General features: G+C 49.0%; 72 protein-coding genes and 1 pseudogene (2 of these 73 only partly in view). 19 read left to right on the top strand and 54 right to left on the bottom strand.

Annotated features, from left to right (window positions below):
• The 3 genes in view from ACZ50P_RS05430 to ACZ50P_RS05420 are tightly spaced (each overlapping or abutting the next) and all read left to right on the top strand, a layout consistent with a single transcriptional unit that may run on beyond the window.
• On the top strand, positions 1-333 hold the 3' portion of the coding sequence (locus tag ACZ50P_RS05430) for an OmpA/MotB family protein (RefSeq protein ID WP_464134090.1). It extends 285 nt beyond the left edge of the window; 333 of the gene's 618 nt are visible here — the last part of the coding sequence; its start codon lies off the left edge, out of view; its stop codon occupies positions 331-333.
• Entirely contained in the window at positions 330-2,009 is a 1,680-nt protein-coding gene (locus ACZ50P_RS05425) for a hypothetical protein (RefSeq protein WP_464134088.1), read from the top strand. The genes ACZ50P_RS05430 and ACZ50P_RS05425 overlap by 4 nt, the downstream gene beginning before the upstream one ends.
• Entirely contained in the window at positions 2,006-2,563 is a 558-nt protein-coding gene (locus ACZ50P_RS05420; RefSeq protein ID WP_464134086.1) for a hypothetical protein, read from the top strand. Before ACZ50P_RS05425 ends, ACZ50P_RS05420 begins: the two co-directional genes overlap by 4 nt.
• Positions 2,564-2,626: 63 nt before the next feature.
• Here ACZ50P_RS05420 and ACZ50P_RS05415 read toward each other — a convergent pair whose 3' ends face one another.
• From ACZ50P_RS05415 to ACZ50P_RS05405, 3 genes are all read right to left on the bottom strand, one after another.
• Positions 2,627-3,166, bottom strand: coding sequence for a hypothetical protein (locus tag ACZ50P_RS05415; protein ID WP_464117745.1), 540 nt, complete (start codon positions 3,164-3,166; stop codon positions 2,627-2,629).
• A gap of 191 nt (positions 3,167-3,357) precedes the next feature.
• The gene (locus ACZ50P_RS05410; protein ID WP_464134084.1) at positions 3,358-3,846 is read right to left on the bottom strand and encodes a hypothetical protein; all 489 of its coding nucleotides are present in this window, start codon (positions 3,844-3,846) and stop codon (positions 3,358-3,360) included.
• A 76-nt stretch (positions 3,847-3,922) separates the two neighbouring features.
• Positions 3,923-4,696 carry an AMP nucleosidase gene (locus tag ACZ50P_RS05405; protein ID WP_464117749.1) on the bottom strand — a complete coding sequence of 258 codons (774 nt, stop codon included), beginning with the start codon at positions 4,694-4,696 and terminating at the stop codon, positions 3,923-3,925.
• A gap of 79 nt (positions 4,697-4,775) precedes the next feature.
• Here ACZ50P_RS05405 and ACZ50P_RS05400 point away from each other — a divergent pair, with 79 nt between their 5' ends.
• Both ACZ50P_RS05400 and ACZ50P_RS05395 read left to right on the top strand, forming a co-directional pair.
• Positions 4,776-5,669 (top strand): pirin family protein, encoded by an 894-nt coding sequence (locus tag ACZ50P_RS05400; RefSeq protein ID WP_464134081.1) that lies wholly within the window; start codon positions 4,776-4,778, stop codon positions 5,667-5,669.
• Positions 5,670-5,685: 16 nt separating this feature from the next.
• A complete protein-coding gene (locus tag ACZ50P_RS05395; protein WP_464134078.1) occupies positions 5,686-6,114 on the top strand; it encodes a hypothetical protein in 429 nt (142 codons plus the stop codon).
• A 30-nt stretch (positions 6,115-6,144) separates the two neighbouring features.
• On the opposite strand, the gene ACZ50P_RS05390 is transcribed toward ACZ50P_RS05395, so the two are convergent.
• Complete coding sequence (locus ACZ50P_RS05390) at positions 6,145-7,851, bottom strand: ABC transporter ATP-binding protein (protein ID WP_464134077.1); 1,707 nt, start codon at positions 7,849-7,851, stop codon at positions 6,145-6,147.
• Between the two features lie 276 nt (positions 7,852-8,127).
• On the opposite strand from ACZ50P_RS05390, the gene ACZ50P_RS05385 reads away from it, so the two are divergent.
• The 4 genes from ACZ50P_RS05385 to ACZ50P_RS05370 all read left to right on the top strand — a co-directional run bounded on the left by ACZ50P_RS05385 (position 8,128) and on the right by ACZ50P_RS05370 (position 10,873).
• Positions 8,128-8,937 (top strand): hypothetical protein, encoded by an 810-nt coding sequence (locus ACZ50P_RS05385; RefSeq protein WP_464134074.1) that lies wholly within the window; start codon positions 8,128-8,130, stop codon positions 8,935-8,937.
• 114 nt (positions 8,938-9,051) lie between these two features.
• Positions 9,052-9,357 (top strand): KH domain-containing protein, encoded by a 306-nt coding sequence (locus ACZ50P_RS05380; protein WP_464134072.1) that lies wholly within the window; start codon positions 9,052-9,054, stop codon positions 9,355-9,357.
• A gap of 155 nt (positions 9,358-9,512) precedes the next feature.
• Positions 9,513-10,271 (top strand): TIGR02147 family protein, encoded by a 759-nt coding sequence (locus tag ACZ50P_RS05375; protein WP_464134070.1) that lies wholly within the window; start codon positions 9,513-9,515, stop codon positions 10,269-10,271.
• Positions 10,268-10,873: a hypothetical protein gene (locus ACZ50P_RS05370; protein WP_464134067.1), complete on the top strand. Its 606-nt coding sequence runs from the start codon at positions 10,268-10,270 to the stop codon at positions 10,871-10,873. Before ACZ50P_RS05375 ends, ACZ50P_RS05370 begins: the two co-directional genes overlap by 4 nt.
• Here the strand turns inward: ACZ50P_RS05370 and ACZ50P_RS05365 are convergent, their stop codons facing one another.
• Positions 10,874-11,551, bottom strand: a complete 678-nt coding sequence (locus tag ACZ50P_RS05365; protein WP_464134065.1) for a hypothetical protein — start codon at positions 11,549-11,551, stop codon at positions 10,874-10,876.
• Between the two features lie 179 nt (positions 11,552-11,730).
• Between ACZ50P_RS05365 and ACZ50P_RS05360 the strand changes: the two genes are divergently transcribed.
• A complete protein-coding gene (locus tag ACZ50P_RS05360; RefSeq protein WP_464134063.1) occupies positions 11,731-12,120 on the top strand; it encodes a hypothetical protein in 390 nt (129 codons plus the stop codon).
• A gap of 144 nt (positions 12,121-12,264) precedes the next feature.
• Here ACZ50P_RS05360 and ACZ50P_RS05355 read toward each other — a convergent pair whose 3' ends face one another.
• A complete protein-coding gene (locus ACZ50P_RS05355) occupies positions 12,265-13,713 on the bottom strand; it encodes an NADP-dependent isocitrate dehydrogenase (protein WP_464134061.1) in 1,449 nt (482 codons plus the stop codon).
• Between the two features lie 101 nt (positions 13,714-13,814).
• On the opposite strand from ACZ50P_RS05355, the gene ACZ50P_RS05350 reads away from it, so the two are divergent.
• Together ACZ50P_RS05350 and ACZ50P_RS05345 are read left to right on the top strand one after the other, a co-directional pair.
• Entirely contained in the window at positions 13,815-14,705 is an 891-nt protein-coding gene (locus tag ACZ50P_RS05350; protein WP_464134059.1) for a LysR family transcriptional regulator, read from the top strand.
• Positions 14,706-15,100: 395 nt separating this feature from the next.
• A complete protein-coding gene (locus tag ACZ50P_RS05345) occupies positions 15,101-16,366 on the top strand; it encodes a tyrosine-type recombinase/integrase (RefSeq protein WP_464134057.1) in 1,266 nt (421 codons plus the stop codon).
• On the opposite strand, the gene ACZ50P_RS05340 is transcribed toward ACZ50P_RS05345, so the two are convergent.
• The 22 genes from ACZ50P_RS05340 to ACZ50P_RS05235 all read right to left on the bottom strand — a co-directional run bounded on the left by ACZ50P_RS05340 (position 16,358) and on the right by ACZ50P_RS05235 (position 27,028).
• Positions 16,358-16,597, bottom strand: coding sequence for a helix-turn-helix transcriptional regulator (locus ACZ50P_RS05340; RefSeq protein WP_464134055.1), 240 nt, complete (start codon positions 16,595-16,597; stop codon positions 16,358-16,360). The two genes, ACZ50P_RS05345 and ACZ50P_RS05340, sit on opposite strands and share 9 nt — an antisense overlap.
• Positions 16,598-16,818: 221 nt before the next feature.
• Positions 16,819-17,100 carry a hypothetical protein gene (locus ACZ50P_RS05335; RefSeq protein ID WP_464134053.1) on the bottom strand — a complete coding sequence of 94 codons (282 nt, stop codon included), beginning with the start codon at positions 17,098-17,100 and terminating at the stop codon, positions 16,819-16,821.
• Between the two features lie 775 nt (positions 17,101-17,875).
• Entirely contained in the window at positions 17,876-18,358 is a 483-nt protein-coding gene (locus tag ACZ50P_RS05330; protein ID WP_464134051.1) for a hypothetical protein, read from the bottom strand.
• Positions 18,355-18,870: a hypothetical protein gene (locus ACZ50P_RS05325; RefSeq protein ID WP_464134049.1), complete on the bottom strand. Its 516-nt coding sequence runs from the start codon at positions 18,868-18,870 to the stop codon at positions 18,355-18,357. The genes ACZ50P_RS05330 and ACZ50P_RS05325 overlap by 4 nt, the downstream gene beginning before the upstream one ends.
• Positions 18,871-18,887: 17 nt before the next feature.
• Positions 18,888-19,178 carry a hypothetical protein gene (locus ACZ50P_RS05320; protein WP_464134047.1) on the bottom strand — a complete coding sequence of 97 codons (291 nt, stop codon included), beginning with the start codon at positions 19,176-19,178 and terminating at the stop codon, positions 18,888-18,890.
• 265 nt (positions 19,179-19,443) lie between these two features.
• A complete protein-coding gene (locus ACZ50P_RS05315; protein ID WP_464134044.1) occupies positions 19,444-19,653 on the bottom strand; it encodes a hypothetical protein in 210 nt (69 codons plus the stop codon).
• 12 nt (positions 19,654-19,665) lie between these two features.
• Positions 19,666-20,112 carry a hypothetical protein gene (locus tag ACZ50P_RS05310; RefSeq protein ID WP_464134043.1) on the bottom strand — a complete coding sequence of 149 codons (447 nt, stop codon included), beginning with the start codon at positions 20,110-20,112 and terminating at the stop codon, positions 19,666-19,668.
• A 4-nt stretch (positions 20,113-20,116) separates the two neighbouring features.
• Entirely contained in the window at positions 20,117-20,779 is a 663-nt protein-coding gene (locus ACZ50P_RS05305; protein ID WP_464134042.1) for a hypothetical protein, read from the bottom strand.
• Positions 20,776-21,021 (bottom strand): hypothetical protein, encoded by a 246-nt coding sequence (locus ACZ50P_RS05300; protein WP_464134039.1) that lies wholly within the window; start codon positions 21,019-21,021, stop codon positions 20,776-20,778. Before ACZ50P_RS05300 ends, ACZ50P_RS05305 begins: the two co-directional genes overlap by 4 nt.
• A complete protein-coding gene (locus ACZ50P_RS05295) occupies positions 20,999-21,385 on the bottom strand; it encodes a hypothetical protein (protein ID WP_464134038.1) in 387 nt (128 codons plus the stop codon). Before ACZ50P_RS05295 ends, ACZ50P_RS05300 begins: the two co-directional genes overlap by 23 nt.
• The gene (locus ACZ50P_RS05290; RefSeq protein WP_464134037.1) at positions 21,369-21,680 is read right to left on the bottom strand and encodes a hypothetical protein; all 312 of its coding nucleotides are present in this window, start codon (positions 21,678-21,680) and stop codon (positions 21,369-21,371) included. The genes ACZ50P_RS05295 and ACZ50P_RS05290 overlap by 17 nt, the downstream gene beginning before the upstream one ends.
• Before the next feature lie 55 nt (positions 21,681-21,735).
• The gene (locus ACZ50P_RS05285) at positions 21,736-22,215 is read right to left on the bottom strand and encodes a MerR family transcriptional regulator (RefSeq protein WP_464134034.1); all 480 of its coding nucleotides are present in this window, start codon (positions 22,213-22,215) and stop codon (positions 21,736-21,738) included.
• 213 nt (positions 22,216-22,428) lie between these two features.
• Complete coding sequence (locus tag ACZ50P_RS05280; RefSeq protein WP_464135185.1) at positions 22,429-22,740, bottom strand: HNH endonuclease signature motif containing protein; 312 nt, start codon at positions 22,738-22,740, stop codon at positions 22,429-22,431.
• 74 nt (positions 22,741-22,814) lie between these two features.
• Positions 22,815-23,027 carry a hypothetical protein gene (locus ACZ50P_RS05275; protein WP_464134033.1) on the bottom strand — a complete coding sequence of 71 codons (213 nt, stop codon included), beginning with the start codon at positions 23,025-23,027 and terminating at the stop codon, positions 22,815-22,817.
• Positions 23,017-23,523 (bottom strand): hypothetical protein, encoded by a 507-nt coding sequence (locus ACZ50P_RS05270; RefSeq protein ID WP_464134031.1) that lies wholly within the window; start codon positions 23,521-23,523, stop codon positions 23,017-23,019. Before ACZ50P_RS05270 ends, ACZ50P_RS05275 begins: the two co-directional genes overlap by 11 nt.
• Positions 23,516-24,172 carry a hypothetical protein gene (locus ACZ50P_RS05265; protein WP_464134029.1) on the bottom strand — a complete coding sequence of 219 codons (657 nt, stop codon included), beginning with the start codon at positions 24,170-24,172 and terminating at the stop codon, positions 23,516-23,518. The genes ACZ50P_RS05270 and ACZ50P_RS05265 overlap by 8 nt, the downstream gene beginning before the upstream one ends.
• A gap of 23 nt (positions 24,173-24,195) precedes the next feature.
• Complete coding sequence (locus ACZ50P_RS05260) at positions 24,196-24,459, bottom strand: helix-turn-helix domain-containing protein (RefSeq protein ID WP_464134027.1); 264 nt, start codon at positions 24,457-24,459, stop codon at positions 24,196-24,198.
• A gap of 456 nt (positions 24,460-24,915) precedes the next feature.
• Complete coding sequence (locus tag ACZ50P_RS05255) at positions 24,916-25,125, bottom strand: hypothetical protein (protein ID WP_464134024.1); 210 nt, start codon at positions 25,123-25,125, stop codon at positions 24,916-24,918.
• A 9-nt stretch (positions 25,126-25,134) separates the two neighbouring features.
• Positions 25,135-25,923 carry a prohibitin family protein gene (locus ACZ50P_RS05250; protein WP_464134022.1) on the bottom strand — a complete coding sequence of 263 codons (789 nt, stop codon included), beginning with the start codon at positions 25,921-25,923 and terminating at the stop codon, positions 25,135-25,137.
• Between the two features lie 94 nt (positions 25,924-26,017).
• A complete protein-coding gene (locus ACZ50P_RS05245) occupies positions 26,018-26,245 on the bottom strand; it encodes a hypothetical protein (RefSeq protein WP_464134020.1) in 228 nt (75 codons plus the stop codon).
• Positions 26,238-26,615, bottom strand: a complete 378-nt coding sequence (locus tag ACZ50P_RS05240; RefSeq protein WP_464134017.1) for a hypothetical protein — start codon at positions 26,613-26,615, stop codon at positions 26,238-26,240. The genes ACZ50P_RS05245 and ACZ50P_RS05240 overlap by 8 nt, the downstream gene beginning before the upstream one ends.
• A 179-nt stretch (positions 26,616-26,794) precedes the next feature.
• Positions 26,795-27,028: a helix-turn-helix domain-containing protein gene (locus ACZ50P_RS05235; RefSeq protein WP_464134015.1), complete on the bottom strand. Its 234-nt coding sequence runs from the start codon at positions 27,026-27,028 to the stop codon at positions 26,795-26,797.
• 99 nt (positions 27,029-27,127) lie between these two features.
• On the opposite strand from ACZ50P_RS05235, the pseudogene ACZ50P_RS05230 reads away from it, so the two are divergent.
• From ACZ50P_RS05230 to ACZ50P_RS05205, 6 genes and pseudogenes are all read left to right on the top strand, one after another.
• Positions 27,128-27,316, top strand: a pseudogene (locus ACZ50P_RS05230) (helix-turn-helix domain-containing protein); the annotation flags it as partial.
• 9 nt (positions 27,317-27,325) lie between these two features.
• Positions 27,326-27,514, top strand: a complete 189-nt coding sequence (locus tag ACZ50P_RS05225; protein ID WP_464135242.1) for a hypothetical protein — start codon at positions 27,326-27,328, stop codon at positions 27,512-27,514.
• Positions 27,515-27,762: 248 nt separating this feature from the next.
• Positions 27,763-27,999: a helix-turn-helix domain-containing protein gene (locus tag ACZ50P_RS05220; protein ID WP_464134014.1), complete on the top strand. Its 237-nt coding sequence runs from the start codon at positions 27,763-27,765 to the stop codon at positions 27,997-27,999.
• A gap of 57 nt (positions 28,000-28,056) precedes the next feature.
• Positions 28,057-28,287, top strand: coding sequence for a type II toxin-antitoxin system HicA family toxin (locus tag ACZ50P_RS05215; RefSeq protein WP_464134012.1), 231 nt, complete (start codon positions 28,057-28,059; stop codon positions 28,285-28,287).
• Between the two features lies 1 nt (position 28,288).
• Complete coding sequence (locus ACZ50P_RS05210) at positions 28,289-28,711, top strand: type II toxin-antitoxin system HicB family antitoxin (RefSeq protein WP_464134010.1); 423 nt, start codon at positions 28,289-28,291, stop codon at positions 28,709-28,711.
• Between the two features lie 128 nt (positions 28,712-28,839).
• Entirely contained in the window at positions 28,840-29,316 is a 477-nt protein-coding gene (locus tag ACZ50P_RS05205) for a hypothetical protein (protein WP_464134007.1), read from the top strand.
• On the opposite strand, the gene ACZ50P_RS05200 is transcribed toward ACZ50P_RS05205, so the two are convergent.
• From ACZ50P_RS05200 to ACZ50P_RS05075, 26 genes are all read right to left on the bottom strand, one after another.
• On the bottom strand, positions 29,313-29,684 hold the full coding sequence (locus ACZ50P_RS05200; RefSeq protein WP_464134006.1) for a hypothetical protein: 372 nt from the start codon (positions 29,682-29,684) through the stop codon (positions 29,313-29,315). The two genes, ACZ50P_RS05205 and ACZ50P_RS05200, sit on opposite strands and share 4 nt — an antisense overlap.
• A 276-nt stretch (positions 29,685-29,960) precedes the next feature.
• Positions 29,961-30,506: a hypothetical protein gene (locus tag ACZ50P_RS05195; RefSeq protein ID WP_464134004.1), complete on the bottom strand. Its 546-nt coding sequence runs from the start codon at positions 30,504-30,506 to the stop codon at positions 29,961-29,963.
• A 9-nt stretch (positions 30,507-30,515) separates the two neighbouring features.
• Positions 30,516-33,257: a hypothetical protein gene (locus ACZ50P_RS05190; RefSeq protein ID WP_464134001.1), complete on the bottom strand. Its 2,742-nt coding sequence runs from the start codon at positions 33,255-33,257 to the stop codon at positions 30,516-30,518.
• Complete coding sequence (locus ACZ50P_RS05185) at positions 33,254-33,682, bottom strand: hypothetical protein (protein ID WP_464134000.1); 429 nt, start codon at positions 33,680-33,682, stop codon at positions 33,254-33,256. Before ACZ50P_RS05185 ends, ACZ50P_RS05190 begins: the two co-directional genes overlap by 4 nt.
• On the bottom strand, positions 33,627-33,998 hold the full coding sequence (locus tag ACZ50P_RS05180) for a hypothetical protein (RefSeq protein ID WP_464133997.1): 372 nt from the start codon (positions 33,996-33,998) through the stop codon (positions 33,627-33,629). The genes ACZ50P_RS05185 and ACZ50P_RS05180 overlap by 56 nt, the downstream gene beginning before the upstream one ends.
• A 2-nt stretch (positions 33,999-34,000) precedes the next feature.
• Positions 34,001-34,519 (bottom strand): hypothetical protein, encoded by a 519-nt coding sequence (locus tag ACZ50P_RS05175; protein ID WP_464133996.1) that lies wholly within the window; start codon positions 34,517-34,519, stop codon positions 34,001-34,003.
• Between the two features lie 18 nt (positions 34,520-34,537).
• The gene (locus tag ACZ50P_RS05170) at positions 34,538-34,810 is read right to left on the bottom strand and encodes a hypothetical protein (protein WP_464133994.1); all 273 of its coding nucleotides are present in this window, start codon (positions 34,808-34,810) and stop codon (positions 34,538-34,540) included.
• 9 nt (positions 34,811-34,819) lie between these two features.
• A complete protein-coding gene (locus ACZ50P_RS05165; RefSeq protein WP_464133992.1) occupies positions 34,820-37,063 on the bottom strand; it encodes a hypothetical protein in 2,244 nt (747 codons plus the stop codon).
• A gap of 8 nt (positions 37,064-37,071) precedes the next feature.
• Positions 37,072-38,013, bottom strand: a complete 942-nt coding sequence (locus ACZ50P_RS05160; protein ID WP_464133990.1) for a hypothetical protein — start codon at positions 38,011-38,013, stop codon at positions 37,072-37,074.
• On the bottom strand, positions 37,997-38,671 hold the full coding sequence (locus ACZ50P_RS05155; RefSeq protein WP_464133989.1) for a hypothetical protein: 675 nt from the start codon (positions 38,669-38,671) through the stop codon (positions 37,997-37,999). The genes ACZ50P_RS05160 and ACZ50P_RS05155 overlap by 17 nt, the downstream gene beginning before the upstream one ends.
• A 122-nt stretch (positions 38,672-38,793) precedes the next feature.
• Positions 38,794-40,884, bottom strand: a complete 2,091-nt coding sequence (locus ACZ50P_RS05150) for a hypothetical protein (protein ID WP_464133987.1) — start codon at positions 40,882-40,884, stop codon at positions 38,794-38,796.
• Positions 40,885-41,179: 295 nt separating this feature from the next.
• Complete coding sequence (locus ACZ50P_RS05145) at positions 41,180-41,458, bottom strand: hypothetical protein (protein ID WP_464133984.1); 279 nt, start codon at positions 41,456-41,458, stop codon at positions 41,180-41,182.
• 13 nt (positions 41,459-41,471) lie between these two features.
• Positions 41,472-42,434, bottom strand: a complete 963-nt coding sequence (locus ACZ50P_RS05140; RefSeq protein WP_464133982.1) for a hypothetical protein — start codon at positions 42,432-42,434, stop codon at positions 41,472-41,474.
• A gap of 18 nt (positions 42,435-42,452) precedes the next feature.
• Positions 42,453-42,881 (bottom strand): hypothetical protein, encoded by a 429-nt coding sequence (locus ACZ50P_RS05135; protein ID WP_464133980.1) that lies wholly within the window; start codon positions 42,879-42,881, stop codon positions 42,453-42,455.
• Positions 42,874-43,224: a head-tail joining protein gene (locus tag ACZ50P_RS05130; RefSeq protein ID WP_464133978.1), complete on the bottom strand. Its 351-nt coding sequence runs from the start codon at positions 43,222-43,224 to the stop codon at positions 42,874-42,876. The genes ACZ50P_RS05135 and ACZ50P_RS05130 overlap by 8 nt, the downstream gene beginning before the upstream one ends.
• 11 nt (positions 43,225-43,235) lie before the next feature.
• The gene (locus ACZ50P_RS05125) at positions 43,236-43,565 is read right to left on the bottom strand and encodes a DUF2190 family protein (RefSeq protein ID WP_464133976.1); all 330 of its coding nucleotides are present in this window, start codon (positions 43,563-43,565) and stop codon (positions 43,236-43,238) included.
• Positions 43,566-43,634: 69 nt separating this feature from the next.
• The gene (locus tag ACZ50P_RS05120; RefSeq protein ID WP_464133975.1) at positions 43,635-45,560 is read right to left on the bottom strand and encodes a prohead protease/major capsid protein fusion protein; all 1,926 of its coding nucleotides are present in this window, start codon (positions 45,558-45,560) and stop codon (positions 43,635-43,637) included.
• Positions 45,517-47,016: a phage portal protein gene (locus tag ACZ50P_RS05115; RefSeq protein ID WP_464133972.1), complete on the bottom strand. Its 1,500-nt coding sequence runs from the start codon at positions 47,014-47,016 to the stop codon at positions 45,517-45,519. The genes ACZ50P_RS05120 and ACZ50P_RS05115 overlap by 44 nt, the downstream gene beginning before the upstream one ends.
• Positions 47,013-47,237 (bottom strand): hypothetical protein, encoded by a 225-nt coding sequence (locus ACZ50P_RS05110; protein ID WP_464133970.1) that lies wholly within the window; start codon positions 47,235-47,237, stop codon positions 47,013-47,015. Before ACZ50P_RS05110 ends, ACZ50P_RS05115 begins: the two co-directional genes overlap by 4 nt.
• A gap of 65 nt (positions 47,238-47,302) precedes the next feature.
• Positions 47,303-49,231, bottom strand: a complete 1,929-nt coding sequence (locus ACZ50P_RS05105) for a phage terminase large subunit family protein (protein WP_464135183.1) — start codon at positions 49,229-49,231, stop codon at positions 47,303-47,305.
• On the bottom strand, positions 49,158-49,745 hold the full coding sequence (locus ACZ50P_RS05100) for a hypothetical protein (protein ID WP_464133969.1): 588 nt from the start codon (positions 49,743-49,745) through the stop codon (positions 49,158-49,160). The genes ACZ50P_RS05105 and ACZ50P_RS05100 overlap by 74 nt, the downstream gene beginning before the upstream one ends.
• A 272-nt stretch (positions 49,746-50,017) precedes the next feature.
• Entirely contained in the window at positions 50,018-50,422 is a 405-nt protein-coding gene (locus ACZ50P_RS05095; protein ID WP_464133967.1) for a hypothetical protein, read from the bottom strand.
• A 143-nt stretch (positions 50,423-50,565) separates the two neighbouring features.
• Positions 50,566-50,817, bottom strand: a complete 252-nt coding sequence (locus tag ACZ50P_RS05090) for a helix-turn-helix domain-containing protein (RefSeq protein ID WP_464133965.1) — start codon at positions 50,815-50,817, stop codon at positions 50,566-50,568.
• A 38-nt stretch (positions 50,818-50,855) separates the two neighbouring features.
• Positions 50,856-51,113, bottom strand: coding sequence for a hypothetical protein (locus ACZ50P_RS05085; RefSeq protein WP_464133963.1), 258 nt, complete (start codon positions 51,111-51,113; stop codon positions 50,856-50,858).
• Positions 51,110-51,445 (bottom strand): DUF1064 domain-containing protein, encoded by a 336-nt coding sequence (locus ACZ50P_RS05080; protein ID WP_464133961.1) that lies wholly within the window; start codon positions 51,443-51,445, stop codon positions 51,110-51,112. Before ACZ50P_RS05080 ends, ACZ50P_RS05085 begins: the two co-directional genes overlap by 4 nt.
• Positions 51,446-51,447: 2 nt before the next feature.
• Positions 51,448-52,656: a hypothetical protein gene (locus tag ACZ50P_RS05075; RefSeq protein WP_464133960.1), complete on the bottom strand. Its 1,209-nt coding sequence runs from the start codon at positions 52,654-52,656 to the stop codon at positions 51,448-51,450.
• A 246-nt stretch (positions 52,657-52,902) separates the two neighbouring features.
• Here ACZ50P_RS05075 and ACZ50P_RS05070 point away from each other — a divergent pair, with 246 nt between their 5' ends.
• Positions 52,903-53,099, top strand: partial view of a hypothetical protein gene (locus ACZ50P_RS05070; protein ID WP_464133957.1) — the 5' portion only. The gene runs 196 nt beyond the window's last position; 197 of the gene's 393 nt are visible here — the first part of the coding sequence; it begins with the start codon at positions 52,903-52,905; the stop codon falls past the right edge of the window.

The raw sequence follows: 53,099 nt of genomic DNA, 5'->3' as shown, positions 1-53,099 counted from the left end.
CTGGTGCTGCAGGAATTCATCAAGACCTATCTGCCGTATGCGGGTCAGTACAAGGTCGGAATTCGGGCCTTTACAGACCATAAAAAAATCAATCCCCGGAAGAATCATCGCTTCAAAGACAATCTGGAACTCAGCGCTCTGCGCTCCATTGCGACAATGCGTATCCTTCAACGTTCTGGTGTGCCCCTTGAACGTATTCAGGTGGGTGGTTACGGAGAGCTGACCGTCACCGCCGAAGAACTGGCAAAAATCAGCCCCGACGTCAGAGCCCCGGCTTCAACGCTGGATCTGGCCCGCAAAATTGTTTTGGTTATCCAACCGGAGGTTTTATGAAACATTCCATTCTCAGCAAGATGCTGATCCTTATTGCTGCGGTGCTAGGCTGTTTCCCGGCTGTGGCCCAGAATTACAAACACCCACGGGTGGTGGAGCTGGAAAAATCCCTTTCACAAGAGGCCCTAAGTCTTCTGAAAGGACGCTTCCCCCAACATCCCTTTATCGTGACCGTGGCCATCGATCCTCTGATGCGGGATGTGCAAAGAAAAACCTCGGACAAACTTCCTTACTATGACCTGCGCGACGAAGAAATTCTCGACGAATGGGATGACCCAAATCTGTCCAATGCCGCATTGTTAACACGAGTGAAAAAAACGATCGTCAGTGTCTCTGTCACCAACACTCTTTCAGAAGATGAAGTTGGCGAACTGAAGTCGGCCCTGGCAAAAAATCTCAGCCTGGTGGAAGCCCGCGACACCGTCGAAATTCAGCGCCGTCAATGGAGCCGTCTTGAAGACAATCAGACTCTTTTCAATGTCTGGCTGCCCTTGGGCCTTGCGGCTCTGTTGTTAATTATGGCCGGCATCTGGGGAGCAACTTGGTTCGGCGCCAAGCGCCTTTCAGGCTCACTGCAAGAAGGCTTCCGCGAAGCAGGCAAGAATGCCTCTGCGTCTTCGACGGCTCAGACAATGCCAATGCCGACGCTTGAGACTGCTGAAAAAAATCCGGGCCCCTATCGCAGCGGCGACATCCGTTTCAACGATCCCATTAAGACACGCGAGACCCTGCACGCGGGCATTCAGATTCTAAAGGACAACGCCTCGTTCCCAAATCTGGAAGATATGATGTTACTGCAAAATTTTGCTGAAGAATACCCGGCCTCTTTCGGAGCCTTCCTGGTGGAGTTCCCTTTCGACTGCCGTCAGCAGATTTTCAGTCTTTCATTTGGGGACACTTGGCTGCGGGCTTTAAGCGAGCCCGGAGAAGTCGACAGCCACTGCATCGACATTCTGAACAAATGTCTGCGCATCACGCGCAATGAACTGCAAAAAGAATGGCAGAACCTGCTGATCATGATCTGGCGCCTGGACACTCGCCGCACTGAATTCTTTAAAGGCCTTCCTCGCACCGAAGCGTTCTCAATCCTGGCTCATCTGCCTCGTTCGTTCTCATTACAGGTGGCTCGTGAAGTTTACCCGGGAGCCTGGGGTGTTCTGTTGGATCCATCTCACACTCCGGCGCCCCTTAAAAGCGATCGCATCGCGGCTTTGTGCCAGCGTGCTTTGGAATTAGCCCCTTTGCAAAACGTGCAGATGCTTGAGCGCTACAAAAACCAGAAGGATCTTTTAAGCTACCTGAAGATCGTCGATCCGCAGATTGAAAAAGAGATCTATCAAGCTTCTGGCAATCTGAATCTGACAGAAATGCGCCCGGCATTCTATCCCGTCTTTGAATTGACTGAAGCACAGATGGATATTCTGGTTCCGCGAATCAAAGTGGAAGAATGGGCTCTGGCTATGTTCAACGTGTCTCGAATCGAACGCAAAAAAGTGGAAAGTCGTTTTTCAGATCGTCAGCGCATGCGCTATTTTGAACTGCTAAAACACTTCGATATGCAGACACCAGCCACACAACGTATTGGTGATGCCCGCGAGCGCGTGGCCCATGCGATGAAAACACTGCCCACAGAAATTGCAACGATCCCGACAAACGAGCAGGAACAGGCTGCATGAGAAAACTAAAAATCACCCTTATCTCTCTGGGCCTGTTACTGGGAGCCTCACAAAGTCTTGCCGAGGGGAAGCTGGATCTGATGTTTGGCGGATTTACCATCAATGCCAGCACCGACAACGGCTCTGGCAGCATGTCCGGCGTCGGCAGCTATCTGGTAGCATATCGCTATCCCCTATCTTCGTCCTTGGAGCTGGGGTTGGGATATTCCCTGAATGCCACAGAAACCTTTGGTGGTGATCTGGGCTACGGGCCGGATCTGGGACTTGCCTACTTCCCTTTAACCACCACGTCGACCACCGAGTTTCACAATAAGGACACAGCCATCAGAATCAGCCCCTTATGGCGACCGTACTTTTCTTTGTCCTTTCATCAGCGCCAGTTCCAGTCCACACAGACTTCTTATGGCGGATTTGGTTTGGCCGTCGGAGCAGAATACCAATGGCGACCGGATCTGAGCGTGAAAGCCGAAGTCCGGGGCTTGGGCCTTTCCGGCCCCTCCAATAGCAAGGCCACCGAGTTTGACGGTTTTGTCGGCCTCAGCCTGCCGCTGTAAACACAAAAAAACCCGTCTTGTTAAAGAGACGGGTTTTTAGTGGTTCAAATTTTAAGAAGAATACTAGCGACGGCCGGATTTGATCTTCACTTGAAGCTTGGAGATCAAGTGAACCGCCATTTTTTCCTGAACTTTACACATTTTAAGTTCGTCGCGGCGGTAAGATCTTTGAGAAGGAGTCAAAGTTCCTGTCTCAAGTTCCATCTCGTAATCCAACTTGGAAGAACGGATGCCTTCGAGCTCTTTCGTCTGAGTTTTGAAAAGCTTCGTCACGCCAGAAAGAGGAGCTACTTCGATCCACTCTTCTTTTCCACGGTACCAGCTGACCATTCTCAAAAAGCGAGCTTTATTCTTAGCCAATGTGAACTTCGGGAAACCTGTGTCTGGAAGTTCCAGGATGTTTTCCACTTCATCCAGATTCAGGTCATCTTCTTCACCTTCCATCAGAAGGTTGTCAGACAGGCTCGCCAGTAGAGCGGTTTCCTGTTCTTCATCGACATCTACGTCGAAGGCCGATTTTTTCACCTCTTTTTCGTTGTCTAGGTCAGAGTCCAAATCTGTGTCGATTTCGTCGGCGTGCATGTTAGTGCCTGGATTGATCAAAACGAGCCTCCCCAATAGTGCTTTTAAACGTCTAGGTGATTTAAAGTGGCCCAGTTATATCGCAACTTTTGAAATGACACAATATGTTAATTGCATGAAAAAAGGTGAATTTTGCAGAAATACGGACTCGAAATCGAGAGCTTTTTGCATTTTCATATCCAATTTTCATGCTGAAACTTTGGGCATCTTCTTTATCTCACCGCAATCACATCCACGCGAAAGCCTCCGGGCCTTTTCCAAAAATGTGAGTTCGACGCTTTAATCTGAATTCGATAAACAGGCCGTCCATTCAGCCATGTTTCGCGCACACCACCGGACTTTAATTCTCCGGGCAGTCGCTGCTCCGGCCACTCTCCGGTTCCATCCGCATACTGAATGACAACGTCTTTGATCTCGATATTATTTCGCGTTCCCACCAAACGGATACGAACAATACGATTCAAATCAACGCGAGGAAAAAAGTCGAAGGTGCGAGTCCGAAACCGCCCCGTGTCCCCACCACCTAATGAATAAGGAATCTCCTGTCGAGGTGGAGGTTTCGGTGGAGGATTGGGATTCGGACTGGGCTCCCCAGGATAGGGTTCATCCGGCAACGGCAGAGGCAGATCCTGCTGCGCCTGCGCCCCCAGAGTGGCAAAAAGACTTATGACTGCAAACAAAACAAGAATCCATTTCCCCATCGCGGCCTCCTTAAGTCTTTGAACCTAGTCGAGCGCAACGGGGTTTGGAATGGAAGATGGGTGAAACTGTCTGAAATCAATCCCAGCGCATGTGTTTCACGGATTCGCCGGAATCACGCAGCTCACGCAAAGAATCAATGCCGATAGCCAAATGCTTCTCTACAAAGTTGGCGGTCACTTTCCTGTCACTTTCTTCGGTCTTAACTCCGTCTGGAATCATCGGGTTGTCAGACACTAGCAACAAAGCCCCGCGTGGGATCTCATTCACAAAGCCCGTCACAAAGATCGTGGCAGTTTCCATGTCCACGGCCATAGCACGTGTCTTGGTCAAATAGTCCTTGAAGTTTTCGTCATGTTCCCACACACGACGATTGGTTGTATAAACCGTACCCGTCCAATAATCACAGCTGTGTTTTGCAATCATGGTGGAAACGGCCTTTTGCAGACGGAAGGACGGCAATGCCGGGATTTCTGCCGGAAGGTATTCATTACTGGTTCCTTCGCCACGGATTGCCGCGATCGGAAGAATGAAGTCACCCAGTTGGTTCTTTTTCTTGATACCACCGCATTTACCCAGGAACAAAACGGCCTTGGGATTGATTGCAGACAACAAGTCCATGCAAGTCGCGGCCAGGGCGCTGCCCATGCCGAAATTCAGAATGGTGATGTTTTCAGCCGTAGCACTCTGCATTGGTTTGTCCAAACCACGCACGGGGACATTAAACTGCTCAGCAAACATTTTGACGTAGTTGCCGAAGTTCGTAAGCAAAATATACTGGCCAAATTCATTCAGTGGCACGCCTGTGTAGCGAGGCAACCAGTTATCAACGATTTCTTTTTTTGTTTTCATGCTACTCCCATTATTTTTCTTCAATTGGTAAATTGGTTTAAGCTAACATGATAATCCACAGAAGAAAAGGGGTCCGATTATGAGTTCTTCGCAAAATCACATTCTGATGGAGATTCCTCCCCGCCTGGTGTCCGTGGGCGGCCCGCAGGTTCACCGACTGATTCCCTATGCCAAGAAAAGAATGGTAGGCCCTTTCATCTTTTTTGATTATTTCCCGGCCACGGACTTTGCCGCAGGTGACGGACTCAATGTCCGCCCTCATCCCCATATCGGCCTTTCCACCCTGAGCTATCTGCTGGAAGGTCAGGTGCTTCACCATGACAGCCTGGGCAACAGGCAAGTTTTACTGCCTGGCGATGTCAACTGGATGACTGCAGGACGCGGCATTTCCCATTCCGAGCGCCTTCCTGAGTCCGTCCAGGGTAAAGCCCACCGTCTGCACCTGCTGCAGTTCTGGGTGGCCTTGCCACTGTCGGAAGAAGATCGCCAGCCCAGCTTCACCCATCATGAAAAGTCCCTTATTCCCAACTTCCAGGTCGATGGTGCCAACGTCACCCTGATTGCGGGCGAGGCCTTCGGCAAAAAATCCCCCGTCGATGTCTATTCCCCGCTGTTCTTCATGGATGTAAAGCTTGGGCAGTCTGACACCTTCACCTTTGATCCGGGCGATCAGGAACTGGCGTTCTATATCATCAAAGGCCGACTGGACATCGATGGCAAAGAGATCCCACCTGATGACTTTGTCGTTCTGGAGCAGGGCTCGTCCTTGAAGGTCACCGCCCTCGAGGACACACAATTCATCGTTCTGGGAGGAAAACCCTTCCCTGAACCGCGTTATATCTATTGGAACTATGTTTCATCCTCGCGTGAAAAAATTGAAGCGGCTAAAAAACAATGGCGAGAGTTGACCTTCCCGCAGGTTCCCGGGGAAACTGACATTATACCACTTCCTCCCGAGCCCGCTGGCTCTTAAGATGAAGGAGAGTCGCTTGTTTAAATACGTTTTTATTTCCATCACACTACTGGCTTTAGCAGGTTGTTCTTCGGCCCCCAAGGACTCCTCGGCACAAAATGAAGAAACCTTTGTGCCCAATTGGGAAACTCATGCGCGCGACGCTGAAGTGATGTCTGGCAAAGGGCCGGAGCCCGCTTCAGATTCTTCGCTCAGCAGCCCCCAGAACCAGGTCAGCGAACAAGCTTTGGAAACCCAGCAATTTGCCACCATTCATTTTGCCAAACTGGGAAAAGAACTAAAGGCGGGTCAGGGAAAATATTTGAATGAGCTCTTCAGGATTCTGAAAATTACAGGGGCCCAACAGGCCTCGGCTCTTCGCCAGATCCGCTCCCTGTATGAGGGCTCTTCCAGTCCCGCTCAATTCAGCCAGGATCTGTGGAGCTGGCACCAGCGACGCCACTAAAAAAGGCCGGTTTCTCAACCGGCCTTTTTCTTATAACACCAGCTCTTTGGGAATGCCCTTGGGAATCGCTCCCAATAATTTTTTGGTATATTCATGCTGCGGATTTTCATAGATGCTTTGAGCCGTGTTGTGCTCGACAATCCTGCCTCCGAACATCACCGCCACCTCATCGGAAATAAATTTCACCACCGACAGATCGTGCGAAATAAAGATATAGGTCAGATTCATCTCATCCTGCAAATCCAGCAGAAGATTCAGAATCTGCGCCTGAATGGAGACATCCAAAGCCGAAACCGACTCGTCACAGACGATGAAATCCGGGCGCACCATCAAGGCGCGCGCAATACTGATGCGCTGTCTTTGTCCGCCGGAAAACTCATGAGGATAACGATTCATCATCGAAGGATTCATGCCGACTTTCTTCAACATCTCTGCAGCGATTTCACGGCGCTGGTTATTATTGTCCCCGATATTGTGAATCTGCATCGGCTCCATCAGAATGGTCCCAATTGTCATGCGCGGATTCAACGACGCATATGGATCCTGAAAGATGATCTGCATTTTCTTACGAACAGGCATCAGTTGACGGGCATCCATCGCCGAAATGTCCTGGCCATCATAGATAATCTGTCCCCCCGTGGGTTCAATCAGCCGCAGGATCGTGCGCCCCAGCGTCGTCTTACCGCAACCAGATTCACCCACCAGTCCCAGCGTTTGGCCTTTTTTCACCTGGAAACTGACACCATCCACGGCTCTGGTCCAAGACTGCACACGCCCCAGCAAACCACCAGTGTGAGGGAAGTGAGTTTGCAGATCCTTGACCTCCAAAAGAACCTTGTCTTCTCGAGCCACTGCCGGAGCCCTCACTTGCGCCTGAACCGGAGCTTTGATCTCCTCACCCTCGGCCGTCATAAAATCACTTAATGTCGGCAGACGTTCCGGGTTCTTTTCCAGGGACGGACGGCAAGCTAAAAGACCCTTGGTGTAGGGATGTTGGGGCTTTTCGAAGATGTCCTTCGAACGCCCGCGCTCCACGATTTCACCCTTATTCATGACGATCACTTCGTCGGCGATGTCCGCCACCACCCCCAGATCGTGGGTGATAAACAATAAACTCATGCCGGTTCTTTGCTGAATCTCTGCTAAAAGATCCAGGATCTGTTTTTGAATCGTCACATCCAACGCCGTCGTCGGTTCATCACAGATTAAAACATCCGGATTGCAGGCAATGGCCATGGCGATCATGATTCTTTGGCGCTGCCCGCCGCTGAACTTGTGAGGATAGAAATAAAGTCTTTCTTCAGGACGTGGAATGCCCACCTGCTTAAGCAGGTCCAGTGCTTTTTCCAGAGCCTGGGGTTTGCTCAACCCTTGATGCAACATCAGGGTTTCAGTGATCTGGTCTGCCACAGTCAGGACCGGATTCAAACTGGTCATTGGCTCCTGGAAGATCATGGAAATACGCGCGCCTCGGATGCTGCGCATTTTCTTTTCTGAACACTTCAACAGATCCTGACCTTCAAACAGGATCTCACCTTGGGTGATTTTACCGGGATTTCCAATCAGCTGCATGATGGCCAGCGACGTGATACTTTTACCCGAGCCGGATTCCCCTACCAACCCCACTGTTTTACCTTTGGGAATGGCAAAAGAGATGTCTTTCACGGCTTTGACCAGACCATCTTCGGTCTTAAATTCGACGGCCAGGTTGCGGACTTCAATGATATTTGTGCTCATAAATTTCGACCTCTGGATAGAGACTTTAGCACCACTCCGGTGGAAAAGGTCCACTGTTCCCCCATCCCTGAACTTTGGTCAATAAAAAGGGATCGTGAGTCTTAATTGGTTTTCAGTACCGTGTTTGACTCAGAATAGAACACTCTGCTGCACGAGCACCCCTTCCGCCTTGGCGGGAACAAAAAAACTCTCTTTTGGTACAGAAAGTCCAAGCATGAGCCGAAGAGAAACTCATCAACCACACCTTTAGAGGACAACTTAACTCGGAGACTGGACATGAAGTTTTCATCTAGAATCGCCGCACTGGTTGCAATCACTGTGCTTTATTCACCGACCGCCTCGGCCACTCGTGGCAATACCGAGGCTGGCATCTGCACGGATTGTTTCGTGAACACACCATCCGGCCCTCGCATGAAAGACAACATGCAGTTTGTCGCGACTGTTATCACGGACATCAATAAAAACCTAAAATGGGGACCGAAGTGCAACAACTTCGCCAGCGGAACCGAGTTGGGTCAGTGGGGGCACTATATCCGCGAGGACTACATGAAGGGTTCTTACCCGAACCTTGAAAAGGGTTCACCGGACATTCACCGCGTCTGCCCGACTTATTCCAAAATGAAACCGACTGACAAAGCCAACTTCTGGGTGTTGGTCTTTAATGCCATGGCCAACTATGAAAGTACCTGCAACAAAAACGCACCCGCCAAGGGCCCCAATGGCAGTCTTTATGGTCTGATGCAGCTTCACGTTGGCAAAGAAGGTGTTTACGCCAAAGACTGCAGCAACGGCGACAGCAAAACGCCTTCGGATACGTTCTCTTGCACCTTCAGCATGCTGGACGGTCAGCTTCGTCGCGACGATGCCCTGTTTAGCCGCAAATCCTATTGGGATGTCCTGCGCCCTCAAGCCAAAAGTGGAAAATCCAAGAAGATCGCTAAATCAATTTCAGCTTACACTCCTTGCCACGATGAGAAACGCTTGAACGCTAAGAAGCGCAGCGAGTTTGAAGACAATGAAGAAATCTTCCAAGCTCTTGATGTCATGGATGTGCCAGACACTGGCTTTGGCATCTACGACATCTAAACTTCTGAGCCCTGTTTGAACTTTCGCTTCAAACAGAATACGGTACTGGTTTTCACAAGCTCCTTGAGTTTCATTTTCTTGATCCAGAAAATGAACTTAAGGAGTATTTGACCAATGAATGATTCTGCTATTCCCGTATTTAAGATGCGTCCGCTACCGATCACGACCTCCCCTTTAGCCCGAGAAGAGATCCGCAGCCTGCTTCAGACCATCGCACAGAATCTATGTAACAACAAAAACGACATTCAGGTCAGCTACGTCGAAGGTGACAAAACCACAGTCTATCGTATCGAAGTCCCCGAGGATCTGCGTGGGCGTCTGATTGGCGCTAACGGAAAAACCATCAACGCTCTTCGCGTGCTTCTGGCTGCCGTCGCAGGCACTCACGGCTTTCGCGCTGTGATTGATCTGGTACTTTAAGGCTTGGCGCGCGCCGTCAAGGTCGCTCCCAGAGCGGCCTTGGTGTTCGATTATAATGTACGAACAATTATCCGAACATGTGTACTGACATCTTTGCAATCCCTCACATTTACCGTGTACTTGTGAAACACGAGTTGATAAGAGGTCAGATGCCCATGAAGACTTTGAATAAATTTTTCCACAAAAAGTTTGAAGAACGTCGAGCTGCCAACCCACGTTTTTCCCTACGCGCCCTCGCCCAACGGGTGGACATATCCCCCGGACATCTCTCTGAAATCTTCAATAACAAGCGTCCCGTATCTTCTGCGAACTTTGAGAAGCTGATCACAGGATTGCGCTTAAGTCAGGAAGATCACGATGCGGCCCTGCAGCTGTTTGAGGCTGAGAAGAACCGTAAGAAAGCCACCTATTCGATTGAGCGCGTTCTGACAAAGACCGAGTTTTCGGAAGTGTCTGGCGTGGATTTCTTTTTGGTGCTTGCGGCAATGGATCTGCATGCAGACCTGTGTGACATTGAAAGTATTTCAAACGAAACCGGCGTCAGCATAGAAAAAACAGTTCTGATCATGGACAAGCTGGAACAACTGGGATTGATTGAGCGCCACAGCGATGAAACTTTCTCCAAAGCCGTGCGCAGCCTGTCCTCTGAAAGCGACATCCCGAACTTCGATGTGCAAAAATTCCATATGGAAGCCATGCGAAGAAGTTCTGACATCTTCCATAAGGTTCCTACCGACCAGCGTGATATGGTTTATGTGACCATGGCGGTAAATCCAAAGAACCTGCCTGCTGCCAAGAAAGAACTTGAGAAGTGCTGGAAGAAGGTTTACAGCAAACTTTCCCAAGGTGAGTGCACCGAAGTTTATACTCTGGGAATGCAGCTGCTTCCCGCAACCTCCAAGGAGATGGCATGAGATATCTGATCGTTTTTGCTTTCCTTTTGGCAGCTCCCACGGCCTTTGCACAATACGTGGTTCGTAACGGCGGTTACGTCGTCAGCTGCCGCAACCAGGTCCCTTTGGCCTTGGAAGTCGCTGAGGCTCAGGCGCAGGGACTTACCATGGACTACTCTCCCGCTCGCTCTTTCCAGGTAAAAGTCAGTGATCTGATTGGGCGCATTCGCCCTGTGAATCAGGAAAAAGCTGCGAAGTACACCCGCTGGCTGCAACAGTGGCCACAACAAGTTCGCTGGCATGCTCGCATTGAGATGACAGGCCCGAACGATCAGGGGGCCATCCAATTAAAGCCCGGCTGTCGTATGCGTATTGCGATTGTTCAGACCAACGAAAGTCGTTTTGGTTTCCAGGAGTATGCGATTGATTCTCTGCTGTGGCAGTCTTTAGACGAAGATCAAAAAGCGGCTTTGGTCATGCACGAGTTCATCTATCGTGACATTCTGGAAGAAAACCCAGACTCCAATTCAAGCTGGGTTCGTCATATCAACACGCGAATTCACTCGCTGGACTTCCAGTTCCGTGATCGCCGAGCTTTCACAGATTTGATCAATTCCTTTTAATTATCGGCAGCTGGCGGAAACCAGCTTCTGAAATTCCGCGTCTGTCTTAAAGCGGAAGATCACATCCCCGTCACTCATATAACGGAAAAGATCCTTGTTACGCAAGGAACAGGATCTTTGCCCATCACGCAGGACAGAGCTTCCGGCACTGTTCTGCGACGGATCCTGATTCAGCGCAAACCCCACATCCAGAATCTGCCCTCTGTAGCCGGTGATGGTAACGCCTCCGCCATTTTTCTTTGAGACCTTATCCACCGTCACCTTGCTCGCACCTGAAATCGATTTCAACACTGCTTTGTTCATATCAAAGACAAAGCGATCGCCGGTGACGTGCTCAATGATCAGCTCTTGGGTTTCCTCGTTCCATTGATAGTTCATTTTAGTTTGCTTGCGCGGGAACATGTAGAAATCACGCGCCCCGAACTGCCCGTCCGTGCCGTAAGCGTTAAACACCATGAACATACCGTCGGCGGTTAAAACATAATCACGGTAAACCATATCCTTGTAAGCATCGGTCGGTGACACTGACAGCATGCAGATTTCAGCCTGATCCAACCAGGCTCGCTGAAGCAAGGTGCCCCCTTTGGTTTCTGCCATGGGCTGACAACTTTCTGGGGCCGGGGCGGCTTGGGCCATCGCTGTAAGGAACAGTGCTGTCGCGAAAAGTACCACTTTCATCAAGACCTCCTGCAATCGGTGACTTTCAGATTACAAGTGTCACCCAAGCGGTCAACGAACCAAGACCTTAAGATGTTTCTGAGAAATACGTCGAACAGATAAAAAGCGCAGTTCCGGCCTAAGGTTTGACTGGCCCTCCTGCCAAAGGCCCAATTGATTTACCACCAAGGAGGTCTTCCGTGAAATGCTTGAAAACTCTCGTGTTCTTAACGTTACTTGCTCCACTGGGCGCGGCCGCCCAGGTCGAATCGCGCATGGATTTTGGGATGCTTCCCGTGTCTGCAACACGCACCCGTGACATGCTTTTGACTAATTACAACTCCACCGTACTTCGTGGCATTTCACATACAATTTCCGGTGACAGCTTCTCGGTTCAAAGCGATTGCCCTGAACAACTTCGCTCTGGGTTGTCCTGCCGCTATCGTATCACCTTCTCATGCTATCGCGAAGGATACCAGTCCGGGACTCTGGCTATCTTCACGTCCGATAAAGACTATGAAGTGCATCTATCCGGAGTCTGCAATCGCATCCACACTCCGGAACCTCGCCCACCGGCTCCTCGCCCTTAAAAGGGCCTCTTTGAAAGGCGACTGGGGCGACCACAGTCCCCACAGGGAAGCCCGCGAAGGCCCACTTTTTCAAGGGGCCCTCTCAGCGCGGTTTCTTTGGCATGTTTCGTGGCGAAATAGACCGTTTCGCCACTGTAGGAGTATTTATTGTCCCTGTCCAAGCGAGTAACCTTTTTCCCCGTCAAAAAGATAAAGATTCTCTGTCTTAATCACCTCGATATTGGTGCGGCTCAATTCGCGCATCAACATCCACAAGACGGCATGATTGCTGACTCCCTGCTCTTTTGCCACTAGACGACATCTCCAGTGGTCCGTTTTGAAGGTCTCCTTCATGCCCTGCGGAAACACCTTCACACCTCTGTTGGTGATCATCTGCAGCGACAGAGGAAGGCTTTCAATAGCCGATTGCAATCGCTGCGCCAGAAGGTCCGGGTCCCGGTTGTCTTCCTGCACAAAGACATCGACACCGACAAGTTCTTTACGAGCGGCCGCTATATTCTTTTTTCCATACTTCAGATTCAAAGGGGCCTCATCGGAGTAGCTGGCTTTCTGCAACGTCACCGGTTCCTCACCAAGACGTTCCGCGACCGCGTTGGCGAATTCCTTGGTCCCGACTTTCTTCTTACTGACGCCCTCTTGGTAGATGTCATAAGTATGAGCACCATCTTCCATCGTCTTCAGCCATGCATTATGAATCTTTTGCGCCACTTTGCCCTGTCCCATGTGCACCAACATCTGAACCGATGCCAGGATAAGACCGCTGGGGTTGGCCAAATCCTGTCCTGCCCGTCGGGGGGCTGAGCCGTGAATAGCCTCAAACATGGCGCAGTTTTCACCGATGTTCGAAGAGCCCGCAAGCCCCACCGATCCGGCGATTTGCGCGGAGATATCGCTGAGAATATCGCCGTAAAGGTTCGGTGTGACGATCACGTCGAATACTTCTGGCGTATCGGCCATTTTTGCAGCGCCGATATCGACGATCCAGTGTTCTTTCTCCAGAGTCGGATACTCGGCTCCGATCTCATCAAACACCTTATGAAAAAGACCATCGGTCATTTTCATGATGTTGTCCTTGCTAAAGCAGGTCACTTTTTTGCGGCCCGAGCGTCTGGCATATTCAAAAGCATAGCGCACAATTTTTTCACAGCCCGGTCTGGTGATCAGCTTCAGGCATTGATAGACCTCATCCGTCTGACGGTGCTCGATACCGGCATACAGGTCTTCTTCGTTTTCTCGAATGATAACCAAATCCATACTGGGGTGTTTGGTCTTTACAAAAGGCGCATAGGAACGACAAGGCCGCACATTCGCATAAAGCCCCAGAGCCTTTCGAACAGTCACATTGAGACTTTTAAATCCCCCACCCTGAGGCGTCGTAATAGGAGCCTTTAGAAAAATCTTGTTATCAACCAGTTTGTTCCACGATGACTCTTCAATACCAGCATCAAGTCCGCGGCGATAAACCTTCTCCCCAATCTCAATGGTGTCAAAAGCCAGGTCGGCCCCTGCCAGCTCAAGTATACGAAGGGTCGCTGCCATAATCTCAGGTCCGATACCGTCGCCGTGGGCCACTGTAATTCTTGGCGTGCTCATTTGATGATCTCCTTTTCTGAGACCATTTTGGAACATCTCAAACATTATTAAAAATAGATAATTTAGTTCATTGTTATCTATAAAATAGATATAATAACGGAATGCAAAGGCTCAACCATCATCACCTTTATGTCTTCTGGATCTTCTCACGAACCTCCAGCTTTACCCGAACAGCTGAAGCCTTGTCGATTGCCCAATCGGCAGTCACCTCGCAGATCAAGCTGCTCGAAGATGCTTTGGAGCTAAATCTGATTGACCGAAAAAATCCCCGCCGTCCTCAGATTACGGAGGAAGGAAGAAAGGTGCTGGAATACGCAAATTCAATTTTTGAATCCAGCCGCGAACTGATTAACTGGGCCACCAAGGGGTCACTGCCCAACAAACGAACTCTTCGTATCGGCGCCATTTCCGGGCTGTCGAGAAACTTTCAGTTTGAATTTATTCAACCGTTAATGAAAGACGCAAATTTGAAATTCGAGATCACAACAGGAGACCAGGAGAATCTGATACGCCTGCTGGTCGAGCACAAGCTCGATGTGGTTCTTTCCTCGCGCAACGCAGATCCGGACCACAAGATTCAGCTTCATTCGCACGTCATCACCAAGTCCCCTTTACTGCTGGTCATGCGAAAACAGTCGAACAACAAAAGAAAAAAAGATCTGAACTCGATCCTGACCACGCATGCGCTGTTTACACCCGGAAGCCACTTTGAAGCCAAGCCCGAGCTGGACGCCTATCTTGAAAAATTCAAACAACTGCGAATTGCCGGAGAGATCGACGATGTGGCCTTGTTAAGAATTCTGGCACTTCGATCAGGTGAAGTCGTGGCGATGCCAGAAATGGGCATCCAGAGCGACCTTGCATCCGGAGAAGTTGAGGTTCTTCTAAAAATCTCCCAGATCGAGCAGAGATTCTACGCCATCACCAGACAGAAGAAAGAACCAAACGCCGACGTCCGCCATCTGATAGCCAAAATGAAAAAAGAACTATAAGCAAAGGCCCCCATCTAGGAATAAGCAGTCGGCAGTTGTGCCCGCGCTAAAAAGGGCCAGTGGCACTTTTTAGTGTCGAGCGCCTAGGAAAAGAGCGCTCGATCCGCGATTTTCCGCGTCCCGCCGGAGCAAGCATCCAAGATCGAAGCAGAATTAAAAGGAAAAAGAGAAGAAGGATGGTGCAGTCGGCAGGCACCGCAAATGCCAAATGCCCTTTAATTCGATCTCACAATTCACCGCATGAAGTGTCCATTTCAGTCCATTACTGTCCATTTTCAGAGAGATATTCAATACTTGCAACGCGTGGTGTATCCAAAGCTGTCCATTTGAGTCCATTACAATCCACGCCATGCGGTTATTAGACTCGGTTATTAGACTATGCTAATTCGGCATGCATGACACTCACTGATTTGAAACTCAGGACACTCAAATTCTCCGAGAAAGTAACGCTATATCCAGATGGTGGCGGTCTCTATCTAAGGGTCTCAAAAACCAAAATGCGCTGGCAGCTTTCCATAAAAAAGAACGGGGTTCTACAGCACTTTTATGGGGGGTATTATCCGGAAATCAGCCTGGCCAAGGCCAGAAAGTGGGCTTCAGAAACCCGCCAGCTGAAAGAGTCGCTCCCAGAGCTGTCGCCTCAAGAAGTCACCCTGGGTTTTTACGTGGCCGACTACCGCAAGAAAATGCTGAAGGATAAGAAAAAGCCCGCCACTCTTAAAAAGTACGATCTTCGAACCAGCAAATACTTGGGGCCTTTGTTCACGACAAATATCCGGGATATCGATTCAAAAAAAATACTCGAGATCCTCATGGCGATCGAAGATAAAGGCAAATACGATGCTTGCAGACAAGTCTTGTGGATGACTTCAAGCATATTCCTTCGCGCAAAGATCGCCGGGATTCGACAAGACAATCCTTGTGAAGGACTCAGCGAAGCCCTTGCTCTTCACAAGTCGAAATCACGGGCCGCGGTAATTGACGTCTATGATTTTGGACAACTGCTTTTCGATATTGATCAGTCGAAATCCTGCTTTCACGTTAAGTCAGCACTACAGCTCAGCCCCCTAGTCGTAACCAGACCGGGGGAACTTCGCCTGGTGCACGAGCGTGAAATCGACTTTAACCGTGCTCTTTGGACCATCCCTGCAGAAAGAATGAAGATGGGGGAGGACCTGATTGTCCCTTTGAGCAAGCAGGCTTTAAAAATATTCGAGGATCTGGCGGCAGTAGCGGTGTCCCCGCATCTGTTCACGATGCCAAATCTGAAAGGGCGGACCACAAAGAAGGATGGGGCAGCGCCGGATCCTCGCCCGTTCTCAGAGGACACCCTCCGCAAAGAGCTGAAAAACCTTGGATACTATGGCGCTCATATGGCCCAGAAGAATCTCCCCAAGGGGGCGAAGTTCCACACCCCACACGGGTTCCGAGCCTCCTTCAGAACGATCTGCGATGAGGTTCTTGAGTGGCGGACAGACCTTCTGGAAGCCCAGCTCGCCCACAAGGTGAAGGACACCAATGGGCGCGCATATAACAGAACTAAACACATCGAAAAGAGAATGGAGATGATGCAGGCATGGGCCGACTTCTGCGACGTCCTAAAGACTAGGGATTCTGACCTGATTGATGCCGATATTAAAAATAAAAAGGGGCTAATCTAAAGCCCCTTTGAGTTTATCCTGCAGATACTTTTCAATCTGATCTCTGCGCCAGACTGACTTCCTATGATAAGATTCCACCGGCTTCGGAGCCTTCCCCTCACTCATCAACTTATAAAGCTGTGAACGACTCACCCTCAAAGACTGCAACACATCAGCTAGGAACATGATGTTCGGTGATTCTATGACGTTCACGGCGGCCGGTTGATTATAGTTATGAACCGAAGGACCCACTGCCACCTCCTGAAACTGTAATTGCTTCTTTCATCTCAACTGCGCTCCATTCTTACATTTCAAAACGTAATAGTTTGCGAAATATTCGATCCCACCTTTATCTTTACAGAATCTTTCAGCACTCTCTGTGGTATCGAGCGTTGGATTGTCGGAACCAAAAGGATTTAACCTGTGACAACCCGAACAAATGACTAAGTACATTAAAAGCAGTATCAGATTTTTCACAACTCCCCCAGTTCTTTCAACGCCTCGGTCGCTATGCGAGCGTTATCAAAAAGATGTTCTTCGCAAACAACCCCATTCTTCATTTCGCAATGAATGCAATCAAACCCAATGTAACTAATTTCTTTCGACGCATCCACAGCCTTTTGGTAGGCGGATTTTTCGATGACGTGTTTTACTTCAAAGTAATCTTTCGGTTCTATTGGCGGGAGGTATAAAACAGAATGGCATAAACTCAATCTGCGATATTTTACCAGCCAAAACTCCCTCGCCTTACCCATTATTTATTCTCCAGAAACTCTTTGTATTTATTCTTATTCATGAGGTAACGCTGACATGTTTTGCACGTTCTCCATCCATTCCTGTTAATTCTAGTGTTGTCTTTTGAAAATGGATGTCCTCTTCGGCAGTGAGTAAGTGTCTTATTTTTGTGCCTTCCCTTATTTACGCAATCTATAGAGTTATCCTTTTGCGTACCAACTGATAAATGTGATGGGTTTACGCAAGATGGATTGTCGCAAGAGTGCATGACAGATAGGCCTTTAATATTTTTACCCATTATTCTGGTGATAAATCGATGCGACCTTTCGCGTCTGTTTCCTAAATAAAAAATTCCGTATCCCTGACACTTTGATCCAATCCAGTTCCAACAATCATCTGGTCCTTTAATATCAACTTTTGACCAAAATCTATGAAAATCAGAAGCCTCTCGGCACAATTCAGATACTGTTTTAGATTCGCCGCTCATTTTACAAACCTAACACTTTCTTCCTATACAAATTGCGGTTGTACTCTGTCTTGCATGGCTTGCACATCGACTGTCTCTGCCATGCTTTTTTGTCACTTCGTTTGTGAAACTCATCTTCGCTTTTCAACTGGAAGCAGTTATTACAAACTTTAAAACGCTCGCCATCCACCAAAAGAGACTTCTCAATTAAGCACTCATCATGCAGAGGCAAGCCCCTCTTTTTTCGGTAAGCCTGCCTAGAATAGGTGCGATGCTTTTCCTTTACTCCTGGTCTTCTCCAATACTCTTTTTGATACTGGCGGCGCTTTTCATAGTTTACGTGCGCCATATTTCATCAAGCAAAGCCGCTTACTTCTCCTGCACACTGCGGTATCCTCTGCCTCCTGCATCACTTGAAAAAAATTGTTGTGTTCGATTGCGTCTCTAAGTTGGTTGGCAATAAGGAAATCCAAGAGGACTTTCTGATCGGCTCCTTCGGTTAGTTTCACACTGATCCACCCCCAAACATTGGTGCGGCATTTAATCACCATTTCCTCGTCCAGCTCAATTGCATAGAACTTATGCAGGGTCTCAGCCAGAGCTCTCTCTCGATTGGAATGCTTGGCCAGAAGGCTGGCAAAAATCCTATCCAACATGGGAATCAGAATCGCGCCATCTCCGCAACTGGGCTCAAAAAAGAAGGTTTCTTCGCTTCCAAAGAGCTCTTTATCCAAGAGATCCAACATTTCGTCAGCAGCCCATCTGGGTGTGAATACCTGGGTTTCTTTAAGAGCACTTACTTCGCCGCTCATAATAAACCCTTATCATCACATCGCTTGCACTTTACAGTCCAATTTGGCGGGTCTGTGTATCCATTACCGTTACAGTCGCGGCAGATTTGTTCTGAACTATTCGGAATTTCCGAAGAGTTGGATTCGTCACCGATGAAAGAGCGCCACTGATCAAGCTTCTTTTTCGCCCACGAACCGTCTTCAAATTGGAATTCACTTCCTTCGGCACCACCAAACATTATATTTGGCGGCTCGCCACTAACGCTATCGGGAGCATGATCCTCATTTCCGTGATAGACAAAGTGATCTCCACTGGCGTAACTTTCAAGCCCCTCCACCAACGCCTTCAGCTCCGGCAGTTCAAGGAACAGAGATTTAATTTCGTCTCGAACCATGGCGGTCATCTTTGACATTTCTCCATCATCAGCAACAGGTAATCCAAAATCACAGACATCATATTCTCGGCCTTTTTCATCGAGCTTTCTGACTATTTGATCCGCCGCCTGATTCAGTCTTTCTTCAAGCTTGGTCATTTCAACTACTTTCCTGCTCACTTCTCACCTCGCGCCTCTCTGATTTTGTTCATTATGTTCGCTGCGATTTTCTGAACGTCGTCGGTGACTTCATTTGGAAACTTCTCAATGTAAACCAAAAGACTTTCACACTCATCCAGCAGTTCTTTGTTGGCATCCGGGTCCTGCATTCCGGCTTGGTAGCCTTCTCTGAACCCATAGCGCTTAAACCCAAGAGCTGCTGGATAGGAAGCCTTTCTCCACCTTTCCACCATTGCATCTTCTTCAATCTGCATTCGCTTCTTTGATGCTTCGGTCATTTGGCTCATATATTCACCTCTTTAAAAAGTTCCTTATAATCCATATACCCCTGGAGATGTCCCAGATCGTTTTCAACCCAGTAAGAGACGATGAAGGCTGGGATCAGATCACTCCCATACACGTCAATCTTTCTGTATGCCTCATAGGTCTTGCCTATCGTTAAGGGAACTTTGACCTCATGCTTTTGCCAAAAGAACAGCCAGTGTCTTTCTAAATAGGTATTAGCAATGCATTGTACTTTTGTTCTATAGGTTCTACTTACTGGCATTACCGTTACCCCAGATCCATCGCTAATTGGTTTGGATCTACATACTGCTCATCGGTCCCTTCTTGAATGAGATTAACCGACTCCACTTCTGCGTCTTCATCATCAACCATATTCAATGCCTGGTTTTGAGCATCATCTTCATCGTCGGCGAAGATCTGGAATGTGTCGGATTCAGGCACCTTGTAGTTTACCCTTACTCTATACTCGTTCTTCATCTCAAACCTCAGCTACAGCTTCATCCCTAGAAGTGGGCGCATTCTGCCTTCATTGTAGGCAGTTGCAATTTGTGGTATTGCGAAGTCACCAAAAGTCTGACCATTTGGAAGTACGATGTGCGCCAGGAACTCCTGCTCAAGCGTGGTGATGCCAGCCTCCACACATTCCAGCTTCGCTTTGATCGCCAGGGCGAGAGAACGCCACTTAGATCTTATCATTTGCTCGACCTGCTTTTCGGTTGCCAAGACTTTACGGCCGCGGTTCTCCACCTCAGCAGTTCCATGCGCCGGCATCGGCATGTCAAACTTCACACGCTTTCCTTTGATCTCAAACTGCACTTGGGCAATGGACCTGGTCTCGGCAAATGAAAAGGCCGTGGCCCCATACTTGGACATCGTCTTTCTGATCTCCGCCTGGCTACGTTCCACCGGCACTGTTGTTTTGTCTGCGTAACTCATAATGCTATCCAACCCTTTCAAATTCGATCACCCATACCCATGGGTTTTGTTGCCATGATTCTTCGCCATAAAGACTCACCCAAGTTTTTCCGAACACTTGACGTGGGGACCAAGAAGCATGCGGAAAATCATCCGCACCAAGACTGTCAAAACCTTCTGATTTGGCGTCATCGTTTGAAATATCCTGAAGCCTTTCGATCCGGACGGATTTGATTTCCAAAGTGATCCTGGAGGCCCAGCGGGGCATGTGGATGGATGGCTTCCATGCTGAGCGCTCTTCCATGGAATCCTCGTCAGCCCATGCGAAGCTACCGTCAGCGGCCCAGATTAGATTGCCATCGACATAGCCCTGCCCGAATTTCTTCTCGCGAACTTCTTTAAAAGGTCGATCAGGGACCCACTCGATGCCGTCCCAGTTTGGCGTGAACCAGCCCCAAGTCTCCTTCACCCAAAGTCTGTCGCCGGGTTTACCGAAGGGACATTTAAAAGTTGCCCACTGAATGTCACCTCGCTCAAAGAACCACTCGCCATTTGATGATTGGTAAACCCTAAAACCCGCACCAGGCATCGGCTGAGGAACCTTTACAACCCGTCTCGTCTGAGTCTTTCGCCCATCAAGGATTGCACGGACCATTTCGGCATTGAATAAAATCGGTCTTTCTTTCATATCCCCACCTTCGGATGAGAAGCTTTAGCATCGAGTGCCTTTCGCACGCGCACGTATTCCTGGTTTAGGAAATTGCGGACATGGCGGATGGTTTCAAGGCGCTCTTCTGGCGTCTTTAGTCTTTCACCATGGTCAAAGGCACCAATCGCTAGATCTGTGGTGTTGCCATAAGCATCGATCGACAGGCTTTGTTCGCCAGCCTTTAAGATGTAATAGCCCTTACCTTTTACTTTCATCCCCATGATCTGCCCTTTCCTCAACAATCGTTTCCAAGAGATCCAAAGTTGTTCCCAACTCTCGGTCGGTCACTGATCCCAAACCCTTGGTGATCGCGCTGACCTTCCATGCTGCCGTCCCCAACTTCCGAGCCAGTTCTTTTTTGGTGATACCCGCTTGCGGGAACATCTCGTTGATACGTCTGATCAGCTCATCGCGGGGCTCATCTTTAACTTTGACTCCGCTGTCCTTGGTTGCCCTGGAAGACAGCCTTCCGTTGACGTACTCGCACTGCAGCGAACAAACATCCTGCGAACTCCCCACCATAACTTTGAATGGTCTGCCGTCGTTCTTGCAGAATCTGGTTTCCATCTCATAAGCCGACGTCATACAGACTCGCCCTTTCTCTGCTGAACTCCATGGCCACAATTCGGAACTCTGGGTGCTTCCTTATCCACCGGTATATGATGCTGCTTTCCACTTTCACCTTGCGATGAAAGGTCTGGATGGAGTCGCCGGCGGCCAGATGCTCGCGAAGTCGTTCCGGATAGCCCTCCTGGTATGATTCGAACTGACGCTGCCGGTGGCGCTTACGACGCTTTTCTGCCTGCACCCGGTTGCGGTCTTTCTGCCGGGAAGATTTTGGTTTCTTTTCTGCCCGTGGATTGCTATCAATTGGATTCACAAACGTTCTCCTTTGGAGACTTGCCCGCTCGCCCCCTAAGCAGCGGGCATTTTTTCTATACTTCCAGACCCATCACCACACGAAGAGATACCCGCGCAGCCAGCTCTGGCTCCTGAAGATCTTGAAGTCGTCTTACCATTTGAGCTAGTTCGCGCTGCTTTGGTGTGAATGACTTCGCCACAACAACATTGACAGCCATCGGCTCAGTCTTTGATTCCACGTGCGAAGTAAGAATTGGAGCTGGGGCATTTGCGTTTAGCATGGCAGGAACTACAACGAACCTTTCGGCAGATGTGAACTGCTCACAGTGCTTTTCCCAGTTGTTTTTGTGCGCCTTATAGGCAGCCCTTACCTTCTCAACTACGGAGATCTTAATCACAAGACCACTGACACGACGCTTCGCTGGAACCTTTCCCTTTCGGATCCATCTGAACAACGTTGCTGGATCGATGCCAATGCGATAGGCCGCTTCCTGAACGAACACCTCATCCTTGCCCTTTGTCAGATAAATCTCTCTTTTGTTTTGCTCACTCATTTGAACCTTCCTTCTTTGAGACCTGCCTGGTCTCTGGGTTTATTTGGTATTCACTTTCAAACTCTTCTACAGTCAGCACCACCGGATTTATCCTTGAGTGCAAAAGCCAGTAGGGTTTATCGCAGCTCGGACAGACCTCTTTGGTAAAACAAGGTGTTCGCCAACAAAGCTCATTTACCAATCCCGCGCCACAGTTCGGACACTCACCAAAGATCACTTCCTTCTCCCTACGTTCTTGGTCCTCTTGCGATAGACCTTCTGCCTCAGAATCCCGATCTCATCTGCATGGTTCGGGTGGAACAAGCCTCCATTCAGCAGCTCCCAGCCTTGCTTCCTCAGGTAGTCATAGACGTGAGGATAGGTCAGAAGGAACTCTCTGGGGCCTTTCACTGAATGCCAGGCAACCCTTCCCGTCTTGTGGCACTCAACGCACAGAGGGAGCAGATTCCAAGGATCGTCACCACCGCCCGACCCAACTGTTTTTACGTGGTGAACCTCTGAAGGAGGGGGCTTGCCGCAAGCCATGCAGGGCAGTGATCGAAACAATGCCAACAGCTCCGGATCACGCGTGGGAGTTTTCATGACCCCTTGCCCGATCATCAGATGCCCATCCAGTTCATGAGCACCCGAAACAAAATCTGCGCTACGATGAACCACAGCCACATGAGGCGCTTCTCACGGTCCACGCGATCCGCTGGATACATCCGGACGCCATCTTCGATTTCGTTCTTGTTCGAAACGTAAGAGCTCAATGCCGGACGAATAAGAGCCTCTCGATCAACCCAGACCTCGTGGGGAAGTTTATTTTTCATCAGCATGCTCCTTTGACTTCCAACGTGCCAAAAGAAGATCAACAGCACTGTTGGCGCCTTGCGTTTTAAGCCACTCTTCAAAGTTCGCGATCGCTGCCTCCGAGCTCCGGCACTCGATATTTTTGCTATCGTGAAGCTCGTATTTCTCAGCAGGAATTCCCGTCGCATCCACGATTTGCTGCGTGATCTGATCCTTGAATTCTTTGAACAAAACAACAGATCCAGGCTCCACGTTTTCCAAATCGAGCCCCTCGTGCAGAATCGGCGCTTTGAGGATGACAGACGCTTTCAACGCGACCGCCGCTGAATTCTTCCAGTCATACGCAGGACTCCCTGAACGGATGACATAATCAACCCGGGTTTTAAACCATTCCAAAGAAAGGCCCTGAACGTGCCATGCAAGCTCCACCTGCTTACGGTAGGGGTATGCATGGGGATAACGGCGATGAAGGCGTGTAGCCTGTTCCTGGAACTCCTGAAGGGTCATGCTAGGCATGTGTGCCACCTTCCGGGTTCTGCAAACTTCCCCACGCTTCCTTGATCAGTCCGGCAAGCCTTCTGGATTCGAAGTCGTTTTGCTTCAGGTCACGAATGAATTTCAAGCCACCAAGTTCGGCGATGTACTTCGCACGATTGGCTCCGAGCCACTCCAAAGCGTGGTAGTCAGAATTGAATTTTCTGACGGCCTTCAGGCAGATTTCTGCTTCGTATTTCCAATCTACTTCTTTATCTTTATCTTCTTCTTTATCTAGGACGTCGTTTGGACGTCCTTCTGACGTAGACTTGACGTCCTTTTTCTTGGTCCGTTCCAATGCTTTCAATATGTTAGGCATTTTTATTTTTACGTTATTGCCGTCAATCTCATAGGTAAGCAGATCGAATGTGCCACAAATGTCCAACATCTTCCGGAGGTTTGTCGGACTCAAGCGCAGGTTTTGTCGGAGTATTCTCTGGTGAAAGTCGAACTCGCAGTCCTCTTTTTGAAGGCGTGCGCCCGGTCCTTTTTGATCAAGTTTCTCATCAATTTTTTCCGCACACATCTCCACGATGATCCAATAGGCCAAGCCCATATGACCCATCTCGTCCATCAAACCCTGGATGGACCTGCCTCGATGTGCGTCGGTAAAATGCTTAAAGAACTTCATGATGCCCCTCTAGATGCTTTCCCTTAGTGGATGCCGTAGCGCTTTAGGATCGCCTCTGTGTGCGCCTGGATGGCGAAATCAGCGACCTGGCGGCGTAGGTATGCCTCATCCATTTTAAACTCCTCAGCCAGCGCCTTGATCGCTGATGGCGGTGGAAGTGAAGCACCTCGTTCCCAACTCGATATAAACTGCGATCTGCTGTAACCAAGACGTTCGGCAAGTTCAGCTTGCGACAGCTCAGCTTTCTTCCGCTGCTCATGCAGAAATGCACCCATATTGAATGGCATAACTCCTCCCCTTCAGAAGTTTGAGACTGGCAGGGCGCGACTCCTGCTTTGGTGACTGGCGTACATCCGGAACTCTTTATCACCTTCTTTTTGCCTTATGCGTGCTCCAATGGCCGTCGGGTTGCACCCCATTTAAGACGCCATCAGATGAAATAAATCATCGTCATCAAGCGCCCACCACAGCTTCCACGCTTCAGTCTCAAGGAAGTGATCTGGCCGGACATACCGTTTACCGATGCCTATTCTGCCTGCATCCGAGTCCAGAGCGCTGGGGTTTGCCTGGCTCCCTCGGCACCAAATCACTTCATTCAAACTCCCCGTTACCTCGGGGACACTGGGAGTATTTTTAAGGGCCACTCCTGACGCCCGACCATCCTACCCGCGCCTGGTTTGGTCGTTTGCTTCTTGCTCTTCGGGCCAGAGCCTCGGCCCATTATCGCGGCAGCAAAAATTGATTTACTTTTTCTTCTTAGGAACTAACTGAAGATCCTTCTCGGGATGCCACCAACCCTTTGGATGTTCCCCCGGGCTCGCAAGAGCTTGGACAAAGTAATTCTTGCCCGTATAGATATTCACTGCACAGTCGATGATGGTCCCTTCCATGCCGGTAAGTTTCCCTCTAACTTTTTGACCATTTTTGAATTTGAAATTTACTGTCACACCCATGGACTTCTCCTACTCTGCTTTTTGCAGGCTTTTGAAATCGATCATTGGAACTGAGTTACCGAACATGTACTGAGGAAGAGCCCCATCCCATTTCTGAACCAACTCGTACTGAACCAGACCCTTATTCTGCGCCAGTGCCTGAGACTTGATTCTCATTGCTTCCGCTGCAGCTTTCGCTGTCAGGACTGTTTGCTTCGCTGTCTCTTCGATCTGAACGGTTTCATTTTTGGCTTTCTGGGCCATCTGAATTGCAACAACCTTTTCTTCGACAGCCTTCTCGTAGGCATCATCGAAGTCCACGTTGGTGAATTGCAGATCTGTGATGACGATCGGACGATTACTTGCCTTCAGGTTTTCGCGGATCTGTTCAAGTGCAGATTTGGTCACAGCTTCGCGCTTCCCATTTAGCTCATCGGCGATGACCTTGCCGATAGCATCTTTCATTGAACCAAGGACCACCGGAACCACGATCTTTTGTTCGATCTCGTGCTCTCGTCCGATCTCCTTAAATAGGGTGCCAACGGCACTCTGGATCGGATACCACGTCACCGCATATTCGATATCCGTGCGCTGAGTATCCTTCGTAAAGATAGAGGTTTTCCCTTCGATCTTTTCTTCGCGCACGCTGATTTCTGTAATGTCAGATGTGAACGGGTTATAAAAATGAAGTCCTTCCGGAAGTGGCTCACCCACAACCTCACCGAACCGGGTTTGCACTCCGCGGTATCCAGTATCCACTTGCTCAAATCCGCACGCCGTCAAATTCAGGGCCACAATTAGCCACAATAGATGTTTCACTTTTTCCCCTTTCTTGGGTTTTGTTGTCGTTTTTCAATGAACTTTAAAAAGACCGTAAAAACGTAGGCCAAGACCAGCATGCCCACGATCACCACTATTGCTCCCACGCAGCACCTCGTTGGATTGGGGAGCCCCCGGGTCCAGCAGTCCCGGGAGCATTGCTTGATTGGTTTCTGGGCGCTGGTTCCCAGCTAAATTCTTGATCACGATACGGGTCGCCCGCGGCAACAAAGGCACCGAAGCCCATGCATACAGCCGCACTTAAAACGAAGGCCCCAACAACAATGATCACGACGAGTGCAACCACATCTTGATCAGGCATTGGAGCCCCCGTATTTCTTTTCTATTTTGGATAGAGCTTCGCGGACCTTCGGCGCGACTCGATTCACTGGAGTATTTGAAAACTCCATCGCCTGGGAGATACACTCGCAAATGAAAGTCTGCTGTTTTTCTGTCAGCGTTTCCCATGGGATCTCTGCCACATGACCGGTGATTTCATCTTGGAATGAATAGGAAACAAAAAGACCTGAGGTCTCGTAGGTAACAAACGCCCACCCGGTGCGATCTTGACTTAAAAGCTTCAAGGTCGCGCATCGCTGGTTCGGCTTCCCAAAGACTGGGTTCACATCGCGAACGATGACCGTGGACTCCATCACTATGGATTTCTCGATGTAGCTGACTGCCCTACTCATGAATTCCCCTCTGTCGAACTCATGGACACCCCTGAAGACAATACAATACCGGTCGGAATCCCCTCGAATTCCTAACTAAACAAAACTAACTTGTGGTATTGATCCCCTTGTGAGGCTCCCCTTGAGACTTAATCGAACCATCCCGGCAAGGATGATTCTGTTAAATCTTAAGAAGCGCTTTACTCATTCGCGGCAACGAACGGGAAAAGCACATCCTCTGGAACTCCAAAATATTCACAGATCGCTGATCTGTTCTCTTCCTTAACGACGAACGCATAGTTCCCACTTAGCAGTCGTTTTAGAAGCCCATGTGAAATTCCAACTTCACTGGCGACGTCCTCTATGGACTTCCCAGTGCTATCTACCAGTTTTTTCAATCGTTGCTGTTCACAACCATGCTGCCTGACACTCATGGGATAATTAATTAGCCATAAAACACGATACTGTCAATGGGGTATTAGCCATAATACAAAATACCATTTTGGCGTATTGAAGCGTAGGATTAAGTCATTGTGAATATTGATGAAATCATAATTGGAAATATTTTGCGGTTGATGCGTCAAAAGGGTCTTTCCCAGCGACAATTAGCCAAGAATGCTAAGATTAATTACGAAAACTTCAATCGACTGATGAAGGGGGGCCGATCTATAGTGAAGTCGGACGTACTCCCCTTAGTCGCCGCAGAGCTAGGGGTCACACAGGACGACCTCATGCACTCAACCCTTTCTTCTTCACCAGCCAATACCTCCAAAGAACAGCTAATCGGCGAGATCCTTGTTCGACTTTCCACCCTGAATGAGGACCAGCTTCGCGCGGCTTCGACGGGTATCAACAACGCGATCCTTGCGGCGACGTCCTCCGCCACCCTTAGGGGAAAGAAGTCCTCCACAGGAACTTGATAAGTCCTGGGAATTAATAAGTCTCAGAATCTCAATGAGAATCATCTTTGAGCTGCAGTCGCTCATCCTCACCCCGCATACATACTACTTCGCGTTTATTAACAGACCTTTGTCTGTATATCGGGCAGAGTTTATTAAAACTTTATAATGTTTAATGAAATTTGACCGATATCTGAGGCCATCGCACCTTTCCTTGACGGCAAAACTATGCCGACGGCAGATAAATACCCTGCTGACAGAATGACGAAATGGCATCTGAGAAGAAATACGAGAAGACCCTCACACGAGTAGGAACAAATATCAAAAGACTCCGAAAGGCCCGTGGTCTATCCCAGCAAGATATGGTGGATATGGGATATAACTTGAGACACATCCAACGCATCGAAAGCGGATCCCACTCAGTGAACTTATACACGCTACAAAAAATCGCTGACGATCTGAGATCGGACATTTCTGAACTCTTTAAACCCATCAAAAGATCTTAATTAATAAAGTAGCCATTGGGCCTACCTAAAGGCCCATAGGTTGATAGTTATCTCAAAATGAGTCATAACACATATATGTGTTGCAATACCACAAATATGTGTTATTATGGTCATATGAAAAAGCGTGATCTAGAGCGAAAAGCAAAGGAACTCGGCTGGTGGAAACTAAGGGAAGGTGGCAACCACGAGGTCTGGACAAACGGGACAATCACGGAGCCAATACCTCGACACAATGAGATAAACGAGATACTGGCAAAAAAGATCCTAAAGAAGATGGCAGGTAAATAACATGAGAGTTGCAGGAGCAATCACAAAAACAGGAAAATGGTGGGCGGTAGAAATACCGCTCCTCGATCTACAAACCCAAGGCGCAACAAAAGCCGAGGCCTACGAGATGGCGAAGGACGTTGTTGAAACGATGGTGAATAAAAAGGGATTTGAAGTAACAGTCATTCCCGTTGGGGTGCATGACTTTATCGTCGATACCCCTGACACGCGGGCACTGATGGCCTTCACGCTCGAGCGCCGCCGTCTTGCCAAGGGCCTGACCACCGTAGACGTCGCAAAGCTAATAGGCGAATCATCCCCCACTGGATACGTTCGATACGAAAAGGGTCAGGTCCAGCCTTCTGTTGAAAAGTTCTTTAGAATCCTAAAGGCAATCGACACAGAAAACGAGCCGGTCCTCACGCTAATGAAAGTTTCCAGCTAGTCCCTAATGGCTTCCCTGTCTTATGACGGCCTTAGATAAACTACAGCAGGCAGCAGAAACTCATTTAGACTCATGTACGTCACCAAAACGGTCTCAAGTTTATTGCAAACAAACCGATAGGAGTTGACATGAGAAAAGCGTTTTTGATTATAATGACAGCACTCACGTTTACTGCTTGCTCTAAATCCGGTGATGGCGTTGGGAGATCTTCCGATGTCATCACCTATCTAGCAAGCGAAGAAATTTCCCCCGCCATGAAGAAATACTATGTTCTCAAAATGAACCCGGCTGGTCGGTTCGAGTATTTCTCATTCCAAATTACAAATAGCGGCGGCATGACGACTCTGGATGAGTTGCATTCTTCCTGTCACCCTTACACGACCCCAGGAACAGACATTGCTGAATTTGTAGCTGAGAGCTCGGGCGGTGACTTATATGCCTACCCGTTCACTGATTCTGGTCTGCTGGCTGACAAATCAATTCTTCCGGAGATCTCCCCATTGGCGGGAAGTGTGCTTTTCACCGGAGTTACCGCGAATGCTTTGGATGCCATTCTGTCATCTATCGATGTGGTGAACTCTACCGTAGCGCGATGCTCACCTTAATAGGTTTGAGCCGCAAATTCCTCAACATAAACTGCCATTGAATTAATCATGAAGCCTGTTGCGGTAGTGCTGACCGAATATGTTTCGCCCGGCCCAACAACAATTAGACCAGACCGCAAGCTTGCGGTCGTAACCCCGCCATTGATGATTTCAGTATCTGATGATTCTCCGTATGGAGTGGTGATTTTATAGCCGAAGATGCCCTCAACAAACTCCATCGGTCCAGTGTAATTAACCGTAATCAGATGAACATAGACAAGGTAATATCGGTCAAGTGGAACGACGCCGGTTTGAATAGTTTGGGAGCCGGTCTTATTGGAATAGGTTGTTTTTGTGCGCCCAAGATATAGTAATCCACCAGTGCCCATTGTTACCCCACGTTGGATGTAGCGAACTCACGAACGATAATTTGTACGTTCGCCCCACTTGGCGTAGCAGTTTCACCAGGTCCAATAAAAAATGTCATGCCAGTTCGTGCAGGGGCCGCGAATCCACCGGACATTACGATAGTCCCGTTTGCGTTAGAACTCGTAACCACCGAGCAAATCGCATATCTATTTGCCGCACAAGTGTGAGCCGCTACACCGCTATTTGCGTTTTTGGTTTGCTGACCTTTAAACGGAACAAAAAAACTTGCCATACATTTACCTCGGTCTGTACGTAACGACGACATAGGCTCCGTTGGGATTCCCTGTCATCGCCGAGAGAAGATCCACCCGTAGGCAGTCTTTGGCGTTGAAGGTTGTCTTCACAGGAACTGGAGCCGTAAACCCTGGCACCGTGTCGCCAATCCCACACCCCTGATGGCTCGCAGCGGCTGATGTAATTTTTGGCGTCACTCCCCCAACCCCGGAAAAGATCGACTCCCAAACGGCGCTACCATGCGCCTTCCATTTGATGTCAAATTCTGTCGTTCCACCGGTGCCACCATTTCGATTGAACACCCAAATGTTGACAATCTCAGAATCAAACTCCAAAGGCTCATACCCATCAATTGCAAGGAGCGGGAAAGCACCTATTACACCAGCCCCATATACGGAGTTGATATTGAACTGTTTTCGTTCGATGTGTCTTAGAGCCAAGAAGTTACAAATGGCCGCAAGGGTATATAGAAGAGCTTGGCTGACAGCCCCTCGGTATCTCAAAGCTTCCTTGTGCAAAATCTTTCGACCTGGTTCAACAGCAGTCATCCTAAACTCCTATAACATTCTGTACGGGGCTCCCCCGTCCCTGAATCCAATTAATTCAATCATATGTCCCGGGCTCACGCTGAAATCGACGCTGCGACTCAATGTCAGAACATTCCCCGTGATCTCTTTGACCGTGATGGTCGTGTCCCCAGTCCATAGCGTATAGTCATCGTTGTGGATCTCCACGGGGCAACCCACTCGGAACTTGTCTATGTCGTCGGGGCTGACCTCGATCTGATTGAGTGCAGCACTGGCCACAACCTCAACCTGAGGATCAAAGAACACGTGCATGGACTTCCAAAGTGCACCATCTTCCGGAGACTCATCTGGATACGGGGGAGTCTCAACAACCCAGTCCTCACCAGGCGCGACCGGCAATGCCGGGTTCACGATCATCAAGTTCGGGTTCGTTTGATCAAAGCCCCTGAAGGTGGTGTCATAAGTTTGACTCCAGTCCTCGGTGCGAATCAGAACCTTTTGCCCCACATAGTTTTTCCACTTATAGTTTTCCTGCCAAAGCGGCTCAGTCCCAAAGCTCTGAACAAGTGGAAGTCTGGACGTCGTGGCCCCTGGTCCAATAAGACTTGCCGGGGAGATAACCCCGAACTTCCCGTCGGCTTCGTAGGCCGTATTCAACAACGTCACATAAGCGCGACACTGATAGACGTTCTTGCGAATGTTCACGACCTCCATCACGCGGGGTCGGAATCGGCGGGTTCCATTTGTGGAGTCCGATACCCGTAAGGCATCCGAGCCAAAGATGACGGTATTCCCCACCTCGATCTGCAGAGAGTCCTTATAAAGGATCTCGACCTCGGCAATCTTTTCAGCGCCGAACTGATAGCGGTCCAAAAGACGTTTTGAGTTGATCTGAATCTTCTCGCGCGTATCCGCGGAATCCCTGACCCCTTGGGCCTCGATGACCATCGGAAGGTTCCGGACGTTCTTCACCCGGTCAAAAGAAGCGGCCGACAAGACCGGGACCCCACGGGTCAGCTTGTCTTCAATTGCGTCCTTCTCGTACTTATAGATCACTGAGTTATAGAAGTTTTCGTTGTACGAACGCTGGATGCGGATCTTGTCCGGATCGATGATATTGTTCTCATCCAACGTCAGGGTGTTCTCTTGGGCCAGTGGGGGCATCGTCATCCCTAAAGAGGCGCGGCCCGCGCGCGGCAATCCGAAGCAGCACGATGGGCGATAGATCTGGGACTCGATGAACTGATCCCCTTTGATCGTGTCTTCCAGGTAAAAATCATAGTCGAAGAAAGTCGATGGAAACAGATCCACCAGCTCCTCGTGTTTTTCAACGTCCACCTGATCCAGCTGCATGGCGAGGCCATCTGGCCAGACATCATACTTAGATTTGAACGATATCATAGCCTGCGTGGTCTGTTCGACCTCCAAGGGCGCTCCATCCACAAGGACGTGACTTCCAAGCTCGTTGATTTCCAGACCAGTGATCTTGCGCCATGCGAAATTATTGGCGGCAACCGCTGAAGCTTCGCTTTTTATGAAGTCGCCGACCGTAACGCCGTACTTCTTTCGAATATCGACATTGGAAAAAATAATTGAATTTGGGACCTGGGTTTCGGCATCGATGTAAAGAACACTGTATGCCGGGATATTCTGGATCGGGCGCCCGCGGGAAAGCATCATCTTTAAAGCCAGATCCTTCATGCTCCCATTGATTCGATAGTAGGTTTCGCAGTCATCCCCTATCTCATAGGTGCGGGGTATTGTCCCGAAACAGCCGCGGGTAAGGCCGGTCAAAGTTGTATCTGTGATACCAGTGTACTGGATTATCTCATCTTCGATTCTCACATAGGTTCTAAAGGTTCCGTCTTCCGAGGGTAAAAGCATCCCGTCCACAACATCCAGAGTGATGGTCGTGCTGGAGTCCAGGGTGGTCGCGCCAAATGCCGCCTGAGGAGTTGCATCCTGATTTTCCACAGTCGAGACAGAAACCAAATTCACTGCCGCTTGAGATTTTTTTATTGCCGAAACAATTCCAGATGCCGTACTTCGGTCAGCTGGATTCGATGCAGTCGTGTTGGCGCTTATAGTGATGGCATTCCCAACTACCGTGACTGTTTCACTGCCCTTTGTGCCGCCAGATACAATACTAACTGTGACGTTACCAACAACAGCGTCTTGAGTTTGGTAATCCACGCCATTGATTTGTTTCGAACGATATCGCAAACGAGAGGCTAAAGCGGCCTGAATCTTCGTAAAAATATCCTGACGCTTCAGTCCCTCGGGGTGAGACACTTTCAGTTTGATGTCCAAATTACCAGCATCGATGGTATCAACGACGCCAAATAGGATTGGAATAGAATCCTCTGGGTGAGCTCCTTTCCCAAAGTTCATATAGACGATTGCACGACGGGACAAAATATCGTCCACAACGAGCCCAGGCGAAATGATCTTGGTCAGAAGTCCGGCCTTGTCCACCAGGGAGATTGTCATGGTAGTCACGGAGCCGGCGATCCCCTTGTCCTGGAATAGCTGCTGAGTGATCACCTGAGTTGACTGCGTAAGGTCGATCAGTTGGTGGGCAGTCTTATCCGCCATCACATCATCGAAACGGAAATCTGGATCATCGAAATTCAGACCAGGGTCATCGAAGCGTGGAATCTTCCAAACCTCAGTCACTGAGAATAATGGCAATCCTTCAATCTCAAGGATCACTTGAGGCTCAAGGACGGTCTTATTGATCATCATTTTTGCTTTGGCTGTCAGCTCACTCATTGCAATCTCATCTTCTCAAATTCAATGGCAGAACGATCTTGAAGACCATCAACAGAGCCGGTCGCTTCCTTGATAAGCTTCTTCATCTCATATGTGCAACCGCGCCCCAACTTCCGGCAGGCCTTTTCCAATGCGGTCTTTTGTTTGTTCAGATCTTCTGCGCTAAGGCAAAGAGCACCTCCGCGGGCTTCCTGAATTATAGTCCCGTCGGAGCTTCGCACTTCTTCTTGAGGCTCAAGGAACTCAATAAACTCTTCTAGAGTCATGTCTCCAGTACTCGGATCCAGCGTATTGGCCCAGATCGCACCGGCACTCAATCTGCCGGCGACTGTAACTACCCTGGTGTTTGGAACAGGAACTGTCGTACAGCTAAGCTGCGCGAGCAACATCGTAACGAACAACGTCAGACAAAGCTTTCTTCGCATCTTCCCTGCCCTTTTTGAAGGCCTCCGAACCGAGGCCAGATTCACGCTCGATAATTCGGAGCATGACCAGCCGACGATCAAACTCCTTTTCGAGCTGCTTATTTTTGAAGGCAATCGTCTCAAGGGCCACGTATTCACGCGCATGCTCATAGAGGCGATCAGCAAATTTGGTTACAACCCAAGTGACAAAGACTCCGAAAGGCCCCCAAGCCAGCGCCGGCATTGCGACGAACATCCTTGTTATGGCAGCCTTCACCAAGGAATCCCAAACGAGATCCTTGAAAAGGTCCATGGCCTTGTCGGAGACTTCAGTCATAGTTACGCCTTTTTGACTTCAACAAAGCGCTCGTAATACTTGCGGAAGTAGTCCACCACCGCGATCAGGAACACAGAAGACAGCGCCGCCGCCGCGAAACTTACCCCCATGGATAGCTGGGTCAGCAAGAACGTCGCAAAGGACGTGATGGCCACCGTGATGAATCTTTGGTTCGGAGCCAGCTTGCCCCAAAGACCAGCAGCCATCGGAGTGCCGAGAAACTTATAGAACAACTGCAAGACTGCAAGTGCGATCGCAATCGTCTTGGCCCAGCCTTCTTTGGTTCCGACTTCGGTAATCAATGCCCCGACGGTTTTCACAGCTGAGGAAATGAATCCATCATTGGAAACTTCAGGAATAACTTCCGGGTCAGCCGGGAAAACCGGAGTTGTCTCTGGCATGCCGATAGTCGCAGTTGCTTCGATCTTTGCAGGAGCTACGATCTCTTCTGTCGCAAATGCAGGGGTGGTCAGCATAGTACAGGAAAGCAAAACTGTTGTTAGAATCAATACCTTCTTCATTTAAAACCTCCCATGGTTTTATTTTATTTTTGGCTCCAGACGGCCGCGGATGTAACTCGTGTCGGCCCGAATTCCACCGATCTCTGTGCGGATCGCCTTTTGTTCGTTTTCGTAAGTATCCATGCGTTTTTCCAAACGGCTGTGAGTTGCCGCAGTGTCCCGCTCGAACTTCCCGGCGGACTCTTTGGATTGGAAAGTGTTTGTGGACCAAAGAACGACGCCGGCAGTTACCGAAGCGATCGTAATTCCAAATCCTATAACTTCCCTTGGTTTAAGAACAACGTCGGCCATAAAAGCTCCTTATTGCCTACAAGATACGGTGAAGTAGTTTGCCGATGCACTGGCGGCAAGCGTCGCCGCTGCTCCGGTGTTCTGACTTAAGTACAACTCCAGAGTTTCCCCTGCGTTCAGTTGAACCTCATCTGATAGGAGAACTGACTCTGAAGCTGCCGTCCCGGCAAACTGTACCTTTGTGGACCTAGAGTATTGAGACCCATTTTTATACAGCATTAGAGTTTTTGTGTGCACTGTACCACTTGAGAACTCTATCGAAGCATCAACGCTACAAATAACTGGAGCTGTTGCGGTGAACGTACCAGATGTATGGTTCAGCCATCCAGTGTAGTCATAAGTCTCAGCATTAAAGGTGATCTTTGTTGGCGTTGCGTTTGGTATTGATTGCGCCGAAGATTGAGTCGCCCTTGCAGCGATAGTCACCAAAGGGGACATTAATGGGGTGCCGGAGTCTTCAGTTATTCTAATGTAAGTGCTTACAAATCGACCAAGGGTTGCTGTACCTGAACTAATTGATCCTCTTAGATCAAGAATGTCGCCAGCTTTTAAAGGTAGAATAACAGAATGTACGGGGAAAATTTCTTTTCCCAGAGCTATCGTTGTTGCCTGCGCAATAGAATTTCCGTTACCAGTTCCATTTACATAAAGTTGTCCCTGACAAAAAGATGCTGCATCTGTCATGGACTCGCAACGTAAACCGTAGTCAATTCTATAATTTCTTGTAGCTTTGATTATAAGTTGTTGATTTGTTGAATCCCACATTCCGACAGTATCAACAGGTGCGTTCATTCCAGTGATTTTAGTTTTTGTTGAACCAACTCCAGTAACCCCGGTTCCACCACCAACAATAAATGCCCCTATATTCTGACCGCTATATAAATCCGACATCCTCGCTGGTTCGGAATAGTATTCTGTAATAATAATCACACCAGAACCACCAGCGCCGCCAGCGTATCCAGATGTTCCTGCCGTACCTCCAGTACCACCCGCGCCCACAGCATAAGCATATGTTAAACTTGGTGAGTTTATTTGTGCTTTAATATAAGCACCAGCCGATCCACCAGATCCTGTTACGCTAGGAAAAGATCCATTTCCAGCAGCGCCACCACCACCAGAACCTGTATTGGCTACAGCATTTTTACCTGCCGTTAAAGGTTCCGTTTGCGAACCTGCTCCACCAAGGGGAGTTGCTGCCCCAGCACTACCAAATAGAATAGGATTAGTTGTAGAACTATTATAAACTCCTGCATTTCCGGATGCTCCGTTTAATTGAACTATGGAGATAGCGGGAGAATTGACGGTAGCAACTCCTCCTATACCATTTCCAGAATAGGTTCCCGAACCAGAACCTCCGGTAGCAATAAGTAATGAGCTTCCAAAAGTCGTAGTTCCACCTGTACCACCTATGCCCCCATTATTTGCTGTTGTTGATGAGGAACCAGAACCTCCAGATCCTCCTCCAACCATCTCAACAATTAAGTATTTTACGCCAGGAGGTGTTGTATATGTACCAGATCCAGAAGTAAGTCTTCTTACAGTCGGTTCTTTTGTGAAATTGTTCAATGTATTAATACTCTTCTGTACTTTTCCAGCGTCAACTTTTAAAGTGTATGCAGAAGCAGATGTTGTAGCTTGATGCAAACACACGCGATATTTCTTAGATCCCAAAGTTGATTGGAACCATCCGCGATAATCGCCTTTAAGTGTCGTCGAACTTGTGTAAAGCTTTGAACCACCCTTTGGTTCAATCAACTGTCCAGCGGTCACGTCATAAACGTAGACCATCAAATCAGAATTAGTCGTATCAGATCCAGCAGCAAACGTGCCGGAGCCGACAATGTACTCAAACAACAAGTCCATCATCTGAACACCAGCAACGCCATTGTCCACGTCGAACTCGAAAGCGACGCCTTGTCCCTGTGCGTTTGCTGCGGACTTATTAATCATCCACGTATATTTGGCATACAGAGGTTTTGGATCTAGTGGATTCGTAGAATGAGTAAAGCGAGACACTGATAGGCTCGAAGTTCCACCGGTGCAGTCCACCGGCTTGGTAGCGCCCGCACCGTCATTGTAAACTGAAACGCCAGCAATATCAGTTTCAGCATCGCCCGATTTCCAGTAGTTTTCATCCGTGGCCGAACCAGAAACTGTATCCGCTTTAACAACTGTGCTTTTCATCTGATCTACACCGTGTGCTGAAATGCATGTAAGCAAGATCAGAAACATGTAACCGATAAATCTATTCATAAGATCCCCTAATTTGAAGCGCATTTCTTGAACCAACCGATGTCAGTTGCATATCTATAAGTTACACTTTGTGCGAAGCTATTTAAGAAACAGTCAACTCCAGCAATCTCCTGGGCCCCACCATCGCCACCTGGGATCGTGACTCCAAAGTTTGAATGATCACAAACCAGCGTAATTTCCATTCCATCAATTCCCGGTTGTGAAAACGGTTGGATATTGACTCGTACCGGAGTTGATGACCCGCGGATACGCCAAGTTTGAAGCTTCGCCGTAGGATGTATTGGAATCTGACCATTATCTTCCAGATCAAGCTTCGTTCCAAAGTGATGGGATACATCCGGATGCACCCACCCCACATCCCCATCGGTTGCCGAATTCTTAATAAGAACCTGACCTGCAAGGCCGCCCTCAGGAACTCCACCGCCTCCACCACTGACCATGCGCCACCTGGAGTCATCTCCAATACGCATAAGAATAAGCATTCCACCACTCTTTACTCCAACGTTCCCTCCGGTCCCGGTATCGATTTCCGCATTGTTCTTCAAAACAAGAATGTTCCCGGTTCGATTTACTATGAACAGCAGCTTGCCGTCGGCCCCGTTTCCGATGCCAGCGAGTGAAAGCAATCCTGCATTTTTTAGGACGATCACAGACTTTTCATAATCGCCTAGAATCGCATCTGCACCTGTCAAGACAGTGTTGATCTCAACTCCAAAAACCAACCCTTTCCATATCTCAACGAAGCCATTTAAAATTGATTTTCCTTTTACATAGAGGTCTTTGGCGATCCCTATGCCGCCTGCAACGCGAACAGCTCCCGTGGTATCGCTAGAGGAATTTTCAGTATTCTCGAAATCAACACGCCCTTTTGTGGATGTGTCCTGTGTTCGAGACATCAGTTTCGCGTTCACTCCAGAGGATGTGGCTGGCTGTCTAAATGGTATCGACATGACGCTCCCTCGATAACCAAGTCAACTTTCCGGTCGCATAGTAACCTGGCAGTGACTGGTCGTATTCCTCCCGAAGTTTATAGGCCATTCCTGCTGGGTCCGCCTCGGTGGACTCCAACACAAGGACCTCAAACTCGTCTGGATTGTTTTCATCTTCCATAAACTCAACTTCACCAAACGTTATTGCGTATTCCAGAAACTCCCGGACCTCACGCAACCCTTCACCCTTGCTTCTGATAATCGAACCCGCTGGCTGGGGAATGTCGGTTATGAAGAGCATCTCACACTCCATGAAACTTTCGCTTCCATACCGAGCCGCTTCAATTCTCCCCGTTGCAGTCTTCTTTTTGGTTCCGTTTACTGCTTTTTTATTGTTCACAGAGGGAACATACGACTGTAAGGGGAACTGAACCCGGTATTCTTTTCCGCATCCATTTTGACCAATATAAGAATTAGCTCCCTCAAGATCTTCCTCGGTATCGAAACCCAAAACCGGAAACGCTGACGCGTACTGCCCGGCCCCGGAGCTACACAAAAGCTTAAACGGATTCGCTGCACTGATGACCGGCTTCCTGTCTAATCGACTGACAGACAATGAATACTCCTGACCACCGACCGCATTCATTTTCAGAACGACTTCCGCGATATAGCCAGCCATTGTGTATGTCCCGTGGGTCAAAACTGCTTGCAAAGAAACTTCGCCCTCTTGAAAATCTAGTCGGTCGCAGGTCCCATCCACGAAAAATCCATAGTAAAATACAGAGTGTCCACCCAAAGCCATTACGTTACCCCAACGATCTTGACGCCATTCTGGCTGAATTGAGTGTTGATAATATCTGCGATGCGGAGCCCCGTTCCTTCGGAATCAAATACGTCACCCTGAACAATCACGCTGATGTTTGTTTCCGGCGCCTTGCGCTCCATCTTTTCTGGCTCGACAGCATTGGCGGTGGCCGGATCATTCTTAACCCCCCCACCTGATGAGCTGCCTTGCCCTTGCGCTGCCACACCAGAAAGAATCCCACCGAATGCAGCAAGTGCAGCACCGGCAGCCATCAGGGCCGGACCGTTGGGCATACCTGCCCACATATATGCAGCCCCCTGCAAGATGAACTGGGTTCCAAGCTGAACCGCCATTTGCCCCATCTGCGATAGCAATGCATTGCCGAAGGCCTCCAGGGAGTTTTCGCCGTTAATCAGCGCTGTCCCGAAAGCCGAGAACGCTTGCGCGGCCCCGCTTCCGATCGACTGGAACATCTGCTTTCCCATATTCCGGAAGTTGCCGGCGGCATTAAGGGCGAAATCCTTTGCTGCGCCTTTGGCTCCATCAAGAATTTCACCGAATCCAGCGAAGGTCGCATCGAAGGCTGAAATCCCTTCTGAGGCTGTGGCGGTATACTCCATCATGGCCTGCGTTTGTTGAAGCTGCAGGGTCTGAATTGCTCCAGCATATTGAGTGACGATGGCAAGCTTTCTTGCCTCGTACTCTTCTGTTGTCTGAATCGCGCCACCCTGACGTTGAAGTTCCAACTCGCGAAGGCGGTTTGCCTGTTCTGCCTCAATAGTCTGGCTGCGCTGGTGATACAGCTCCAGCAACTTACTTCTGCGATCCCACTCATTTTTAATCAGAGCGGTCTTGGCAATTTCTGAAGTATTGGTCATCATGTCGTTCTGAATCTTTGCGGTCTCAACTGCCAATCGGCGGGATTGAAAAAGCGCTTCCTGAGCTGCATCTCTTCGTCCTTTCAAAGCATTTTCCGCTGCCTTTTCTGAAGCTGCCGCCTTTGCGTTTGAAAATAGAATTACATTGCTGGTTTCCTCAGTTGTTCCACCAAGTGCCTTGATCTGGCTGTTCAGCACGGCCAGTCGGGATTGAAGGCTCCCAAAGTTCCAATAGCCGTCATTGCCATTCCCGACCTTATCCAGTTGCTTTTGGATTTCAGCTCGTTCGGCCACAAGCTTCGCCAATTGATCACTTACATTGACCTTCATTGCTTCGCCGACCCCTTTTGCCATGACTGTCGTGAAGAACTTTGCCCCCTCAAGAACGCTTCTGAAGGTCGTTGATTCGGCAATGGCGGTGCGAATATTGTCCACCACCTGACTCATGTTGCTTGAAATCTGGGCAGTAATATCCTTGATCGGCTGTACTGAGGTCTGAACGTCCTTGAACTTTTCGGCCCCCTCTGTAAGGGTCGCGTTCAGAACTGCCTGTTGCTTTTGGCTTTCGTTGAGTTCCGAAGTATTCAGACCCAGTGTCTTTGCATAATTGCGAAGGGCCTTGTCTATATCAACATAGATGCCCTGGGCTTTCAATGCCCTGGCGTTGCCGGATTCAATTGCTGAAACGATACCTTCATATCGGGTCTGGATGTCGCCACCCATAACGGACGTTACTTTGCGGGCAAGATCCAGGACCTCGGGAAGTCTTTCTGCGGAAGACCCGAGATTGATCATCGCACTGTTTGTAGTTCGAAGGATACTTTCCATGCTGGAAAGTCCATTGTTGGATCTTTCCAAACCAGCTCGAAGCTTCTCCGGAACAATGCCAGCATTCGTTGCCAGATTCACAAACTGTGAGTTGATCGCATTGATCTGTTCCCCCTGAATAGCAAAATCAAAGGCCTTCTTTGCTCCAAAAATGGCTCCACCGACTGCAGCTGCAACAAGCCCCATCTTGCCAAGGTTTCCAGTGATATCGTCAAGACTGGACATCCCTTCCTCGCGGATCTTCTCGAAATCAAATAGTTTAATGGGCTTGGTCTTCTTTTCAGTATTCTTGGCTTTGCGTTCGATACGGGCGAAGGACTCGTCAACGTCCTTCTCGTCCACCACCAACTTAACTATGATATCGTCTTCATTGTCTGCCATAGTTACCCTCGATTCGCGAGACGCTTTTGGATCTGTTCCATAGTCAGATACTGAGTGGCCCTTTCGTAAATATCGGGGTAAGCCTGTTTGTGATACGCCCGATGAACCTTCTCATAAGCATCTGCCTTCATGTAGGGGGCCATCGCTATGGTCAAAGCATTGAGTGATCTCCGCGCCTCGATTATCGTGATGGCCTCCCAAAATTCATCCCGAGTTGCTATATCCAGCCGCTCATACTCGCGCGGCGAAAGTTTATAAAACTCACAGACAATGGCTTTACGTAAAGCCTTCTGTGTTACTTTTTTTTTGGGTTGTTAACGAAGGCGATCAACTCTTTGAAGTCGATCATGTCCAGCTTCCTCGTTACAGTCTCCGGAAGACCAAGCTCCGCAAGATAGGCGCACATCAATGCACGCATATCTTTTGAGGTTTTTGTCTTATCCGATAGCATGATGTTGAGCTTTTCCTCAAAGTCATCTGCCTCGTCGCAGGTCGGAAAGCGAACCGAATGTTCGCCCCCCGCCAACTTGATCTTCATAGTTTTCTTGAAACTCAGGTCCAACTCATAAGACATATATCACTCCACCTTATGCCGCTGGTTCCAGCTTGCTTACATCGCCTGGCGCAAAGAATTGAACCGCCGGTGGCAAAGATTTTTCTGGATACATGGTTGCAGTCATTGGAATCGTGGAGAATTCCGTACGGCCGAACATAAACTTCTCAAGGTTGAAGTCAGCTTTCCAGATTGTCCACCAGCCACTCTTATCAGTCTCATCCACATCTGGACCTGCTGGAACTAGTTCCACTCTAAACTGAGGCTTCTGAGCACCCAACAGAGTCGGACCGTAACCAACGATACTTTCAGAGTCTTCGAATTCAGGAAGGATGCCCTGACCACCGACCATAAGAAGAGCACGTTCGATACTCTCTTTCGCCGTTTCAAACTGATTGAAGGTAAGGGTCGGATTTGTATATCCAGTCACTACCTTCGCAAGTTCAGTCTCACCTTCTTGGTGAATCTGAATCGCCTTAGTCGCCTGTTCAAGGCCCGCGATTTCAATATCGCCCTCGATGGCTCCGATAGAAGTTCTTGAGAATCCAAGAGAAATGACTTTGAAACCAAAGCCTGTTTTCTTGGCTGCGACCATGGAGTCACGTCCCGGATGGGCATAGCCAAGAGCTCCCAATTCGTATTCAACGAATCTGCCAGTGCTTGTCGCCACAAACTTACCAACAACTAGATTCATGGCATTTTTAATTGCCGTGGCAATTGCAGTTCCACTTGCACCTGAGGCAATGGCCACACGGTGTTCTGTCCAGCCTTCAGAAGGTAGCGCTGGCTTAAGGAATTGGGCCTCATCAACAACAGCGATATCATCCAGATAGAATGCGTGATTTCCACCATCAGCATCGTGGGCTACAAAGTATTTGCCAAAGGAAGATCCCGCAACGTCCGCCTTACAGGTGATCTGCTGCTTTTGCTTCACTTTGCTGCTGACCATTACGTTCATACGCTGGATTTTGATTTTCGTTACATCGTACATGCTCATAGTCGTATCTCCTGCTGGTTAGCGGATATATTTAAAGTCAAAATTCAATTTCATCGATCCAAGCCCCTGAACACCTTCGCCATCGAGGTCTGTCTCCGCACCGGTGTACTCGATATCTTTCAGCCCAGGCATTTTGAAGGTCGCCATTCTCGCTTCCACCTGCGCAGCGATATCGTCCAGAGAATCATCAAGTCCATCGCCGTCGCCGCTTTCAGATCCTGATAAACACCGTATTTCCAGAGTGAGTCGGTATGTCCGCACAAATATCGATCTCGATTGTGTGACTGGCGCTGAGGACTCACTTTCGCTATAAATCAGAAGGACAGGGTAGTCCTGGTCATGTTCTAGAGGATTTGTCCTGCTGACAAAGACTCGCGCTTCGGCCTGAGTCTCATTTATGAAGTGATTTTTGAGGTTCTGACGAAGGTCTTTCCTGAAGTTACTCATTCTTCTTCTTGGACAGCACGAATGCCGCCCCTCCTTCGCCGTCTGCATCAACATCGCGAATCGTGAAATTCACACCCTTAATTGTCAGGGTGTCCCCTTCCTTCGGGTCGATGTTCAAATCATTCAACTTCTTGAGATTCACGCCGAAACGCGCTCGATGGGTTTTCGAAGGAAGTCCGTTACCGCTGAAGACCTCAAGCAGCTCCCGACTGGGAACCCCAGAAATCTCCACCGGCGCAGCTCCTTCGGCGGCACCCTTGCTCAGATACAAGGCCTTCACCCCGAAGATTCGGGGATCCGTGCATTTATCCAAGACTCGTTGATACCGCTCAGAAAAACCCACCGAACTGATCCTTAGATTTCGACCAGAACGAATCCGTCTGCAGATGCCTGGTCCGCGTTACCGTGAACCACGTCACCATCGACAGTCGCTGTTGTCAGTGTTGCTTTCTTCATGCCTGTCGCAGTCAAAGTAACGTGGTCACCCTGTGCCACGTTTCCATCAGCTGGGAAGCTGAAAACACCATGGCGATAAGCCTCACCCTGGGTGCCCGGCTCGATATCACCGCAAGCAACAAGGACCTTGTTGCCTTTCAAGATGACATCTCCGCCTTTGATTGCTGTGTCGCCCTCAGCTACTGCAATCGTAGTGCGATTGCCTGCCTTGATAAAATTTGCCTTCATTATAAACTCCTAAAATTTAGTTAAAGCCAAATGAGAGGCCCCGGAACCCGAGGCCGTTCAAGTTTATGACTACGCGATTGTGCCTTTGTAGAGACCGCGGTAGTCCAGGGCCTTCGCTCCAACGTCCATCCAAACGTCGAACTCAACTCCCAGGACTTCTGTGTTCTCGCGACGGCTTACATTCACGCCTTTTTGACCGTTCAGCCAAGCAACCTCGATCATGTCCACTTCTTCTTTCAAACCAGTAACGATCGCTGTTTTAGCCGGCAAGCCTGCCTCAACAATTACGCCCTGAAGTGCATTTGAGAAGATGTTAACATCGCTGGATTTGCCGGCTGTCACAGACGTGATCAGCTTCTTCGCGGCAACCTCAAGATCCGCGCCCACAACAACATACCCAGGATTTAGGTTCATAACCTGACCCTTAGGTGTTTTTTGTTTGCGCAGCAATGGCAGAACAGCTTCCAACAAAGCTTCCAAGCTCGCTGGGTTTCCAGCCACCACGTTCAGATGCTTCGCCGCGTGGAATAGAGTCTCGCCATCACCCATTTTTGGGTTATTTTTGAGAATATCAAAAACCAACGCATGTAGAAGTCGGCCGCCAGCAGCACCAAAGGAAGGGCCAATCTTCTCGAACACACCCATGTCATCATTGATCAGGGTCTGACGAGTGATTGCTACGCGTTTCGCGTAGGTCTCGATTTTGTACTCTTCAGCGCTTTCACTGAATTTGCCCGTTTTGATTTCGCCATTCTCGTTCAACTTCTCCAATTCAGGAGCATCGGAAAGAGACACAGAAGAAGCTTTTTTGAAGTCCGTGCGGCTCACTTCAGAGATCAAAGGCATGAAGTTTTTGGATACTTGATCGTAACCCTTCTTCACACGTTTGTTCATGAGGTTGCCAGTGATCACCGGGAAGTCTGAGGTGCTCTGGAATGCCTGACGGATGATGGTCTCGCGATCCATGCCGCGAACGTCTTTACCTTGCAATCTAAGGCCTTCGCGAGCCATTTCCATCATCGTCATACCCGCAAAGTCACGAGCTTGGCCTTTCAGCTCTACTCGGGAGTCCATTCTGTGCTCCAAAGCTGCTGTCATGCCCTCAATACGAGCATCACGCTTTTTCTCTTCAGCCGCATGATTCACATCAATGTTCGGGTTCTGGCTACCAGACTCTGACTTCTTGGCATCGATCATCTTTGCCAGGATTTCTTTGCTCGCAGCTTCGATGCTTACGCCACGTTGAACCAGGTCTGTTGCAACTTCATCACCCAAGCCAGCGGAGCGAACCGCAGTCTGGATATCAAGGATGCGTTGGCTCTCGGCTTTACGCACGTTCTCCAAGTCAGCTGGAGATGGTTGATTTTCGATTTTCTCAGGAGGCATATCAGCATTCCTTTCTTGAATGTTTTCTGTTTCGTTTAAAATAATAGTTTGAATTTTTTCGAAAACTTGATTTCGGGCTTGCGCGTCAGGGTCGCGGGGGATACTGACCAAAGAAAACTCAACGAGTTCCCAGTCAATAGCTCTGTATGTTGGCTTCTTATCCTCAGGCAAAGATACAGGCTTATGCTTATAAACGAAGTAACCAATCGATCCAGTTTTCACGATTCCATCGGCTACCTTTTTGAAAGCTCTATCAGAGCGCTCGTCAGAACCAAAGAACAGAGTTCCGATGATCTGGCCATCTTCTTTCTTCCAGGCAACAATCACACCAAACTGATCATCAATTGTTTGGGTTTTCCACTGAGCCTGAGGGTGGCTGTCCAGAACAGGAACAATCCCGTCATCCAGACGTTTCGTTCTTAGCTCCCCGTCTTCCATGCCAAGAACTTCATAATATCCGCCGAAGTCAGCCGGCTGATCTGTAGCCAAAACAAAATCAATTGTCCGCTTTTCAACATTTAGAGTTTCTGAACGATAGGTTACAACTGCCGTTCTTTTTTCAGTCTCATGCGCTCTTCTTTTTTCCAGAACCGGCTTTGGTATCGGCATCTTCGTCCTCACTGTTCGAAATGTTGATATTTAGGTTCACGCCTTCGATTTTCAGACCGAGTGACTCCAAAAACTCGATTTCAGCTTTTCGCTCGCGCATCGCTTTCTTAAAGTCACGGCCGCTCTCGGCGTAGATTTCCGTTAGATTGGTTTGGCCCGTCTGCAAGGCCACGGCATTAGAAGAGATCTCCTTGGATGGGTCGATCATCTCGCGACGAGGTGGCGTCCATTTAATTCTGATGAATGAGAGATCGCCCAGTTTTATCTGGCCAGCTTCAATCATCCAATCGGACAATTTGTCCAAGAACATCGGATTCAGCATGTGTGCACGCCAAACTTTGATATTTCGATTCATGGAGGTGAAGCCCATTCTGGCAGAAGAGAAGTTCACATTCGAATAGTCCTGAGTAAGCTCCTCGTAAGTAATCCCAAATGCTCGCGCAATACCGCGCAATGCGCTCTCAGAGAATTCCTTGAATCCATCGATGTTCGGTGGATTTGCCTCGACCACTGTCTCACCAGGGTTAAGATAAATGTGCCCACCAGGCTCCCTGGTCTCGTAGTAATTGTCTTCTTCGTCTTCTGGAAGGTCCGCATTCTCCGGCTTTTGAATGTAGCTCACGACCAAAGCTGAGACCTGCTGCTTTACCAACTGCGCGTCTTCATATTTTGAGAAGTCGTGCATTCTGGTCAGAGCAGCATAAGACCATGGGATACCAAGAAGCTGCCCTGGTCTGAGCTTCATAAATGGAGCGAGTACATCTTTAATTGGGATGCGCGTCGATGTATCTCTTCCAGATTGTCGGATCCCACCATCAGGATGTTCATCCAAAATCCAATAAGCTACGACTCGCCAGTTCTTTTTACTAACCTCGATACCTCTGAAGATCACAGTGTCAGTTGTCTCTGAGTTCTTGTTTACATCAAGGTAGTCGGGCTCAAGAATTTTAAGACGAATTGGAAGGGCGCGGTTTTCAGGATCTTTTTCGCGAATGATGAAGCACATACCGCTCTGTGCGATAGTTCTCATGATCAAACCCTGGTTGCCGTACAAGTTCGTCATATCCGACTGATCACATCGCGTTGTGTCCGCCCAATCCTCGATTAGAGCATCGAAGGCGTCCATCTTCTTCTTGTAGTGTTCTGGGGTCTCAGCAGTCTCATTAAAAATATATGGAGATGGAATGATACCTTCGCCTACGACGTTTGCGACAATCGCATCGATCGCACCCTTGGCAAAGCAATCGTTCTGCTCAAGATCTCGCGAACGAGAAATCAGGGTATCACGATCATTCGAAATATCATGATTTGGTGACTTTATAGAAGATCCCCAATTCCCGAGGCGACGGCCTTTTTTGGCTCCGTCAAAACCACGAGTTCTCGAGTTCATCATTTTTACTGCAGTTGCCGGTGCGAACACAGCAACACTACGCTCAAGGAAGTTGAACTTTTTCACAGCCCCTTCCTTCCGGTCGTGTAAACCGTTGTACGGCGTGGACCGCGAGGAGATCCTGCAGCCGTTACTGAGAGCTGTTCTTTAAAGTATTTGATCCGGCGAATAATACCTTGTGCATTATCAAAGGTCGTTTTCTTACCTTCAAATTCGATCGTAAGGACGTTGTCTGCAAGTCCTTCCTCTAACGCTTGAATGTATCCTTTGATTTGCTCTTTAGTCATGACGAGATCAGCTTATGGAGCATCGTCACGACTTTAAAGTTTAATGGGGTAACGTTTTTGTTACCCTATCTTGATAGGAATCCTGATCCCTTGATGATATTCTTCTTGCGAGGCTTTTTTACCTTCGTCTCTGCCACAGCACCCCTGACGTTGTTTTTTACGACTACCGCTGCCCGATCAATTCCGAGATCAGATTCGAATTTCGCCCAATGGGACTCTTTGAACCGATCGATTCCGAAGTATGCTGCGCAAGCGCGGTTATAAACGAATGTATCAAGCGCCTCATTCCGCGGCTCGATCTTCACCCAAACGTACTTTGTAAACCCACGGACTGTCCTAGGAATCAGCGCTTCGGCCGTCAACTGCTTGAAGTAGGTCATATCGTAGTGCATCGGAAAGTGAACAAATCCATCAGGGTGGCACCCTCCCCTTTTTGCCAATTCCTCATCAGTTGGTTTGTCCATCTTTAAAAGACCATAGAGCTCTGATTTGCCCAGATGCGTGCCGACCATCCAAACTTTCAAACCCTTGTTGATCTTCTTACCGTCTCGTTTAGTGTCCACGGGGCGGGCTGTGGAAATGATCGTCGGCTGATGATCAGTCCCCTTCAAAATAAGGACTCGATTGCGGGGCTTATTTCGGGCCCAGTCATATACCTTCTGCGTGGCATAACCGGAGTCGACTCCAATCACACTCAGCATTAGCTGATTTCCTGATTCATGATCGAACTGCTCATAAAGCAGCTTGTCCAATTCATCCTGAATCTCGTCTTTTTCCAAGGATCCTTCGATCACCCTATTATCAATACTCCATCTTTCTTTGTTGCGCCCCCACCCAATAATCTGCAATTCAGCCCGGTCCTTTTGAATATCTATGGCACAGGTAAGAAACAGAGCGCCCATTGGCACCTGCGCCTTGTATTCTTCGCGCCGCTCGTAAAGACGTTTTGTGTCAGGCGCATCACCCTTTTCTTCGAATGTTTCCCCCAGAGTAGTATTGATCCAAGCTTTAAGAGTCGCCGGATTCTTTGCTGCTTCTAGATAGTCACGGACGATCTCCCACCAACGACGCCATGGCGAGTACAGCTCGTTGATATGGAATCCAGCAGTCCCGTTGAAAGGTTTTTCAGCAATCCATTTTGCCCCGTTTGCCGGAGCCATCATCCACATTTTCTGGTGGTCTTCGATGATCGCAGTGCACTCCTGGCAAATATAAACTGCTGTCTTTGGGTCATTCGTCGCCTTGTCCCAGTCAATCTGCTCCCATTTGAATACAATCAGCTCTTTGCAGTGCGGGCAGGTCACGTTGTATCTGCGCTGGTCAGACTCATTCCAGAGCTTTTTGATTCGACTTATCGATTCAATGGTCGGTGTGGAAGTGATGATAATTTTGCGATTGTAGAACGTCGCCGAGCGTTTGATTGCCAAAGTAAGGGGATCGCCTTCGTCACCGGCGCTTTCCGGATAACGATCAATCTCATCGGCCTTGATGATCTTCTTAATAGACGATGCCAGGGAAGCCGGCGAATTCGCCCCGGTCAAACTCAGATTCCCGCCTGGCCAGATCTTGTGCAAAAGCGTATTGTCGCCGGTCCGGGACTTCAGACTGAACAATTTCCGCAAAACCGGAGTGTCACGGATCATCGTGGCGATACGATCCTTGGAATACTTCTCGGCCATCTGCAGTGTTGGCTGAACAATCATCATCGGGCATGGCTCATAATGCATGTAATACCCGGTGATATTATTTAAGACCTCAGACTTGCCCACCTGGGAGCATGCCATCCAAACGACACGCCAAACCTTTGGATCGCTGACCGCATCCATAATACCAGCCTGATATGGCGCCTTGTCGGTGCTATACCTGCCTGGTTCAGCCGAGGACTCGGCACTTAGACGCCGATACTGATTCGCCCATTGGCTAATCGTCAGTTTCGGGGGCGGTGCGAATTTCATCATCACCGTCGCCGTCATCGCTATAAAGTTCGCCCGCATCTTCTGCACTTAATTCTTCCAATGCTTCGTTAATCTCTTTTTCGAGAGTTGCTTCAATTTCTAATGGATCTTCTTTTTTTATGAGGTGTGGAGCCATCCTGCTTGGAATTGCCCGAAGCCGCGCCTTCACCGCGACAACGATATTGGTCCAGACCCTTTCAACATCGGCCGCGAGAACGTACTTGGAAGTGAGGATCTCGATTTCGATCTGAAGTTTTCTGGTCTTCTCTCGGGCAAGTCTCGCGTTCTGAATCTGCGGATCCAGAAGTTTTGCGATTTCGCTGTCATCGGCGTCATCGGGAACGACAGACTGCTGACGGGTTCTATAGCCCATGCTTTCAAATACAGCCGGCAGGGCTTTTTTCGGATCGTAGTAGATTGCGTTGCCGTCCTTGCCGACTGACTGCACCCCGGCATCACTCAGAATTTTGGTGATTCGTCGATAGTTTGACCCGGTGAGTTTTTCGATTTGATTGATTGTGACGCGGGAAAGGTCATCCTTTGGGTTCGCCACCGCGGCCCCCAAAGTTCTGATGATGCAGCCTATGCGGCTCGTATCTAGAAAAAAGTTGCGCTCGTACCTCCCGCGGCTCAAATCCACCAGGAAGGACCCAATAACGAATATAAGATTTGAGGCGCGCATTGTTACTGCGGCGAGCCTCTAGTTTGGACTTAAAAACGATCACGCAGCTTCGTGCGCAACAGTTTGGATTTAAAAACAAATGTAGTGGACTTAATAGCCACTGAGGCAGAGATATAAACGCCCACAATGCATAATGCAAATTCTCATTTAAAGACATTGCGGATAGCCTTCATCACTCGTTCTCTCATGGTGGGCTCGTACTTCTCTTTCATCTTGAACTCTCGCACCAGGCGAGGAATGGATCGCCCCCTCACGGCCCTTGCGTAATAGCGAACCTTATCCCCCTTCTTCCACTCGTGGCGCAGATACATACGGCTGCCATCACGCGAGAGGAATCCCGTGCGCATGTTCTTGCGATAGATAGGGCTCAATAAGCGAATAACAGCCTGGCCACCACGAGCAATTGCCCGGGCCCATGGATACTCCATCATATAGATACGTTTGCCGAAGAGAGGGCGGATGGCACCCGTCAGGCTCTTACTTGGATTGGCCCTGATAAGTGATAGACGGTCGTTGATGGCCTTCCTCTTTAACCCCGTCTTGCTCATCAGTGATTCAGTGATCTCACGACGACCAGCTCGGATCTCCTTATTGATTGCAGCAGCAGCCTTCGACTTCAGTCGGCGGCTCTTCTTCCTGGCGGCGGTATCGATCTTCCGGCGCACCTTTCTGGTGTCGATTCGGACGCCCGTCATTTCGCCCTCTTAAAAGTGCTGATAGTTTCGGAGATCTGATCCTTGATCCGCAATTCAAGAAGATCTAATGGATCCACTTCAAGGTGGGCCGCGATCACCTTAATCTTCTCAGTCGGAACTGAGCGCTTTCCACTCTCATAGTTAGAGACTGCTGGACGTGCGCAACCAATGGCCGAACTCAGACTGAGTTGATCGATGCCTTTGGTTTCCCTGATTTCTTTGATTCGACTTCCAAGTAAATTCGCCATACGTAACGAAACTGTGACATATTCTGGACAAGGACTTTTTATTTGCCGCGAACTGGCAATTTCAACCTTGCTTCGTGTTTTCTGATATGGCCGGACATGACGGCATCTTTGTGAACATATTCCCGCTCGGTATCCAATTCATTTCGATAGGCATGGGGAAGGATGATCTTGTGCTCTCTGCGAATATCCTCGATCGTCTGGCGTAAGAAAATATTGAAAAACTGAAGGTCTGTGACCTGGATCTTCAGGTCCCTAACCATAAGCTCCAAAGTCTCGATGCGCTCCCCATCTGTCATACTTCCTCCACCAGAATCCCATGACATGCCATCATGAGGGCCTTCTTCATCATGTATTCGCGAGTCTTAAAGCCCTTGGCGTCCACCACGCGGCGAACACCATCCCGGTCCACATAAACGAAGTCCGCCGTGTATGTGATGGCTCTTTGGCTTTCAACGTATCTCAGTGCCTTACCTTGAATTTCGAACCTGAACTTTACTTGTCGCTCTAAATTGGAGATCTTGCCGGCCTTCTGTTGTTCTTGAAAGATCAGCCACCAACGCATCTCTTTCCTAGAGTCAAACTTATGACCGGCATAGGTCACCTTTTCATTGCGATACTTCGAGACCATTCTCAGCGCTCAGCTTGGGGGACATTATTGTAATCGAGAATAGCTGCCACGACATCCACAGCTCCCCGATATCTCTTAGTTGCATCACCTGACTGCGTGCGCACGCGCTCATAGACACCATCCCCATCACGCCCACCGCTGCCATCAGTATTGTATTCAATGGACTTTTGAATTCCTGCTGACTCATCTTCTGTCAGCATATAGGCATGGCCATTACCTGGGCTCGTGTAGCTTTGTTGGATTGCGATGTCGCCTTTACCTGCAACTTTCCCTTTGGGGATGCGGTAGTGAGCAGGAGCATTGTTATAGAATTCCTGGGTGCTGGCCGTGTTCATCCATAATGGCATGCTGAACCCGTGCTTCCGGCAAAGGCGCATAATACCTCGCGAGACGAGTCCAGAAATGCAATATGGCGCCGCTAGGTATGCACCCTTGACCGATTTATTGATCTCATCAATAAGTGGGGAACGATTCTTCCCATGCGTTTCACGCTGTCCGAGATCCTGCTTGACGAGCCCCACGAGCTCATCGCGCAGAACTGCATCGAGGCCCTTTGACTTTGGGGCTTCGCCTGGCAAAGGCTGTTCTTTTTCGATATACGGTCCAAGCGGGACTTCGTTATCGATCACGTCAATGCTTAGGACTGATTCGTTGTTTGTTCCAAGGTAGTAGTGAACTTCAGTGGTCAACCCACCAAGGAACTTAGTGCCCCCCGGCCCGATTTCATATCCCATTTGGATGACGCATTTGCGGCCGTTGGGAGCTGTGATCAGATACTTCGAACCGATAGGCGGCAGCTTCTTAAAGAACATGTTGCCTTGCCAAATCTCTTCCAAAAGGGAGGGGCGGAGATTTCCACGGGCAGCTTGTCCATGCTCATTGATTGCGCCATCGTTGGCAGGTGTCCATCGGCGTTTATAGTTGTCAGAATATACCTTCTCAAAAACAGCGTCCGGAACGTAAGCTTTCAGAATCTCAAAGGATGCCTTTAAGTGCTGGTCTATCTTTTCGATCGGCGATCCAGGGAAGAGTCCATTGGCAAAACGCTCCTGATTTGTGGCGTAGTGGGACTCCTGGACGAACTTTCCTTTGGCTGGGAAATAGACTTTGCCGTGATTTTGGGTGTCAGCGAATGGGCCCGAAGGGGCTGATTCGACACCGTTGGATTTTTTACTACTGAAGAATGAAACGATCTTAGAAAGAATAGACACTGGCTGCCTCCTTGGAAGCCAGTATGTTTCACTTGCGTTACCCGTAAAGGTCCTGACACCTAGTTACAAGGACGCCCCGACAACGATGCCGGTTGCAACTGCGCTGCCGTTCTCAATTTGAGACACCGAATTTATTCCTGAAAAATAGAGCTTTGGAGTCAATGAGTTTGGAATCACAAAAAATCGACCTCACGCTCCGCCGATGGAGGTGGGCTTGGAGATATAGATTAGTAGAAGGAGATAAATATGATCGCCCAAGTATTGACCGCTATTGTATGTACGATTTTGGGGCTTGCCTACATCGGGGATTCAAGTATCAATCTTTTTGAGAAGGATCGCCGCCAAGAAACAGAATCAGTTCTGACTTTAAGGCTTGGTCACCGGTGTACTCCGAAAAGTCGGTCACCCGGTGCTTCATCAGAAGATCCCGCGACATTCTCCAG

This window comes from Bdellovibrio sp. CKG001 (assembly GCF_055397465.1).
This window is presented reverse-complemented; position numbering and strand designations above follow the sequence as displayed.

What these genes read in the sequence shown, in the direction of transcription:
- ACZ50P_RS05425 (WP_464134088.1), top strand. Translation starts at nt 330, where the DNA reads ATGAAACATTCCATTCTCAGCAAGATGCTGATCCTTATTGCTGCGGTG.
- ACZ50P_RS05420 (WP_464134086.1), top strand. Translation starts at nt 2,006, where the DNA reads ATGAGAAAACTAAAAATCACCCTTATCTCTCTGGGCCTGTTACTGGGA.
- ACZ50P_RS05410 (WP_464134084.1), bottom strand. Translation starts at nt 3,846, where the DNA reads ATGGGGAAATGGATTCTTGTTTTGTTTGCAGTCATAAGTCTTTTTGCC.
- ACZ50P_RS05405 (WP_464117749.1), bottom strand. Translation starts at nt 4,696, where the DNA reads ATGAAAACAAAAAAAGAAATCGTTGATAACTGGTTGCCTCGCTACACA.
- ACZ50P_RS05400 (WP_464134081.1), top strand. Translation starts at nt 4,776, where the DNA reads ATGAGTTCTTCGCAAAATCACATTCTGATGGAGATTCCTCCCCGCCTG.
- ACZ50P_RS05390 (WP_464134077.1), bottom strand. Translation starts at nt 7,851, where the DNA reads ATGAGCACAAATATCATTGAAGTCCGCAACCTGGCCGTCGAATTTAAG.
- ACZ50P_RS05385 (WP_464134074.1), top strand. Translation starts at nt 8,128, where the DNA reads ATGAAGTTTTCATCTAGAATCGCCGCACTGGTTGCAATCACTGTGCTT.
- ACZ50P_RS05380 (WP_464134072.1), top strand. Translation starts at nt 9,052, where the DNA reads ATGAATGATTCTGCTATTCCCGTATTTAAGATGCGTCCGCTACCGATC.
- ACZ50P_RS05375 (WP_464134070.1), top strand. Translation starts at nt 9,513, where the DNA reads ATGAAGACTTTGAATAAATTTTTCCACAAAAAGTTTGAAGAACGTCGA.
- ACZ50P_RS05370 (WP_464134067.1), top strand. Translation starts at nt 10,268, where the DNA reads ATGAGATATCTGATCGTTTTTGCTTTCCTTTTGGCAGCTCCCACGGCC.
- ACZ50P_RS05365 (WP_464134065.1), bottom strand. Translation starts at nt 11,551, where the DNA reads ATGAAAGTGGTACTTTTCGCGACAGCACTGTTCCTTACAGCGATGGCC.
- ACZ50P_RS05355 (WP_464134061.1), bottom strand. Translation starts at nt 13,713, where the DNA reads ATGAGCACGCCAAGAATTACAGTGGCCCACGGCGACGGTATCGGACCT.
- ACZ50P_RS05350 (WP_464134059.1), top strand. Translation starts at nt 13,815, where the DNA reads ATGCAAAGGCTCAACCATCATCACCTTTATGTCTTCTGGATCTTCTCA.
- ACZ50P_RS05345 (WP_464134057.1), top strand. Translation starts at nt 15,101, where the DNA reads ATGACACTCACTGATTTGAAACTCAGGACACTCAAATTCTCCGAGAAA.
- ACZ50P_RS05335 (WP_464134053.1), bottom strand. Translation starts at nt 17,100, where the DNA reads ATGGGTAAGGCGAGGGAGTTTTGGCTGGTAAAATATCGCAGATTGAGT.
- ACZ50P_RS05330 (WP_464134051.1), bottom strand. Translation starts at nt 18,358, where the DNA reads ATGAGCGGCGAAGTAAGTGCTCTTAAAGAAACCCAGGTATTCACACCC.
- ACZ50P_RS05325 (WP_464134049.1), bottom strand. Translation starts at nt 18,870, where the DNA reads ATGACCAAGCTTGAAGAAAGACTGAATCAGGCGGCGGATCAAATAGTC.
- ACZ50P_RS05320 (WP_464134047.1), bottom strand. Translation starts at nt 19,178, where the DNA reads ATGAGCCAAATGACCGAAGCATCAAAGAAGCGAATGCAGATTGAAGAA.
- ACZ50P_RS05315 (WP_464134044.1), bottom strand. Translation starts at nt 19,653, where the DNA reads ATGAAGAACGAGTATAGAGTAAGGGTAAACTACAAGGTGCCTGAATCC.
- ACZ50P_RS05310 (WP_464134043.1), bottom strand. Translation starts at nt 20,112, where the DNA reads ATGAGTTACGCAGACAAAACAACAGTGCCGGTGGAACGTAGCCAGGCG.
- ACZ50P_RS05305 (WP_464134042.1), bottom strand. Translation starts at nt 20,779, where the DNA reads ATGAAAGAAAGACCGATTTTATTCAATGCCGAAATGGTCCGTGCAATC.
- ACZ50P_RS05300 (WP_464134039.1), bottom strand. Translation starts at nt 21,021, where the DNA reads ATGGGGATGAAAGTAAAAGGTAAGGGCTATTACATCTTAAAGGCTGGC.
- ACZ50P_RS05295 (WP_464134038.1), bottom strand. Translation starts at nt 21,385, where the DNA reads ATGACGTCGGCTTATGAGATGGAAACCAGATTCTGCAAGAACGACGGC.
- ACZ50P_RS05285 (WP_464134034.1), bottom strand. Translation starts at nt 22,215, where the DNA reads ATGAGTGAGCAAAACAAAAGAGAGATTTATCTGACAAAGGGCAAGGAT.
- ACZ50P_RS05280 (WP_464135185.1), bottom strand. Translation starts at nt 22,740, where the DNA reads ATGGCTTGCGGCAAGCCCCCTCCTTCAGAGGTTCACCACGTAAAAACA.
- ACZ50P_RS05275 (WP_464134033.1), bottom strand. Translation starts at nt 23,027, where the DNA reads ATGAAAAATAAACTTCCCCACGAGGTCTGGGTTGATCGAGAGGCTCTT.
- ACZ50P_RS05270 (WP_464134031.1), bottom strand. Translation starts at nt 23,523, where the DNA reads ATGCCTAGCATGACCCTTCAGGAGTTCCAGGAACAGGCTACACGCCTT.
- ACZ50P_RS05265 (WP_464134029.1), bottom strand. Translation starts at nt 24,172, where the DNA reads ATGAAGTTCTTTAAGCATTTTACCGACGCACATCGAGGCAGGTCCATC.
- ACZ50P_RS05260 (WP_464134027.1), bottom strand. Translation starts at nt 24,459, where the DNA reads ATGCCATTCAATATGGGTGCATTTCTGCATGAGCAGCGGAAGAAAGCT.
- ACZ50P_RS05255 (WP_464134024.1), bottom strand. Translation starts at nt 25,125, where the DNA reads ATGGGTGTGACAGTAAATTTCAAATTCAAAAATGGTCAAAAAGTTAGA.
- ACZ50P_RS05245 (WP_464134020.1), bottom strand. Translation starts at nt 26,245, where the DNA reads ATGCCTGATCAAGATGTGGTTGCACTCGTCGTGATCATTGTTGTTGGG.
- ACZ50P_RS05240 (WP_464134017.1), bottom strand. Translation starts at nt 26,615, where the DNA reads ATGAGTAGGGCAGTCAGCTACATCGAGAAATCCATAGTGATGGAGTCC.
- ACZ50P_RS05235 (WP_464134015.1), bottom strand. Translation starts at nt 27,028, where the DNA reads ATGAGTGTCAGGCAGCATGGTTGTGAACAGCAACGATTGAAAAAACTG.
- ACZ50P_RS05225 (WP_464135242.1), top strand. Translation starts at nt 27,326, where the DNA reads ATGCACTCAACCCTTTCTTCTTCACCAGCCAATACCTCCAAAGAACAG.
- ACZ50P_RS05220 (WP_464134014.1), top strand. Translation starts at nt 27,763, where the DNA reads ATGGCATCTGAGAAGAAATACGAGAAGACCCTCACACGAGTAGGAACA.
- ACZ50P_RS05215 (WP_464134012.1), top strand. Translation starts at nt 28,057, where the DNA reads ATGAGTCATAACACATATATGTGTTGCAATACCACAAATATGTGTTAT.
- ACZ50P_RS05210 (WP_464134010.1), top strand. Translation starts at nt 28,289, where the DNA reads ATGAGAGTTGCAGGAGCAATCACAAAAACAGGAAAATGGTGGGCGGTA.
- ACZ50P_RS05205 (WP_464134007.1), top strand. Translation starts at nt 28,840, where the DNA reads ATGAGAAAAGCGTTTTTGATTATAATGACAGCACTCACGTTTACTGCT.
- ACZ50P_RS05200 (WP_464134006.1), bottom strand. Translation starts at nt 29,684, where the DNA reads ATGGGCACTGGTGGATTACTATATCTTGGGCGCACAAAAACAACCTAT.
- ACZ50P_RS05195 (WP_464134004.1), bottom strand. Translation starts at nt 30,506, where the DNA reads ATGACTGCTGTTGAACCAGGTCGAAAGATTTTGCACAAGGAAGCTTTG.
- ACZ50P_RS05190 (WP_464134001.1), bottom strand. Translation starts at nt 33,257, where the DNA reads ATGAGTGAGCTGACAGCCAAAGCAAAAATGATGATCAATAAGACCGTC.
- ACZ50P_RS05185 (WP_464134000.1), bottom strand. Translation starts at nt 33,682, where the DNA reads ATGCGAAGAAAGCTTTGTCTGACGTTGTTCGTTACGATGTTGCTCGCG.
- ACZ50P_RS05180 (WP_464133997.1), bottom strand. Translation starts at nt 33,998, where the DNA reads ATGACTGAAGTCTCCGACAAGGCCATGGACCTTTTCAAGGATCTCGTT.
- ACZ50P_RS05175 (WP_464133996.1), bottom strand. Translation starts at nt 34,519, where the DNA reads ATGAAGAAGGTATTGATTCTAACAACAGTTTTGCTTTCCTGTACTATG.
- ACZ50P_RS05170 (WP_464133994.1), bottom strand. Translation starts at nt 34,810, where the DNA reads ATGGCCGACGTTGTTCTTAAACCAAGGGAAGTTATAGGATTTGGAATT.
- ACZ50P_RS05165 (WP_464133992.1), bottom strand. Translation starts at nt 37,063, where the DNA reads ATGAATAGATTTATCGGTTACATGTTTCTGATCTTGCTTACATGCATT.
- ACZ50P_RS05160 (WP_464133990.1), bottom strand. Translation starts at nt 38,013, where the DNA reads ATGTCGATACCATTTAGACAGCCAGCCACATCCTCTGGAGTGAACGCG.
- ACZ50P_RS05155 (WP_464133989.1), bottom strand. Translation starts at nt 38,671, where the DNA reads ATGGCTGGCTATATCGCGGAAGTCGTTCTGAAAATGAATGCGGTCGGT.
- ACZ50P_RS05150 (WP_464133987.1), bottom strand. Translation starts at nt 40,884, where the DNA reads ATGGCAGACAATGAAGACGATATCATAGTTAAGTTGGTGGTGGACGAG.
- ACZ50P_RS05145 (WP_464133984.1), bottom strand. Translation starts at nt 41,458, where the DNA reads ATGTCTTATGAGTTGGACCTGAGTTTCAAGAAAACTATGAAGATCAAG.
- ACZ50P_RS05140 (WP_464133982.1), bottom strand. Translation starts at nt 42,434, where the DNA reads ATGAGCATGTACGATGTAACGAAAATCAAAATCCAGCGTATGAACGTA.
- ACZ50P_RS05135 (WP_464133980.1), bottom strand. Translation starts at nt 42,881, where the DNA reads ATGAGTAACTTCAGGAAAGACCTTCGTCAGAACCTCAAAAATCACTTC.
- ACZ50P_RS05125 (WP_464133976.1), bottom strand. Translation starts at nt 43,565, where the DNA reads ATGAAGGCAAATTTTATCAAGGCAGGCAATCGCACTACGATTGCAGTA.
- ACZ50P_RS05120 (WP_464133975.1), bottom strand. Translation starts at nt 45,560, where the DNA reads ATGCCGATACCAAAGCCGGTTCTGGAAAAAAGAAGAGCGCATGAGACT.
- ACZ50P_RS05110 (WP_464133970.1), bottom strand. Translation starts at nt 47,237, where the DNA reads ATGACTAAAGAGCAAATCAAAGGATACATTCAAGCGTTAGAGGAAGGA.
- ACZ50P_RS05105 (WP_464135183.1), bottom strand. Translation starts at nt 49,231, where the DNA reads ATGCGGGCGAACTTTATAGCGATGACGGCGACGGTGATGATGAAATTC.
- ACZ50P_RS05095 (WP_464133967.1), bottom strand. Translation starts at nt 50,422, where the DNA reads ATGAGCAAGACGGGGTTAAAGAGGAAGGCCATCAACGACCGTCTATCA.
- ACZ50P_RS05090 (WP_464133965.1), bottom strand. Translation starts at nt 50,817, where the DNA reads ATGGCGAATTTACTTGGAAGTCGAATCAAAGAAATCAGGGAAACCAAA.
- ACZ50P_RS05085 (WP_464133963.1), bottom strand. Translation starts at nt 51,113, where the DNA reads ATGACAGATGGGGAGCGCATCGAGACTTTGGAGCTTATGGTTAGGGAC.
- ACZ50P_RS05080 (WP_464133961.1), bottom strand. Translation starts at nt 51,445, where the DNA reads ATGGTCTCGAAGTATCGCAATGAAAAGGTGACCTATGCCGGTCATAAG.